Source organism: Streptomyces sp. NPDC051963 (assembly GCF_044593495.1).
Taxonomy (GTDB): Bacteria; Actinomycetota; Actinomycetes; order Streptomycetales; family Streptomycetaceae; genus Streptomyces.
Map to the genome: position 1 here is coordinate 1,280,280 of NZ_JBIUCC010000002.1, position 54,865 is coordinate 1,335,144.

The window sequence follows — 54,865 nt, forward strand, 5'->3', positions numbered from 1 at the left end:
TGCGCCCCGGCCGCGACGGAGCGGGCCCCGACGGCAAGGGCACCCTCTCCGACTCGACCGCCGAACTGGCCGCCGGCGACCTGAGCCTGACCGTGGCTCAGGTCCGCGCCGACTGGGACACCGCCCGCCTCGCCGGTCTGGTCGAGGTGCACGGCGACAGCGCCCGCCCCGGCTGGCGGCTGCGTGCCTGGGACCGTGACGACAGCGCCGTACTGCGCGGCTGGGTCGCCCTCTTCGACGCCTGGTCGCTCGCCCATCCGGAACCCGCGGACCACGAGCCCGCCGCCGTCGCCGAGGTCGTCTCGGCCATGCCCCAAGTGCTCTCCTTCCTCCAGCTCTCCGCCGGCCCCGTCCCGGTCGAGCAGCTCCTAGACCTCCTGGAACAGCGGGTCACCGAACTGCGCACCGAGCGCTGCGAAATCCCCTACGGTCCCCAGCCCGAGCCGCCGGCCGAGGTCACCGACGCCCCCCTCGACCCGCTCCTCGACTGGGCCCTGCACGCCCTGGCCTCCGTCGGCGCCCTCACCTGTGGTGACGGACAGGCCACGCTGACCCCGCTCGGCAGCTGGGCGGTCTGGGTCAAGCTGGAGCAGATCTGCGTCGCCGCGCAGAGCCCCGCCGGGAACATCGAGCAGGCGGCCGAGGGCATGCTCCGCGGCTGCGCCCAGCTCCGCCCGAAGGCGGCCCGCGACGAGTACCGCGCCTGGCTCGCCGCCCGCCCCGTCGGCAGCGCCGTCAGTGAACTGCTCGACGCCGCCCGCGGCGAGGACGCCCTGCTGCGCGGCCTGGCCTTCGAGGCGCTGCGCGTCGTCGGAGCCCCCGCCGAGCCCGACGTACGCTCCGTGGCCGAAGAACCGACGCTCAGGCCCTATGCCCTGCTGTGGCTCGCCGAGCACGACGGCCTCGACCCCGAGGACGCCCATGAGGTCCTCACCCGCGAAGAGGCCACCTGGCTGTGGGTCGACACGGCCGCCGCCGTCGCCGACCACGGCGAGGCCCCGCTGCTCGTACGGCACCTGGAGTCCGCGGTGCAGCCGACCGTCCCCATGCTGCTCGACGAGGTGCGTGCCGTCGGGCACCCCCGCACCGTCCAGGTCCTGGTCGCGCTCGCCGCGGCGCACCCCGACCCCGCCCTGGCCAAGGCCGTGCGCCGGGCGGCCTTCCAGGTGCACACCGGGGGAAGCTAGCGCCCGCTCAGCCCCCGTCCCCGGGGCTCAGCCGGCTATCTCCGGGGCGTACGTGCCGAAGCTCCAGATATTGCCCTCGAGGTCCCGGGCCATGTAGTCCCGAGAGCCGTAGTCCTGGTCCGTCGGGGGCATCAGGATCTCCGCGCCGTGCTCCACCGCGCGCTGGTGGTGGGCGTCGACGTCGTCCACGACGATGTACACCCCCGTCGTGCCCGCGTCCTTCATCGCCGCGTCGAAGACACCGCCGCGGCCCTTCGAGCCGAGCATGATCGCGCCGTTGCCCTGCGCCAGCTCCGCGTGCATCACCGAGCCGTCCTCGCCCTCGTACACCGAGAGCTCGCTGAAGCCGAAGGTCTCGGTGAGCTGCCGGATCGCGGCCTTCGCGTCCGCGTACAGCAGTGTCGGGTAGATGCTCGGACTCGCGCCGCCCGTGCCCGCCATGACGATCACTCCCTTGCCCACACTGGAAAACTGCCGGAACCGCCGGAAATCGCCGGGATCTGCTGCCTGTTGCCAGTCTTGCACCCACCACTGACAACGCCCTCTCGACCGTGGTGCGGCCCTCAGCGGAAGGTGTTGCACCGCCCCATGTCCCCGGTCGCGAACCCCTGGTCGAACCACTGCTGCCGCTGCTCGGCCGACCCGTGCGTCCATGTCTCCGGCGTCACCCGGCCCTGGAACCGCTCCTGGATCCGGTCGTCGCCCACGGCCGCCGCCGCGTCCAGACCGTCCCGGACGTCGGCGTCCGTGAGGCTGGTGATCAGCGGCCGCCCGGTCGACTCGTCCTTCGTCGTGGTCGCGTGGTGCGCCCACACCCCGGCGTAGCAGTCCGCCTGGAGCTCCACCCGCACCGCGTTGCTGTTCGCGCCGGTCCGCCCGTCCTGCGACCGGCCCAGCGTGCCCATCAGGTCCTGCACGTGATGCCCGTACTCGTGCGCCACCACGTACGCCTGCGCGAACGGCCCGCCCTCGGCGCCGAACTTCGTCCGCAGGTCGTCGAAGAACCCGAGGTCCAGATAGACCTTCCGGTCGCCGGGGCAGTAGAACGGCCCGACCGCGGACGTAGCCGCCCCGCACGCCGTACTCACCCGCTGGCTGAAGAAGACCGTGGGCGAGCGCGTGTACGTACCGCCGCGGCGCTCGAACTCCTGGTCCCAGAAGTCCTGCACGCTGTTGACCACCGCGACCATGCGGCAGTCGTCCCGTGCGTTGGCGTCCTGTCCGGTGCGGCACGACTGCTGCACCTGAGCCAGTCCGGAAGCGGTGGCGGCCGGCTGGTCACTGCCGGAGGACAGCCCCAGCTGGTCCGGACCGACACCCAGGAACAGCGCCAGGAGCAGTGCGATCAGACCGGCGAGGCCGCCGCCGACGGTCGCCTTGCCGCCGGGGATCCGGCTGCCGCGCACATCCTGCACCTCGGAGGTGTCCAGCCGCGCGTCGTCGTCGAACTGCACGGTGCCATCACCCTCTGCGCAAGTCGTCCCCCGGAGCCATCCTCACCCGGCATCCCGGCCAGGGCCCGGGCGGACGTCCGAACGGGGGACGCGCCGCCGGCCCCCCTCCTCACGTGCCGTACGTCACGGTGGGGCGCTGCCCATCAGGCATCCCTGGCCCCGGCGGCCGTCCGAACACCGGAACGCCGGAAAAGTGCTTGCATCGCCCCGTTAGAATTGCCTCCATGGCCATTCTCCTCGCGCATTAGACGGCGGGAACGTCCTCAGCCGCCCACCCGCCAACCCCCTCCGCCCTGGAGTCTGACCGTGATCTCCGCCTCCGGTATCGAGCTGCGCGCCGGTGCCCGCGTCCTCATCGAGTCCGCCACCTTCCGTGTCGCCAAGGGCGACCGCATCGGCCTGGTCGGCCGCAACGGCGCCGGCAAGACCACCCTCACCAAGTGCCTGGCCGGTGAGGGCAACCCCGCCGGCGGCACCATCACCCGCTCCGGCGAGGTCGGTTACCTCCCGCAGGACCCCCGCACCGGCGACCTCGACGTCCTCGCCCGCGACCGCATCCTCTCCGCGCGCGGCCTCGACCTGCTGATCCGCAAGATGCGCGACAACGAACAGCGCATCGCCAACGGCCAGGGCGCCACCCGGGAGAAGGCACTCAAGCAGTACGAGCGCCAGGAGACCGAGTTCCTCACCAAGGGCGGGTACTCCGCCGAGGCCGAGGCCGCCACCATCGCCGCCGCGCTCAATCTGCCCGACCGGGTGCTCGGCCAGCCCCTGCACACGCTCTCCGGCGGTCAGCGCCGCCGTATCGAGCTGGCCCGCATCCTGTTCTCCGACGCGGACACCCTGCTGCTCGACGAGCCGACCAACCACCTGGACGCGGACTCGATCGTCTGGCTGCGCGACTACCTGAAGACCTACCGCGGCGGCTTCATCGTGATCTCCCACGACGTCGACCTGGTCGAGACGGTCGTGAACAAGGTCTTCTATCTGGACGCCAACCGCGCCCAGATCGATGTCTACAACATGGGCTGGCGGCTCTACCAGCAGCAGCGCGAGGCCGATGAGAAGCGCCGCAAGCGCGAGCGGCAGAACGCCGAGAAGAAGGCCGCCGCCCTGCACTCGCAGGCCGACAAGATGCGCGCCAAGGCCACCAAGACGGTCGCCGCGCAGAACATGGCCAAGCGTGCCGACCGGCTGCTCGCCGGACTCGAAGCCGTTCGCGCCTCCGACAAGGTCGCCAAGCTCCGCTTCCCCGAGCCCGCGCCCTGCGGCAAGACCCCGCTGATGGCGGAGGGCCTGTCGAAGTCGTACGGCTCGCTGGAGATCTTCACCGACGTCGACCTGGCCATCGACAAGGGCTCCCGAGTCGTCATCCTCGGCCTCAACGGCGCCGGCAAGACGACCCTGCTGCGCCTCCTCGGCGGCGTCGAGACCCCCGACACCGGCGAGGTCGTCGAGGGCCACGGCCTCAAGCTCGGCTACTACGCGCAGGAGCACGAGACCCTCGACCCCGAGCGCACGGTCCTGGAGAACATGCGCTCCGCCAACCCCGACCTCGACCTGGTCGAGGTCCGCAAGACGCTCGGCTCGTTCCTGTTCTCCGGCGACGACGTCGACAAGCCCGCCGGCGTTCTCTCCGGCGGCGAGAAGACCCGCCTCGCCCTCGCCACCCTCGTGGTGTCGTCGGCCAACGTCCTGCTGCTCGACGAGCCGACCAACAACCTCGACCCGGCCAGCCGCGAGGAGATCCTCGGCGCACTGCGCACCTACAAGGGCGCGGTCGTCCTCGTCACCCACGACGAGGGCGCGGTCGAGGCGCTCCAGCCGGAGCGGATCATTCTGCTTCCGGACGGAGTCGAGGACCTGTGGGGCGCGGACTACGCGGATCTCGTCGCCCTGGCTTGATCGAATGCGTGATCCACAGCGTATGGATCATTCGGCTCATCCTTGATCCATCATCTGTGTGAGATCTCCTCGTACCGAGGTGTGTCCTACATCGATTTACCGGCCGAGCCCTTTATCGACAAGGGCTCGGCCGTCCTACATCCCTGACCAGGCACTTCGCGGAACAACCCGTTCGGCCGTACGGACAGCTCTCTGCGGAATCACAGATTCCGTATGTGGGGATGCGCTCCTGTCGTCAAAACCCTGTCTTACGGACCTTGCCGAATGGGTGGCCATCAGGGCCCGGAGGGGTGATCATGAGGGGACCAGAGCGCACTTCCCATGAGGAGGCACGGGTGGCCGAGACTCTGAAGAAGGGCAGCCGGGTAACCGGCGCCGCGCGCGACAAGCTCGCGGCAGACCTGAAGAAGAAGTACGACTCCGGTGCGAGCATCCGAGCGCTGGCCGAGGAAACCGGTCGCTCGTATGGCTTCGTACACCGGATGCTCAGCGAGTCGGGCGTCACGCTGCGTGGGCGTGGCGGGGCGACGCGGGGCAAAAAGGCCGCATCGTCCTGAGCCCGGGCGGCCCACCGCTTTCGATGGTGGCCACCCGGTCGGTCGACTGATCGGCCGGGTGGTTACTGTGCAGTCACTTAACGATGCCTACCGTGTGGTACGGCATCCACGATGACCGCACACATCGGAGGCGCCCCATGGCTTCGCCCGACCAGGACGTTGTTGCCCAAAGTCCCGAAGGTCCCGTACTCGACAAGGACGGCGTACGGCTCACCGTCGACGACGCGATCGCCACGGTGACGCTGGCCAATCCGGCCAAGCGCAACGCGCAGAGCCCCGCTATGTGGCGTGCGCTGGGCGAGGCCGGGCGGCTGCTGCCGGGCAGCGTGCGTGTGGTCGTGCTGCGCGGTGAGGGCAAGTCCTTCTCCGCCGGTCTCGATCGGCGGATGTTCACGCCCGAAGGCATCGAGGGCGAGCCGTCGTTCATCGACCTCGCGCGCGGCAGCGACGCCGAGGTGGACGCGTCCATCGCCGGGTTCCAGGAGGGCTTCACCTGGTGGCGGCAGAGCGACATCGTGTCCATCGCCGCCGTCCAGGGGCATGCCATCGGAGCCGGGTTCCAGCTTGCCTTGGCGTGTGACCTGCGCGTCGTCGCGGACGACGTGCAGTTTGCCATGCGCGAGACCAGCCTGGGCCTGGTGCCGGACCTGACCGGCACACATCCCCTGGTGGGGCTCGTCGGGTATGCGCGGGCGCTGGAGATCTGCGTGACCGGGCGCTCTGTACCGGCCGACGAAGCCGTGAGCACGGGCCTGGCGAACATCGCGGTGCCGGGCGACCAGTTGGACGCGGCCGTACAGGATCTGGCGGCGGCGATCGTCGCCGCGCCTCGGGATGCCGTGATCGAGACGAAGGCGCTGCTGCGCGGGGCAGGGGAGCGGACCTACGAGGAGCAGTGCGCGGCTGAGCGGGCCGCGCAGGCTCGGCGGCTCAGGGCGCTGGCCGGGCTGGGCGAATGAACAGCGGGGTCGCATGAGCGGCGGGGTCAGGTGACCGCTGTCACCAGCACCGCCACCGTCGGGGCGTTCCGCAGCGCCTTCGACACCGCCGCGCGGACCTCCCGGGCCACGTCCAGGGCTCGGTGGTCCGCGGCGGTCGCCAGTTCCACTCGTACGTGACGGTGTGGCAGGACGGTGTCGTCGGTCTGCCGTTCTTCGATGTGAACCGCCCGGCCCAGTGTGCCCGTCAGGCCGGTCACCCCCGGGACGCCGAGCGCTGCCTCGGCCACCCGGGCTTCATCACCCTCCCGGGCTTCCGAAGCCGCCCTCGGCTCGGGCGGTCGTACGGCCGTGGGCGCTGTGTCCTCGTCCAGCAGGGCCGTCACCCGCAGGTCCACGTCCGTCACCGTCAGCCCCAGCTGTTGAATCGCGGCCGTTGCCAGCGTGCTGCGCAGACGGGCAGCCGTCGTCGGCAGTGGCGCCGAAGCCGTCGCGGCGAAGTCCGCCGTCAGACGGAGCGGACCGGGCAGCAGTGCGCTCGGTGGAGGCTGTACGGCCGGTTCCTGGGCGTCATCCGGATCGGTGAGCGCGATCCGCACCGCGCCCAGGCGCACCCCGCGCACCCCCTCCGCTGAGCGCTGGAGCACCGCCTCGGCCGCCCGCTCCGTGATCCACGCGCCGTCGCGCGGGTTGCCCAGCGGGACGAGTCTGCCCAGCCCCAGCTGCTGTCGTACTGTCTGCGCCAACCGGTCGGACGTCATTGCCCCAGCCTGCCGCATCCCCGACGCGCGAGGGCGGAACCGCGCTTACGGTGGTGTTGAGGGACGACGACCGAAGGGACGTGCGGCGATGACCGACATGACGGAGCGGAACCGGACGCAGACCCCGGAGGGCGAGAACGAGCCGCCGGTGCAGACCCGTAAGGCGATCAAGCGCGGGGGCGGGGAAGCGGCGAGCCGGGGGCGGACCACGATCGCCGACGGAGTGGTGGAGAAGATCGCCGGGCTCGCTGCCCGGGATGTGGTGGGCGTACACGCCATGGGGAGCGGGCTGTCGCGGACCTTCGGAGCCGTACGGGACCGGGTGCCCGGCGGGTCGAAGTCCGTGACACGGGGTGTGAAGGCCGAGGTCGGGGAGGTGCAGACCGCGCTCGATCTGGAGATCGTCGTCGACTACGGCGTGTCGATCGGCGATGTGGCCCGGGATGTACGCGAGAACGTGATCACGGCCGTGGAGCGGATGACCGGGCTCGAAGTGGTCGAGGTCAATATCGCGGTGAGTGATGTGAAGCTGCCGGAGGAAGAAGAAGAGGAGCAGGAACCCCGGATTCAGTGACCCGTCGGCGACCGAACCGCCAAGGAGCGCACCATGAGCATGGCTGTGATCGGCATGATCGCCGGAATGGCCCTGGGCTTCGCCGGATACTTCGGCGGGTTCGGCGCCTTCCTGCTGGTGGCTGCGCTGGGCGCCATCGGATTCGTGGTCGGCCGGTTCCTGGAGGGAGACCTGGACATCGGCGACTTCTTCCGCTCCCGTGACGACCGACGGCGGTGACGTCCGTGAGCACAGGGGCCGCCGAGCTCCGCAGACCCAGCACTGCCGTACCGCCCGGGGAACGCGGTGCCACGCGGATCGCCGACCGGGTCGTGGCGAAGATCGCCTCGCAGGCGGCGCGTGAGGCGCTGGGCGTGCTGCCCGTGGACGCCGCTCCGCCGCATGCCTCGGTCGTCGTGCACCACGACACCGTCCGCGTCCGGGTGACCCTCGACCTCGGCTACCCCTCCGACGTCGGCCGGCAGTGCGCGTCCGTGCGTCGGCACGTCATCCAGCGGGTAGTCGCTCTGGTGGGGATGGAGGTGCATGAGGTGGCCGTCCAGGTGGAGCGGCTGCATCCGGTACCGGTACCCGGCGTGACGCAGGGGAGGACGCAATGAGCGAGTCCCAGGGGTCCGAGAGCACTCAGCGGCTGCCCGTCCTGGAGAAGGCGGAGAAGGCCGACGAGGGCGGGCTCGGCCAGTCCGCCTCCGCGGCGGACTACGAACCCGTCGGCGGAGAAAGCGGCGGCCGCTTCTGGTCGGCACGCCGGATCCCGGCCGCCCTCGTCGCGGTGCTGCTCCTGCTGGTCGCCGGTGCCTTCCTGTACGACATCGCCGCCGTCCGCGCCGACCGGCCGGCCATGGCCTGGCGCCGTGAACTCGCCGCTCAGCTGGCCGAACGCCCCCTCGACGACATCTGGGTGCTCGTCGGCGCGGGCGTCGCCGCGGCCCTCGGCCTCTGGCTGATCCTGCTCGCGGCCACCCCCGGCCTGCGGGCGGTGCTGACGATGCGGCGCACCCACCCCGACGTACGCGCCGGCCTCCACCGGGACGCGGCCGCCCTCGTACTGCGCGACCGGGCCATGGAGGTGTCCGGTGTGCAGTCGGCAAAGGTGCGGATGCGCCGCTCCAGGGCCGACATCCGCGCGGTCTCGCACTTCCGGGAACTGGACGACGTACGCGCCGACTTGGACGACACACTCGCCGAAGCGATCAAGGGTCTCGGGCTGTCCCGGCCCCCTGCGCTGTCGGTACACGTCCGGCGGCCCGGACGGAAGGGGTGAGCGCGGTGCTCAGGGTCGTCAATCGGGTACTGCTCGGGGTCGTGGGCCTGCTGCTGGTCGTGATCGGGGGTTCCGTGCTCGCCGTCGGGCTCGGGGTGAACCCGCCCTCCTGGTGGATTCACGACGGACGGCACGACGTGCTGCTGAACGAGGCCGAGCGCACCCGCTGGCGGGACGACGGCTGGTGGTGGCCGACCGTCATCGCCGTACTGGCCGTCCTCGTCCTGCTCGCCCTGTGGTGGCTGACCGCCGTGCTGCGCCGGCACCGTCTGGCCGAGGTCCTGGTCGACACCGGCGACGGCGAAGGCGCCCTGCTGCGCGGCCGGGCCCTGGAAGGCGTACTGGCCGGCGACGCGGGCCAACTGGACGGCATCGCCCGCGCCCACGCGGAACTCACCGGCCGCCGCAGCACCCCCGAGGCCCGCGTACGCCTCCTCCTGGAACCCCACGTGGACCCCGGCGAAGCCCTCAACCACGTCACAGCCCAGGCCCTGGCCCACGCGAGGGACTCGGCGGGCCTCAAGACGCTGCCGGCAGAGGTACGGCTGAGGGCGGCCAAGCACCGTGCGGAAAGGGTGACTTGACGTACCGCGGTGTGACTAGAACCCGTGCCGTGCCCCGCCGTCCACCGGCACCATGATCCCCGTCAGATAGGACGCGGCCGGAGACAGCAGGAAAGCCGACACCCGCCCGAACTCCTCCGCCGTCCCGTACCGCCGCAACGGAATCCGGGACTCGTGCGCCGCCCGCGTGGCCTCGGGGTCCGCCGACAGCCCGTCCAGCTCGCGCACGCGATCCGTGTCGATCCGGGACGGCAGCAGTCCGACGACCCTGATCCCCCGCGGGCCCAGCTCGTCCGACAGGGACTTCGCGAACCCGGCCAGACCGGGACGCAGCCCGTTGGAGATGGTCAGCCCCGGAATCGGCTCGTGCACGGAGGCAGACAGTACGAAACCGATGACGCCGCCCGTGTCCAACTCCCCGGCCGCCGCCCGCGCCAGCCGCACCGCCCCGAGGAACACCGACTCGAACGCCGTCTCCCACTGCTCGTCCGTGTTGTCGGCGGCAAACCCCGGCGCGGGACCGCCGACACTCACCAGAACCCCGTCGAACCCGCCGAAGTGCTCACGCGCGGCCGCGATGAGACGCGCCGGCGCCTCCCGGTCGGCGTTGTCCGCGCCCACTCCGACGGCGTTCGGCCCCAGCTCGGACGCGGCCGCGGCGGCAGCCTCGGCGTCCCGCCCTGTGATGATCACCTTCGCCCCGTCGGCGACGAGCTCGCGCGCGGCCGCGTTGCCCAGCCCGCGGGTGGCTCCGGTGACGACGTACACCCGGTCCTTCAGTCCAAGATCCATGGCCCCTATCCTGCCGTGTCGCCCCCGAACAGGGCGAGGGCGGTGTTCACCAGACCGATGTGGCTGAACGCCTGCGGGAAGTTGCCGAGCTGCCGGCCGGCGACCGGGTCGTACTCCTCGGCCAGCAGGCCCACGTCGTTGGCGAGCCCCACCAGCCGTTCGAACAGCTCGCGTGCCTCCTGCGTACGCCCCGCCATGTGCAGCGCCTCCGCGAGCCAGAACGAGCAGGCCAGGAACGTGCCCTCGCTGCCCTGCAGTCCGTCGACGGTCGCGGTGTCGGTGCTGTAGCGGTGCAGGAAGCCGTCATGGCTGAGCTCGGCGCGGATCGCCTCGATGGTGCCGGTGACGCGTGGGTCGTCGGGCGGCAGGAAGCCGACCCGGGGGATGAGCAGCAGCGCCGCGTCGAGCCCACGGGAGCCGTAGTACTGCGTGAACGTGTTCCGCTCGGCGTCGTAGCCCTTCTCGCACACCTCGCGGTGCACCTCGTCGCGCAGCTCGCGCCAGCCGTCGAGGTCGCCCTCCAGCTTCGGGTTCTTCTCCAGCGCGCTCACCGCCCGGTCCGCGGCCACCCAGACCATCACCTTCGAGTGCACGAAGTGACGGCGGCCGCCGCGCACCTCCCACAGCCCCTCGTCCGGCTGCCGCCAGTGCGAGCGCAGCCACTCGACCAGGGCGGCCTGAATCGCCCACATGTGCGGCCTGGTGGACAGTCCCGCCTCCCGGGCCAGCGCCAGCGAGTCCATGACCTCGCCGTAGACGTCCAACTGAAGCTGCTGCACGGCCTGGTTGCCGATGCGTACGGGCGCCGAGCCCGCGAAGCCGCACAGCCAGGGCACCTCGAACTCGGGCAGCCGCCGCTCGCCCGCCAGGCCGTACATGATCTGAAGGTCGGCCGGGTCACCGGCGACCGCGCGCAGCAGCCAGTTGCGCCATGCCTCGGCCTCCTCCCAGTACCCCGCGGACAGACCCACGTTCAGCGTGAGGGTGGAGTCGCGCAGCCAGCAGTAGCGGTAGTCCCAGTTGCGTACGCCGCCCAGCTCCTCGGGGAGCGAGGTGGTGGGGGCGGCGACGATGCCGCCGGTCGGCTTGTAGGTGAGGGCCTTGAGGGTGATCAGGGAGCGTACGACCTCTTCCTTGTAGGGGCCGTCGTAGCGGCACCGCTCCGCCCAGATCTGCCAGTCCTCGACACTCGCGTCCAGTGCCTCGTACGGGTCGACGAGCGGCGGACGCGGCTCGTGGGAGGGGTGCCAGGTCAGGACGAAGGCGACCCGCTCGCCCTCCTCGACCGTGAACTCCGAGTGCGTGCAGAGGTCCTCGCCCCAGGTGCGCACTGCGGGCTCGGTGCGCAGCCACGCCGAGTCCGGGCCCGCGATGGCCACGTGGTGACCGTCGGAGCGGCGCATCCAGGGCACGATCGAGCCGTAGTCGAAGCGGAGCCGGAGCGAGCTGCAGACGGTGACCCGGCCGCTGAGTCCTTCCACGATGCGTACGAGATCGGGGGCGAGATCGCGCTGCGGCATCAGGTCGGTGACGCGGACCGAGCCCTCCTCGGTGTCCCACTCGGTGTCCAGGACGAGGGTGTTCGGGCGGTAGCGGCGGCGCGTACAGAGACCTCTCGCGTCCTTGGGCGCGATGCGCCAGTGGCCGTTCTCCTCGTCGCCGAGCAGCCTGGCGAAGCAGGCGGCCGAGTCGAAGCGGGGGAGACACAGCCAGTCGACCGAGCCGTCCCGTCCGACCAGGGCCGCCGTCTGTTCGTCGCCGATGAGCGCGTAGTCCTCGATTCGGGGGTGCACGGATTCCGGGTTCCCGGCGGGGGTCAGGCACAATCCAGACCGGGCCGGGAGAGTGACGGGCAATCGGGTCCGGGGCCGGGAGAGTGGCGAACGATCCGGTCCGGGGCCGGGAGCGACGGGCCGCGGGCTCTGTCTAAACCGCCGCGGGTTCGGCCGGCGCGGTCTCGTCCGCTCCGTCCTCGTCCTTCGACCGCTCACGGGTCTCGCGGCGGACCAGGATGACCCAGCCGATGGGGACGCCCGCGGAGAACAGCCACCACTGGATGGCGTACGCGTAGTTCAGTGCCGCGTCCTCGTTGCCGGGATTGCCGAGCAGCTCCGGGGTGTCGCCCTTCGGCTCGGGTGCAGTCTGGGCGATGTAGCCGCCGAGCACCTGGGCGTCGAGGCGCTGCGCCTCGTGCTCGCTGTTGATCAGCATGATCTGCCGGTCCGGCAGGCCCTTGAGGTTCTTGATGCCGCTCGCCTCGGTCGTCTCGTCGGGCATCAGCCGTCCGGTGACGGTGACCTCGCCGCGGGGCGGAGCGGGGATCTTGGGGAACGTGGTCTGGCTCGGGCTGTCCGCGGGGATCCAGCCGCGGTTGACGAGCAGGACCTTGCCGTCGTCGAGGACGAACGGGGTCAGGACGTGATAGCCGACCTCGTCGTCGGAGTTGGTGCGGCGGCGGACGACGACCTCGTGGTCGGTGTCGAAGCGGCCCTTCGCGGTCACCCGGTGGTACCGCTCGTCGGTGGTGACGGTGTGTCCGGCGGAGGTCAGCTTCTCCACGGGTACCGGCTTCGCGGCCAGCGCGTCGGCGACGAGTTCGTTGCGGGCGGTGCGCATCTCGTAGCGGTGCATCTGCCAGATGCCCAGCCTGATCATCGTGGGGATGAGGAGGAGGGCGACCAGCGTGAGGATCACCCACTGCCGGGACAACAGGAAGCGGTACACCCCACGACCGTACAACTCGGTCGTGGGGTGCGGTCAGGCGGGTACCGGGTCAGACGTTGTCGACGATCCCCACCTTTCCCTCCGCGCGGGCGCAGTGGGCGCCGCAGTACCAGTGGCCCTCGACCTCGACGCCCTGCCCGATGATCTGGACGCGGCAGTGCTCGCAGATGGGTGCCATGCGGTGGATCGCGCAGGAGAAGCAGTCGAAGACGTGCACCGCGCCCTGTGCGTGGACCTCGAAGGTCATTCCGTAGTTATTGCCGCAAACTTCACATGTCGCCATGCGCCACAGGGTGGGCCGTCGCCCTGGCCCGGGCGAGAGGGCTCCGGGCGAGTCGCGCGGCAATCACCCGTCCGTACGGTCACTGCTCCGATGCCGGTTCCACGTCCCCGAGGAGCTGTCCGAACGCCGCCTCGTCGACCACCGGTGTGCCGAACTGGCGGGCCTTGACGACTTTGGACGTGCCTGAGTCCGGGTCGTTCGTGACCAGCAGGCTGGTCAGCCGGGACAGGCTCGTCGCGACATGGAGCCCGGCCTCGGTCGCCCGGTCCTCCAGCAGCTCACGCTCGACGGAGGTGTCTCCGGAGAAGGCGACGCGCATGCCCTGCTTGAGCCGCTTGCCCGTTACATAGCGGCCGGGGTTGGGGTACGGACACGCGGGCCTCCTGCGGGCCGGACGCCAACTGCTGGGCCGGTAGCTGCTGTAGCCGCTCGCCTGCTGTCCGACCCGGGGCGCGGGCCGGTCCGTCCACTCGGTCAGCGGGCGGCACTCGTGCAGCGGCAGCCGTACGCCGCTCTGCGCTGCGGCGTACAGGCTCGGCCGGAACGCCTCCGCCAGCACGCGCGCGTCGTCCAGCGCGTGGTGCGCCCGCTGCTGCACGACGCCGAAATGCGCGGCGAGCGACTCCAGCTTGTGGTTGGGCAGCGGCAGGCCCAGCTCCTTCGAGAGCGCGATGGTGCACAGCCGCTGCCGCACCGGCGCCTCGCTCCGCGCGCGTGCGTACTCCCGGGCGATCATCTGCCAGTCGAAGACGGCGTTGTGCGCGACGAGCACCCGGCCTTCAAGCCGGGTCGCGAACTCCTCGGCGATGTCCTGGAACAGGGGCGCGCCCTCGAGCACGTCGCTCGTCAGACCGTGAATCCACACCGGGCCCGGGTCCCGCTCCGGGTTGACCAGTGTGTACCAGTGGTCCTCGACCTCGCCGCGCGCGTCCAGCCGGTAGACGGCCGCGGAGATTATCCGGTCGTCCCGGGCCAGGCCCGTGGTCTCCACGTCAACGACCGCGTATCCCTGGGGATACGCGGTCGGCCACACCGTGGCGGAGGACACTGCGGTCGTACGGTCTTCGAGCATGGTCACTGAGGATACGGGCCGGGTCCGACAGTCCTGTCCGTCAGGTGCCGTCTCCCGCCCGGGCGTTCGGGCGGCGCGAATGTCCGTGCGGTGCGTCGGGGCGGGAGCGTCGGTACTACTCCGGCGGCGCCCCGAGTGCGATCCTCCCCGGGTGACGGAACCCACGCACGACGAGCCCCACGGCGGCGCCCTCGGGGCACGGCTCAACTGGCTGCGGGCGGCGGTCCTCGGCGCCAACGACGGCATCGTGTCCACCGCCGGTCTGGTCGTCGGCGTCGCCGGAGCCACCGACGACCGCTCGGCACTGCTGACGGCGGGGCTCGCGGGCCTGCTCGCCGGTTCCATGTCCATGGCCGCAGGGGAGTACGTGTCGGTGTCCACCCAGCGGGACTCGGAGCAGGCCGCGCTGGACGTCGAGGAACGGGAGCTGCGGGAGCAACCGGAGGCGGAACTGGAGGAGCTGACGGAGCTTCTCGAGGAGCGCGGGCTGTCGCGGGACGTGGCCAGGGAGGCCGCCGTCCAGCTGACGGAGCGTGATGCGCTCAAGGCGCACGCGCGCGTGGAGCTCGGTATCGATCCCGAGGCCCTGACGAACCCGTGGCACGCGGCCGGCGCGAGCTTCGTCGCCTTCACGGTGGGCGCCCTGCTGCCGTTGCTGGCGATCGTGCTGCCGGGGTCGGACTGGCGGCTCCCGGTCACGGTGGTGTCGGTGGTGGTCGCGCTGGTCGTCACGGGGTGGAGCAGTGCGCGGCTGGGCGGAGCCGAGCCCGGGCGGGCGGTGCTGCGGAACGTGGGGGGCGGGGTGCTGGCGATGGGGGTCACCTACGCGGCCGGGTCGTTGTTGGGGGCCGCGGGGGTGTGACGGGGCGTGATGGAGGTGGCCGACTTGGTGGAGATCACCAACAAGTAAGCGCGTACCCCCGGTAATACTTGTGGGTAACAACGTCTAGCCCCGGACGACCAGCGGTTCTACGGTGCCTCCATGCCGAACCTGCCCGATGTCGTGCTGTGGTCGATACCCGCCTTTGTGCTGCTCACCGTGGTCGAGATGATCAGCGTCCGAATTCACCCCGACGACGACGCCGCGGGGTACGAGGCGAAGGACGCCGCGACGAGCGTCACCATGGGCCTCGGCAGTCTCGTCTTCGACCTGCTCTGGAAGATCCCCATCGTCGCCATCTACACGGCGATCTACGAACTCACCCCGCTTCGCGTCCCCGTCCTGTGGTGGACGGTCCCGCTGATGCTGCTCGCGCAGGACTTCTTCTACTACTGGTCGCACCGCGGCCACCACGTCATCCGCATCCTGTGGGCCTGCCACGTCGTCCACCACTCCAGCCGGAACTTCAACCTCACCACGGCCCTGCGCCAGCCCTGGACGTCCCTGACCGTCTGGCCGTTCTACGTCCCCCTCATCGCGTGCGGTGTGCATCCGGCAGCCCTCGCGTTCTGCTCCTCGGCGAACCTCGTCTACCAGTTCTGGATCCACACCGAGCGCATCGACAAGATGCCCCGCTGGTTCGAGTTCGTCCTCAACACGCCGTCGCACCACCGGGTGCACCATGCCTCGCAGGGCGGCTATCTGGACCGCAACTTCGGCGGGATCCTCATCGTCTGGGACCGTCTCTTCGGCTCCTTCGTCGCCGAGACCGAACGGCCCGTGTACGGGCTGACCAAGAACATCCACACGTACAACCCGCTCAAGGTCGCCACGCACGAGTACCGCGCCATCGCCAAGGACCTGAAGGCGGCGGGCAGTTGGCGCGAACGCGCGGGGCGGGTGTTCCGGGGTCCGGGCTGGCAGCCCGCCCCCACCACTCCGGCGCCCGTCGAGGAGACGACGCCCGCGTGAGCCCCTCGCGCGCCTTCCTCGGCGCCTTCGCCCTCGCCGCCGTCGCCGACCTCGTCTTCCTGGCCGTCGGCTCCGACGCCGGGCACACCGTGGCCAAGCCGCTGCTGATGCCGCTTCTCGCCGCCCACGCCTACGTCCGCGGCGCTCCCCGCCTTCTCCTCGCCGCGCTCCTCTTCGGCTGGGGCGGCGACGTCCTGCTCCTGTCCGACGCCGAGCCCGCCTTCCTCGCCGGGATGGCCTCCTTCGCGGCCGGGCACGTCTGCTACCTCGTCCTCTTCAGGAGGTACGGCGGTTTCAAGAGGTACGGCGGTTTCAAGGGGGACGGCGCTGCACGTACGGCTCCACGCGCGCGTACCGCCCTTCTGGCCCTCGCCTACGCCACCGCCCTCGTCACCACCGTCGCCCTGCTGTGGCCCGACCTCCCCGCCGACCTCCGCGTCCCCGTCGCCGGCTACAGCGCCCTGCTCACGGCCATGGCATTCGGGGCCGTCACCCGGTTCGGACTGCTCGCCGGGCTCGGCGGCGCCCTCTTCATGCTCTCCGACACCCTCATCGCGACCGGCGTCGCCGAGTGGCCGCAACCGCCACGGCCCGACTTCTGGATCATGCTGACCTATGCCGCCGCCCAGCTCCTGCTGGTCAGAGGGACGCCGACGGTCGTCCAAACGCCACCGGCACCCAAGGCGCTCGTCACCAACTGAAGCTCACCAACTGAGGATCACCTACAGAGGCTCACCACCTGATCGGCACCGGCACCGCCGTCAGCAGCGCCGAGGCCGCGACCACCAGCCCCAGCACCACGACCTCCGCCCGCGCGGGGGAGCGGGCGGTCAGCGGGTCGGCCGCGTGGCGCAGCCGGATCCGGGCCCACAGGGCGAGTGCGGCGACGGCGGCCACGAGGAGCACCTTGGCGAGCAGGACGCGTCCGTAAGCCGTCGTCGTCAGCTGATCCAGGACGGTGTCCTGCGGCATCCGGCGCAGCGAACTCCACACCCCGGTCGCGGTGATGGCGGCGAGCAGAACGGCGGCCACGCGCGCGTAGAGCCCCAACAACGCCACTCCCGTCGGCGTGTCGTGCCGCAGTCCGCGCAGCACGTGCAGCAGCCCGCCCGCCCACAGCGCCGCGCAGGCCAGATGAACGAGCGTCAGTCCGGAGCCGATCAGCGGGTCGTGCTCCGTCGTGGGGTGCGCACGCAGCGCCTCCGCCACGACAACGGCGGCCAACGGCCAGCCGACGGTGGCCGGCCGCCCGGAGAAGACGCAGAGGCCCGCCACGAGGAACGCGTTGACCTCCACCAGCGCCAGCTTGCCGTCACGCGAGGCATAGAGGCCGCCGACGTCGATCTCGGACAGGCTGTCCGGCACCAGATTGCCCGTGGCCACGACCGAGGCGAGCCCCAGCGCGGCGACGAAACCGACGCCGGCCGCGTACGGCGCCCAACTGCGCGGAGCCTCACCCGGAGCGCCGGGCACGGCCCGGGCCAGCCGGTTCACGAACAGCTCGCCCACCGGGACGCAGAGCGCCGCGAACAGCACCGCCCGCAGCAGGGCGATACCCCCGGTGCCGGGCGCGGCGGCCTCCCCGGTGCCGTTCAGCGCGGCGGACGGACCGAGCAGCGGGATCAGTGCCGCCAGCACCGCCAGCACGAGCACGGCGACAGCCCGGCCGGCACCGGGGCGCCGTAGGGCCCCTTCGTCCTCCACCCCGGGAGTGGGTCTTGTCAAGGTCACCCCAAGATCTTCACCAACCGTCGCAGAACGGGCAAGCGCCAAGTGGCCGGCGATACGGCATTCCGTCCATGGATACGTTTTCGGGCGCCCCGACACTCAGGGACTCGGTCCCCCTGCCATACCGGCCATCCACCCCCCTCCGCGGCTCCACCGCTCAGGCCCACCGCGCCGGATCGGACCCCCAGCCCCCCGGCGGCCGCCCCCAGTCGACCGGACCGCCCGCGAAGGAGACCGGCGGCAAGGCGTACCGCAGCCGCCCGAGCGGACTGTCGGTCTCAGCCAGTCGGCCATCCGGGCCGTCGTGCGTCAAGTCCCCGGCGTCCCCGCGACCGACCCCGTCCATCAGCCACGCCGCCGTCCGCGCCAGCGCCAGCCGTACGAACCTGCTGCCGCCGTCGTACGACTGCTCGGTCAGCGCGCGCAGCACCCCGGCCGCCAGCAGATAGCCCGTGCCGTGGTCCAGCGCCTGCGCGGGCAGCGCGCCGGGCCGCTCCGGCGAGCCCTCGACGGCGGCGATACCGGTCGCGACCTGCACCAGGCTGTCGAACCCGCGCCGCTCCCGCCACGGCCCGTACGCACCCCACGCCGACAGCTGCGCCACGACCACCCCGGGCCGACGCTCGGCCAGTGCCTCGGGCGACAGACCGAACCGGTCCAGGGCGCCCGGCCGGTACCCCGTGACGACCACGTCCGCCGCCGCGAGCAGCTCCTCGAAGACACGTCGGTCGGCCACCAGGTCCAGCCTCGTCGACCGCTTCCCGAAGCCCGTGTCGGCGTGCTGGTCGGGCAGTTCGGGCAGCTGGGGCGCGTCCACGCGCAGCACGTCGGCGCCCAGCAGGGCGAGCGCGCGGGTGGCGACGGGCCCCGCGATCACCCGGGTCAGGTCCAGCACCCGCAGCCCGGCAGCGGGCAGCAGGGGACCGCTGTCGACCGGCGCGAGCACGCGCGCGTGCGTCGTGTCCAGCCGCCCGCGCTCGACCAGCGGTCGCCCGGCCACCGCGACGCCCTGCGGGTGCACGGCCCACTCCTCGGGCGTGCGCAGCGCGACCGCCAGGCCGCCGGCGGCGTAGACCGCCTCCTCGACCTCCAGGGCTGATCGCCCGGCGAGCACCGACTCGACGACGGACACCCGGTCGTCGGACAGCCCCAGCGCGGAGAGCAACCGCGCCCGGTGATGCGGATAGTTCGCGTGCGTCCGCACCCATCCGTCCGCCGTCCGCCAGAACCGCGACAACGGGGCGAAGGTGACCGGCGCCCGCCCGTCGACGAGCAGATGCCGCTCACTGACGAACGCCGTCGCCACGGCGCCGTCGTCCACCCGCACCCCGGGCACCTCACCGAGCCCGTTCCGCCGCGCCACCGACTCGGCGGCCGCCAGCGCGCACACGCCCACGCAGGCCCGCGCCGATTCCCGTACCGGAAGCCGCGCTTCGAGGGCGCCCTTGCGGGCGGTCACAGAGATCCGCCGGACCAGAGCGGGATCACCGCCGAGCGCGGACCAGACGTACTGGATGTCAGACATGACCAGCACTATGCAGCGTTGACCCGATCAACACGCACGGGAGGGGCCGGACGGGAGAACCGCCCGGCCCCCCCACAGGCCGTATTACTGCGTCACCGCACTACTTCGTCACCGCGTCCAGCGCGTCGGCCGTGCCCCAGCCGTAGAAGCCGTTGCGGTTCTTCGTTCCCTCGCACACCGCGTCGACCTTGCCGTCGCCGTCGATGTCGTACGGGTCCGTGCACGGCGTGGCGTCGGCCTCGGCGTACAGGAGGGCCTTCACCAGGGCGGGCGGGGCATACGGGTGCGTCGACTTGATGAGCGCGGCGACGCCCGCGACATGCGGCGACGCCATCGACGTACCGGCCATGTAGCCCCAGGTGCCGCCGGGCAGCGTGCCCAGGATCAGGCCGCTGGTGGCCGGCGGGGCCGGGGTCTGGAAGCGGGTCGAGTCGCCACCGGGGGCGGCGATGTCTATGACGCCGAGACCGTGGTTGGAGAAGGACGACTTGATGCCCTTCGCGCCGGTCGCCGCGACCGTCACGACACCCGGGAGCTGGGTCGGGATGTCGTAGCACTCGGACGGATCGATGACCCGCTCGGTGGGCGTGGCGTCGTTCGGGGAGACCGGGTCGGTGATCTCGTCGGCTGCGAGGTCGTAGTTCTCGTTGCCGGCCGCCGCGACGTTGACCGTGCCCTTGCGCTCCGCGTACTGCGAGGCCCGGGAGATGGCGTCCACGAGCGCCTTCTGGTCCGGGTCGTCCTTGCAGTTGAAGTACCAGGGGTCGGTGTAATAGCTGTTGTTGGTCACGTCGACGCCGTGCGTGGCCGCCCACATGAAGCCGCAGACGACGGCCTCCGTGTAGAAGTAGCCGGCGGTGGTGGACACCTTGATGCCGGACACCTTCACTCCGGGTGCCACGCCCGTCATGCCGACGCCGTTCTTGGCGGCCGCGATCTCACCGGCGACATGCGTGCCGTGCGGGCTCTCCGTCGCACCCGGCCGCCAGGCTCCGTCGGTCGTGTCGGGCTTGCCCGTCACACAGTTGACGGAGGCGTCGCGGTCGAAGTTCGGCGCGATGTCGGGATGGGTGTCGTCGACACCGGTGTCGATGACGGCGACGGTCACCTTGGAGCTGCCCAGCGTCTTCTCGTGCGCCTTGTCCGCCTTGATGGCGGGCAGGTCCCACTGCAACGGCTCCAACGGGTCCTGCCCGTCGACGGCCTCGACGGCGTCGGCCTCGGCCGCACTGATCACCTTCGGCGTGCCGACATCGGTCGTCGACTGCGCGGGCAGCGGCGCGTTGCGCGTGTTGCCGGCCGAGTCCACCCCGCGCACGGTGCGCAGGATCTTCGCGAAGTCGGGGTTCGCCGAGTGGACGACGATCACACCGATCTTGTCGTACGACGTCACGATCGTGCCGTCGGCCTTGGCTATGGCCTTCTTCACCTGGCCGGGAACGCCGTGCCCGGGGCGGACGTTGACGACATAGCTGAGCGACGTCGCGTCGGCCGGGACGGGGGCCTCGGCTGCGGACGCGGTGACGTTCGGGAGGAAGGCGAGTGCCGTCGCCATGGCCATCCCGACCGGGATCGCCATCGCTCTGCGGTAGCGCGCGTGAGGCGCTGTCATGGTCTCTCCAGTTCGTTCGTGGTACGGGCGGACCGTGCGGGAAGTCCGGGCGGCGCGGCCCGTCGGGGCCGCGCCGAGGCGTTCGGCTATTCCACCGCGTCCAGCGCGTCGACGATGCCGAACCCGTAGAAGCCGTTGACCCGCTTCGGGCCCTCGCACACCGCGTCCTGCGTGCCGTCACCGTCCTGGTCGTACGAATCGGGGCAGCCAGGGTTGTCGGCCTGTGCCTTGAGCAGCGCCCGCAGCTGCGCCGGAGTCGCCTTCGGATGCGTCGACTTCAGCAGCGCGGCGACACCCGCGGCGTGCGGCGATGCCATCGAGGTGCCCTGAAGGAAGCCGTAGGAGTTGTTCGGCATCGTGGACAGGATGCGGCCGTTCTTCGAGGGCGTGTCCGGTATCTGGTACAGCCGGTCGCCGCCCGGCGCCGCGACGTCGACGACGCCCTTGCCGTAGGTGGAGTAGTACGACTTGACGTTGTTCACGCCCACGGCGCTGACCGTGACGACACCCGGCAGCATGGTCGGCACGTCGAAGCACTCGTGCGGGTCGACGGTGCGCTCGACCGGCGTGGAGTCGTCGGGGCTGGAGTCGTCGACGAGGGAGTCCGCGTCCAGGTCGTGGTTGGAGTTGCCGGCCGCGGCGACGTTCAGGGTGCCCTTGTGCTGGGCGTACAGCTGGGCCCGGTTGACCGCGTCGACGATCGCCTTCTGGTCGGGGTCGTCCAGGCAGTTGTACAGCCAGGGGTCCACGTAGTAGCTGTTGTTCGTGATCTCCACGCCGTGGTCGGCGGCGAACACGAACGCGCACACGACGCTCTCCGGGTAGAAGAGGCCGTTGACGGGGTCGGTCACCTGGATGCCGGCGACCTTGACGCCCGGCGCGACCCCGGCGACACCTATGCCGTTGCGGGCCGCGGCTATCTCACCGGCGACATGCGTGCCGTGGTAGTCCTCCGCGGTGTACGGCCGCCAGGAGCCCTCACTGGTGTCCGCCTTGCCGCCGACGCAGCTCGCGGACTGCGAGCGGGAGAAGTTCGGGGCGATGTCGGGGTGGGTGTCGTCCACGCCGGTGTCGATCACGGCGACGGTGACCTTCTTGCTGCCCGGGTTGATCTGCGCGGCCTTGTCGGCGCCGATCGCCCGCAGGTCCCACTGGTCGGCCTCGAGGGGCTCGCTCTCGCCCGCGGCGGCGGAGGCCTTGGTGACCTTCGCGGCCTGCTCCTTCGTCAGGAGCTGTGCGGCGCCTTCGTCCGTCGTCCCGGCGGCGGTCAGCGGTGCGGTGCGGGTGGCACCCGCCGACTGCACCCCGCGGACCGCGCGCATCCGGACGCCGAAGTCCGGGTTCGCCGAGTGCACGACGATCACACCGATCTTCGCGTACGTCTCGACGACGGTGCCGCCGGCCGCCGCGATCGCCTTCTTCACCGAGGCGATGGTGCGATGGTCCGTCTTCGTGTTGACGACGTACGCCAATCGGGGTGCGTCCGCGGCCTGCGCGGCCGGCTCCGCGGTCGGGGCGGCCGAGGCGGCCGCGGGCAGGAAGCCGAGGGAGGCGGTCAACGACAGAACGACCGGCACGGCGAGAGCGAGCCGGCGTCTGGAACGCAGATGAGGCATGGGATCTCCACATCATCCGGAAACGAAACAGGCCCGAGGCACAGGTGGTGCTCGGGCAGGTACATGTCGGGTGGCGCAGGGCGAAACTATCCCCCGACAGCGCTGGCCAGCAATGACTTACCCGAGGTGACTTCGGAAAGAAGTGCCGGGAGTTGAACCGGTCCTCGCGTGGCGCCGTGACCTTGGGCAGGAGGCCCGAGCAGGATCGAGCCCCTGTTGGATCACGCTCGGCGGCCACTAACATCGCCACCCGGCTCAGGTGATCCACATCACCATCCGTACGACCATAACCCGCAACGCGAGGAGACTCCGTGGCTACCGACGCACCGCCCCCCTCGAAAGAACAACACCAACTCCCCTCCACAGAGGAGTTCGTCGAGGTGCAGGAGAGCGCGGAGTTCGGTGAACTGCGCCGCTCCTACCGCTCCTTTGCCTTCCCGCTGACCGTCGGCTTCATCGCCTGGTACCTGCTGTACGTCCTGCTGTCCAACTACGCGGGCGACTTCATGGGCACCAAGGTGGTCGGCAACATCAACGTGGCCTTCGTCCTCGGCATCGCCCAGTTCGTCACCACGTTCCTCATCGCCTGGTGGTACTCGCGGCACGCCGCCGCGAACCTCGACCCCAAGGCAGAAGCGATCAAGTCCCAGATGGAGGGCGGCGCATGAGCCCCGCGATCACGCTTGCGGCCGGCGAGGCCAGCGAGCACCGGCCACTGATCATCAGTCTGTTCGCGGTGTTCGTCGTCGCGACCCTGGTCATCACCGTCTGGGCGGGCCGCCAGACCAAGGACGCCGCCGACTTCTACGCGGGCGGCCGCCAGTTCAGCGCCTTCCAGAACGGCCTCGCGGTCTCCGGCGACTACATGTCCGCCGCGTCCTTCCTCGGCATCGCGGGCGCCATCGCCCTCTTCGGCTACGACGGCTTCCTGTACTCCATCGGCTTCCTGGTCGCCTGGCTGGTCGCCCTGCTCCTGGTGGCCGAACCGCTCAGGAACTCCGGCCGCTACACCATGGGTGACGTCCTCGCCTACCGCATGCGCCAGCGCCCGGTCCGCACCGCGGCCGGCACCTCCACGATCGTCGTGTCGATCTTCTACCTGCTGGCCCAGATGGCAGGTGCCGGCGTTCTCGTCTCGCTGCTCCTCGGCATCACCTCGGACGCGGGCAAGGTCGCCATCGTGGCCCTCGTCGGCATCCTGATGATCGTGTACGTCTCCATCGGCGGCATGAAGGGCACCACCTGGGTCCAGATGGTCAAGGCCGTGCTGCTCATCAGCGGCACCATCCTGATCACCTTCCTGGTGCTGCTGAAGTTCAACTTCAACATCTCCGACCTGCTCGGCACCGCGGCCGAGAACAGCGGCAAGGGCGCCGCCTTCCTGGAGCCGGGCCTCCAGTACGGCGCGACCGGCACCTCCAAGATCGACTTCATCTCCCTGGGCATCGCCCTCGTGCTCGGTACCGCCGGTCTGCCGCACATCCTGATCCGCTTCTACACGGTGCCCAACGCCAAGGCCGCCCGGAAGTCCGTGAACTGGGCGATCGGCATCATCGGCGGCTTCTACCTGATGACCATCGCGCTCGGCTTCGGCGCCGCGGCCCTGATCTCGCAGGACGAGATCATCGCCTCCAACCCGTCCGGCAACACGGCGGCACCCCTGCTCGCCCTGCACCTCGGCGGCGTCGACTCGGCGTGGGGCGCGATCCTCCTCGCCACGATCTCGGCGGTGGCCTTCGCGACGATCCTCGCCGTGGTCGCCGGCCTCACCCTCGCCTCGTCGTCGTCCTTCGCGCACGACATCTACGCGAACGTCATCCGCAAGGGACAGGCCACCGAGAAGGAGGAGATGAGGGCGGCCAAGTGGGCGACCGTCTTCATCGGCATCGTCTCCATCGCGCTCGGCGCCCTCGCCCGCGACCTGAACGTGGCCGGCCTGGTCGCGCTGGCCTTCGCGGTCGCCGCGTCGGCCAACCTGCCGACCATCCTCTACAGCCTGTTCTGGAAGCGGTTCACCACACAGGGCGCCCTGTGGTCGATCTACGGCGGCCTGATCGTCGCCGTCGGCCTGGTGCTGTTCTCGCCGGTCGTCTCCGGGGACCCCAAGGCGATGTTCCCCGACGTCGACTTCGCCTGGTTCCCGCTGAAGAACCCGGGCATCATCTCCATCCCGTTCGGATTCCTGATGGGCTTCCTCGGCACCTACCTGTCCAAGGAGGAGCCGGACACCGGCAAGTACGCCGAGCTGGAGGTCCGCTCCCTCACGGGCACCGGGGCGCACTGATCCCACCCCGCTTCGCGGCCGCGTCGTAGGTCCCTACGACGCGGCCGCGTCCTGCCTGGTGGGATCGGGACCCTGTTGTTGTCAGTGACGTCGCGTAGGCTCGCAGGTGTCGGGAAATGATTGATCCGCTGCGAGGGAGGGGGCTCACGTGCTCATCGACACCTATGGCCGAGTGGCCACCGACCTGAGGGTCTCGCTGACCGACCGGTGCAATCTGCGCTGCACCTACTGCATGCCCGAGGAGGGCTTGCAGTGGCTGGCCAAGCCCGACCTGCTCACGGACGACGAGATCGTCCGCCTGATCGACATAGCCGTCACCTCCCTGGGCATCGAGGAGGTCCGCTTCACCGGCGGTGAGCCCCTGCTGCGCCCCGGCCTGGTGGGCATCGTCGAGCGGGTCGCCGCCCTGGACCCCCGCCCCCAGATGTCCTTGACCACGAACGGCATCGGCCTCAAGCGCACCGCGAGCGCCCTGAAGGCGGCGGGCCTGGACCGGGTCAATGTCTCGCTGGACACCCTCCGGCCCGATGTCTTCAAGGCCCTCACCCGCCGGGACCGCCACAAGGACGTCATCGAGGGCCTGCACTCCGCCCGCGAGGCAGGACTGACCCCGGTCAAGGTCAACACGGTCCTGATGCCGGGTCTGAACGACGACGAGGCCCCGGACCTCCTGGCCTGGGCCGTCGAGCACGACTATGAACTGCGTTTCATCGAGCAGATGCCCCTGGACGCCCAGCACGGCTGGAAGCGCGACGGCATGATCACGGCAGGCGACATCCTGGCCTCGCTGCGCACCCGCTTCGAGCTGACCGAGGAGGGCTCGCAGGAGCGCGGCTCGGCCCCCGCCGAACGCTGGATCGTCGACGGCGGCCCGCACCGCGTCGGTGTGATCGCCTCCGTCACCCGGCCGTTCTGCGCCGCCTGCGACCGCACCCGCCTCACGGCCGACGGTCAGATACGCAACTGCCTCTTCGCCACCGAGGAGACAGACCTCCGGGCCGCCCTCCGCTCGGGCGCCCCCGACGAGGAGATCGCGCGTATCTGGCGCCTGGCGATGTGGGGCAAGAAGGCAGGCGCCGGGCTGGACGACCCGACGTTCATCCAGCCGCAGAGGCCGATGTCGGCGATCGGGGGCTAGGGCTGATCGGTCGGGGACTGGGACTGCTCGGAGTGCTCCCACTCCGTCAGCAGGACCACGTCCTTCAGGAAGCCCCGTACACCGAGGAACTGCGAGAGATGCTCGCGATGCTCCTCGCACGCGAGCCAGGTCTTGCGCCGCTCCGGCGTGTGGATCTTCGGGTTGTTCCACGCGAGGACCCATACGGCCGCGGCACGGCAGCCCTTCGCGGAGCAGATCGGCGTCTCGTCACTCACAGGTTCGTCTCGCAAGGTCCGCAAAAGGCGACGCCGAGCAGCCACGGGGGGAGCTGCCCGGCGTCGGTCTGTCGCTCCGACGGGGGATGCGGAGCGCCTACAAAGTATGTCACGGGATACCGGTCGCCCGGCACCGGAACAACATGATTGATCTGAGCTTTTCCTGAGCTTGGTGCGGAGCCGACCTCCGTTCGGAAGGCGTCCGTAAAGCTCATCTCCGGTCGTGCCGTTCGGCTCTTCCACCCGGTCCTGGATCGGCCGTGACATCCTCCGGCACCGGTTCCGTGAAGCCGTCGTCGTCGCGCGGCGGCGCGATCATCGGCGGCGTCGGCGCGGTCACGAACGTCGACGGGAGCGACGGCGCGTTCTCCCGCCCGGCGTTGGCGATCACCACCGAAATGTAGGGGAGCACCGCCCCGAGCACCAACGCCACGATCGCGACGTGCCGTTCGACGTTCCAGAGCGAGGCTGCGAGGATCACGGACACCGTTCGGACCGACATCGAGATGACGTACCGGCGCTGCCGCCCACGCACATCATCCTGAAGGCCCGCCCTGGCCCCGGTGATCCGGAATACCTGGGCGTTGCCGCCGGTGTGCTGCTTCCGCATCACATTCCACCATCCGCCCGCATCGGACTCTCCCCGGCCCGTACCCGCTCCGCCCGGGCGGAGGAGCCGAGCCCGGACAGCCTCCACGTTACGCCGCACCTGCGTCGTCTACGAGACCGGGGCACCTCCTGCCAGGGCAAGTGGCATGCGCCGGAGCGTGTACCGCCGTACCCGACATGCGCCGTAGCGCGAACGGGCCGACACTGGGCGTAATGCTCACGTCGAGCCGTACGAGGAGGCAGCCATGGGCTGGTTGTGGGCGATCATCGTGGGATTCGTGCTGGGGCTGATCGCGAAGGCGATCCTGCCGGGCAAGCAGCACAGTCCCCTCTGGCTGACCACCATCTTCGGCATGCTCGGCGCCGTGGCGGGCAACGCCATCGCCCGGGGCTTCGGCGTCGACGAAACCGCCGGCATCGACTGGAGCCGCCACGTATTCCAACTCGTGGCCGCGCTGATCATCGTCTTCCTCGGCGACATGGCGTACATGGCGACGCTGGGCAAGAACAAGCAACGCACGTGACGGAAAGCGCCCCGAACTGAAGCGCCCGAAGGGGCGCGGGGAACTGCGCGACAAGCCACGACGAAGTCGTGGGCCCGCAGACCACCGCACCCCTACGGCGCATCCCGCACAGCGCTACCCGCCGACGACCTCGACCGCCGCCAGATTCTTCTTCCCACGCCGCAGCACCAGCCAACGCCCGTGCAGCAGATCCCCCTCCACCGGGACGGAGTCCTCCGCGGCGACCTTCACGTTGTTCACGTACGCGCCGCCCTCCTTCACGGTGCGCCGCGCAGCGGACTTGCTCGCCACCAGCCCGACCTCGGCGAACAGGTCGACGACCGGACCGAGCTCGGCGACCTGGACATGCGGCACCTCGGAGAGCGCCGCGGCCAGTGTCCTGTCGTCGAGCTCCGCCAGCTCACCCTGGCCGAAGAGGGCCTTCGACGCGGCGATCACGGCGGCCGTCTGGTCGGCGCCGTGCACCAGCGTCGTCAGCTCCTCGGCGAGCGCGCGCTGCGCGGCCCGGGCCTGCGGCCGCTCCTTGGTCTGCTGCTCCAACTCCTCCAGTTCCGCACGGGACTTGAAGGACAGGATCCGCATGTAGGTGGAGACATCTCGGTCGTCCACGTTCAGCCAGAACTGGTAGAACGCGTACGGCGTCGTCATCTCCGGGTCGAGCCAGATGGCGCCGCCCTCGGTCTTGCCGAACTTGGTGCCGTCCGCCTTGGTCATCAGCGGAGTCGCGACGGCGTGCACGTTGGCGTGCGGCTCCAGCTTGTGGATCAGGTCGAGGCCGGCCGTGAGGTTGCCCCACTGGTCGCTGCCGCCCTGCTGGAGCGTGCAGCCGTACCTCCGGTACAGCTCCAGGAAGTCCATGCCCTGGAGCAGTTGGTAGCTGAACTCCGTGTAGCTGATGCCCTCCTCGGACTGGAGGCGCCGGGCGACCGAGTCCTTGGTGAGCATCTTGTTGACGCGGAAGTGCTTGCCGATGTCCCGGAGGAACTCGATGGCGGACATCCCGGCCGTCCAGTCCAGGTTGTTCACCATCACCGCGGCGTTCTCGCCCTCGAAGGAGAGGAACGGCTCGATCTGCGAGCGCAGCCGGGTGACCCAGTTGGCGACCGTCTCCGGGTCGTTCAGCGTGCGCTCCGCGGTCGGGCGGGGGTCGCCGATCTGACCCGTCGCGCCGCCCACCAGGGCGAGCGGACGCAGGCCCGCCTGCTGGAGCCGGCGCATGGTGAGGACCTGCACCAGGTGGCCGACGTGGAGACTGGCCGCCGTCGGGTCGAAGCCGCAATAGAACGTGACGGGCCCGTCCGCGAGCGCCTTACGCAAAGCGTCCTCGTCAGTGGACAGGGCGAACAGCCCGCGCCACTTCAGCTCGTCGACGATGTCCGTCACGGTTCTCGTATCTCCCTGAAGTGATCTTGTCGGCCGTCGAGCGACAGCCGACTACGAGGTTATACGCCCTGACTGACAGAGCTCATATTGAAGTCGGGCACCCGCAGCGCGGGCATCGCGGCCCGGGTGAACCAGTCGCTCCACTCCCTCGGCAGCGTCTTCTCCGTGCGCCCTGCCTCCGCCGCCCGCCCCAGCAGATCCACCGGGGACTCGTTGAACCGGAAGTTGTTGACCTCGCCGGTCACCTCGCCGTTCTCGACGAGGTACACCCCGTCCCGGGTCAGGCCGGTCAGCAGCAGTGTCGCGGGGTCGACCTCGCGGATGTACCACAGGCAGGTCAGCAACAGCCCGCGCTCGGTGCTCGCGACCATCTCCTCCAGGGACCGGTCCGAGCCCCCGTCCAGGATGATGTTGTCGATCGCGGGGGCCACCGGCAGCCCGGTCAGCCCGGCGCTGTGCCGGCTGGTCGTCAGGTGCCCCAGCTCACCGGCGCGCACCCACTCGGTGGGCGTCAGCGGCAGCCCGTTGTCGAACACCGACTGGTCGCCACCGGAGGAGTGCGCGATCACGAAGGGGGCGGACTCGAGGCCGGGCTCGTTAGGGTCGCTGCGCAGGGTCAGCGGCAGCTCGGTGAGTGTGTCGCCGACACGGGTGCCGCCGCCGGGCCTGGAGAACACCGTGCGGCCCTCGGTCGCGTCCCGGCCCGACGCCGACCAGATCTGGTAGATCAGCAGGTCCGCGACGGCGGTCGGCGGCAGCAGCGTCTCGTACCGGCCCGCGGGCAGCTCGATCCGCCGTTCCGCCCAGCCGAGCCGTACGGCCAGCTCGGCGTCGAGCGCCGCCGGGTCGACGTCCTTGAAGTCCCGGGTCGAGCGCCCCGCCCACGCCGAGCGCGCACGGTCGGGCGACTTGGCGTTCAGCTCCAGCGTCCCGTTGGGCTGGTCATGACGGAGCCGCAGACCGGTCGACGTACCCATGTACGTCGAGACGAGCTCATGGTTGGCGAAGCCGTACAGCTCGCGGCCGCCCGCACGCGCGCGTGCGAACGCCTCACCGAGCGCCGGGGCGAAGTCGGCGAACACGGTGGACGACGTCTCGGCCGGGGCGTCCGTGAAGTCCGGCGACGCCGGTACGTCCGTCACCAGGGGCTGCGCGTCCTCGGCGGGCCCGGCTCCGCGTGCGGCGGCCTCGGCGGCCCGTACCAGCGGCTCCAGGTCGTCGACGGTCACCGCGGAGCGCGAGACGACCCCGGAGGCGGTGCCCTCCTTGCCGTCGACGGTTGCGATGACCGTGAGCGTGCGCCCGCGCGTGACGCCGTTCGTCGTGAGCGCGTTGCCCGCCCAGCGCAGGTTGGCGGTCGACTGCTCGTCGGCGATCACGACACAGCCGTCGGCACGGGACAGCTCCAGCGCCCGCTCCACGACCTCGTGCGGCTTGCTCGTACGCGCGCTCATCGACCGGCCTCCTGCGTGGTGTTCAGAATGTTGACGCCCTTGAAGAGGGCCGACGGGCAGCCGTGCGAGACCGCGGCCACCTGGCCCGGCTGGGCCTTGCCGCAGTTGAAGGCGCCGCCCAGGACATACGTCTGCGGACCGCCGACCGCCGCCATGGAGCCCCAGAAGTCGGTGGTCGTCGCCTGGTAGGCCACGTCCCGCAGCTGACCGGTGAGCCGTCCGTTCTCGATCTTGAAGAACCGCTGGCCGGTGAACTGGAAGTTGTAGCGCTGCATGTCGATCGACCAGGACCGGTCGCCGACGACATAGATGCCGCGGTCCACGCCCCCGATCAGGTCCTCGGTGGGCAGCCCGGCGGGATCCGGCTGCAGGGACACATTGGCCATGCGCTGCACGGGCACATGGCCGGGGGAGTCGGCGAACGCGCACCCGTTGGACCGCTCGAACCCGGTGAGCCTCGCGATCCGCCGGTCCAGCTGGTAGCCGACGAGCGTGCCGTCCTTCACCAGGTCCCAGGACTGGCCCTCGACGCCCTCGTCGTCGTACCCGATGGTCGCGAGGCCGTGCTCGGCGGTGCGGTCACCGGTGACGTTCATCAGCTCGGAGCCGTAGCGCAACTTGCCGAGCTGGTCGAAGGTGGCGAAGGAGGTGCCGGCGTACGCGGCCTCGTAGCCGAGGGCTCGGTCCAGCTCGGTGGCGTGGCCGATGGACTCGTGGATCGTCAGCCACAGATTGGACGGGTCGACGACCAGGTCGTACAGCCCCGGCTCGACACTGGGCGCACGCATCTTCTCGGCGAGCAGCTCGGGGATCCTGGCGAGCTCGTCGTCCCAGTCCCAGCCGGTGCCCGTCACATACTCCCAGCCACGGCCTACGGGCGGCGCGATGGTGCGCATGGAGTCGAACTCGCCGCTCGACTCGTCGACCGACACCGCCGTGAGCTGCGGATGCAGCCGCACACGCTGCTGGGTGGTCACGGTTCCGGCGGTGTCGGCGTAGAACTTGTTCTCATGGACGGTGAGCAGTGAGGCGTCGACGTGATCGACCCCGTCCGCCGCAAGCAGCCGGCTGCTCCAGTCCGCCAGCAGTCCGGCCTTCTCCTCGTCGGGCACGGTGAACGGATCGATGTCGTACGACGAGATCCACGTCCTCTCGGCGTGCACGGGCTCGTCGGCGAGTTCCACCCGCTCCTCCGACCCGGCCGCCCGGATCACCTGCGCGGACAACTTGGCCATCGCCACCGCCTGTGAGGCGACCTTCGCGGCGGCATCGAGGGTCAGATCCACACCGGACGCGAACCCCCACGTCCCGCCGTGCACGACCCGCACCGCGTACCCGAGGTCCGTGGTGTCCGACGATCCGGCGGGCTTGGCGTCCCGCAGGCGCCAGGACGCGCTGCGCACCCGCTCGAACCGGAAGTCCGCGTGCTCGGCCCCCAGCGCACGCGCGCGTGCCAGCGCGGCGTCGGCCAGGGCGCGTAGGGGAAGTGCCGTGAAGGTTTCGTCGATCGTATGAGGCACGGAGGTCTCCCTGCTGTCGTCGCCTGTCGGCTCCGATCATGTCGCCCATCCCGCCCGGGGACCACATGTTTCCGGCTGACGTGCGCGTCATTCTGTAGGGACCCCACAGTGAGTGCCGTGAGCCGCTGTCGGTGCCGGATTGTCGGTCGAAGGGCGGGGACCGATAGGTTTTTGGATAAAGCCGCCTGTCATCCAGGTGTTCGGGCGGGGGTACCAAACCGCTATCGAAAGGGTGATCCGTTGAGCCGCTCGGTTCTCGTCACCGGAGGCAACCGGGGCATCGGCCTCGCCATCGCCCGCGCTTTCGCCGACGCCGGCGACAAGGTCGCCATCACATACCGCTCGGGTGAGCCGCCGTCCGGCTTCCTCGCCGTCAAGTGCGACATCACCGACACCGAGCAAGTGGAGCAGGCCTACAAGGAGATCGAGGCCGAGCACGGCCCGGTCGAGGTGCTGATCGCCAACGCCGGCGTCACCAAGGACCAGCTCCTGATGCGCATGACCGAGGAGGACTTCACCTCGGTCGTCGACACCAACCTCACCGGCACCTTCCGCGTCGTCAAGCGCGCCAACCGCGCCATGCTGCGCGCCAAGAAGGGCCGCGTCGTCCTCATCTCGTCGGTCGTCGGTCTGATGGGTGGTCCCGGCCAGGCGAACTACGCCGCGTCCAAGGCCGGACTGGTCGGTTTCGCGCGCTCCCTCGCCCGTGAGCTGGGCTCGCGCAACATCACCTTCAACGTCGTCGCACCCGGCTTCGTCGACACCGACATGACCAAGGTGCTCACCGACGAGCAGCGCGAGGGCATCGTGAAGCAGGTGCCGCTCGGCCGGTACGCGCAGCCGGAGGAGATCGCCGCGACGGTGCGGTTCCTCGCCTCGGACGACGCCTCGTACATCACTGGAGCCGTCATTCCCGTTGACGGCGGACTGGGAATGGGTCACTGATCACCATGAGCGGAATTCTCGAGGGCAAGCGCGTCCTGATCACCGGTGTGCTGATGGAGTCCTCCATCGCCTTCCACACCGCGAAGGTCGCCCAGGAGCAGGGTGCCGAGATCATCCTGACCGCGTTCCCGCGGCCCACGCTGACCGAGCGCATCGCTAAGAAGCTGCCCAAGCCCACGAAGGTCATCGAGCTCGACGTCACCAACGACGAGCACCTCGGCCGTCTGGCCGACGTCGTCGGCGAGGAGCTGGGCGGCCTGGACGGCGTCGTGCACTCCATCGGCTTCGCGCCGCAGGACGCCCTCGGCGGCAACTTCCTCAACACCCCGTTCGAGTCGGTCGCCACGGCCATGCACGTCTCGGCGTACTCCCTGAAGTCGCTCACCATGGCCTGTCTGCCGCTGATGCAGAACGGCGGCTCGGTCGTCGGCCTCACCTTCGACGCGCAGTACGCCTGGCCGCAGTACGACTGGATGGGCCCGGCCAAGGCCGCCCTGGAGGCCACCAGCCGCTACATGGCACGCGACCTGGGCAAGCAGAACATCCGCTGCAACCTGATCTCCGCGGGGCCGATCGGCTCGATGGCCGCCAAGTCCATCCCGGGCTTCAGCGATCTGGCCGCCGTCTGGGACAGCCGTTCCCCGCTGGAGTGGGATCTGAAGGACCCGGAGCCGGCCGGCAAGGGTGTCGTCGCCCTGCTGAGCGACTGGTTCCCGAAGACCACGGGCGAGATCATCCACGTCGACGGGGGTCTGCACGCCATCGGTGCGTGACGCTCGGCCGGCAGTAGCAGAGGGCTCGCGTTCCTGTCGGAGCGCGGGCCCTCTGTGCGTCACCCGTTCGGCCCACCCGCCGGGCGGGGAGGGGGCACAGCCGCACACCCTGGATTACGCGTTCACCACACGCTTCCCTCCCCAGCACGGCCGAGGAGGTCCCCGTTGTGCGCCTTTCCAGCAGCCTGACCTCAGTGACCGTCGCCGTCGTTCTCGTACTCGCCCTGTCGTACGAGGCGATGCCGCACACGCGCGTGGAGGTACGGAAACCCGCCGCGCCGGAGCCGTTCGGCGCGGCGTGCCGCAGCAGGCTCATCGGCTCGTACGTGACCGCGTTCTGCCACAACCCGTATCCGCGAACGGACAGCGTCCGACTGCACATCGAGTGCGACCGCTGGTGGGACGTCGACAGTGACGGCGCCGCGGTCGAGGCCGGGCCCGCGCAGACCGTGCGCCTGACCGGCCGCTGCTGGAAAGAGGTCCGCTCGGTGTGGGTCAGTCACCGGAAGCGGGCGCTGTGAACCGCCCGGGACGGCACAGGAACGGATAGCTCGCGGCCTCGTCGGCCGCGGCAGAGGTGTCGCCCGTGCGGATCGCGTCGACCAGACGTGTGTGGTCCATGTAGGTCTCCGCGGTCAGTTCCTCGCCGACGTCCTCGCGCAGCCAGTCCCGCAGCACCTCGCTCAGGTCCGCGTGCATGGCCGTCATCGCGTCGTTGTGGGAGGCGGCCACCACCGCCAGGTGGAAGGTCGCGTCCGCCGCCACGAAGGCCTCCGCGTCGCCGGACGCCCAGGCCTCCTCGCGGCGCACCAGCAGCGCGTCCAGCTGCTTGAGGTCCTTCTCGGTCCGCCGCTCGGCGGCCAGCTTCGCGGCACCGGACTCCAGCGTGGAGCGCAGTTCGGCGATGTGCCGCGGATCGGCGTCGGCGAAGCGGCGGTGCATCACTCCCGCCAGCTCGCTGGTCGCGACGACGTAGGTGCCGGAGCCCTGGCGGATGTCCAGCAGGCCGTTGTGCGCGAGTGCGCGGACGGCCTCACGCACCGTGTTGCGGGCGACGCCGAGCTGCTCGACCAGCTCGGGCTCCGTCGGGATGCGCGAGCCGACCGGCCACTCACCCGTAGTGATCTGGTTCCGCAGCGCGGCGATGACCTGTTCGGACAGCGCCGACCGGCGGGTGTGGCTCAGGGGCATGGCTCACCTTCGCACGGGACGGGCGGCCGGGGGCGGCCAGAGGGTGGACAACCAATCATCCCATGATTCTATGATAGGCCTCATGGCAAGTGAGGAAACCCTGACGGCGAAGTCCACGGCGATACGCAGCTCGGCACACGGGGGCGGCGAATCCCCGACGCCCACACGCGCGTGGACGACACGGCTGGTCGCCCTCGGCATCATGCTCGCCGCCGTCAACCTCCGCCCCGCCATCACCAGTCTCGGCGCCCTCCTGGAAGAGGTCCGCGACGGGCTCGGCATGAGCGGCAGCGTGGCCGGCCTGCTGACCTCCGTGCCCCCACTCTGCTTCGCGCTCTTCGGGGTCATGGCCCCGAGGCTCGCCCGCCGCTTCGGGCCGGGCGCGGTGGTGTGCGCCGGCATGGCCGCGATCACCGCGGGCCTGCTGATCCGGCCGTACGCCGGGAGCACGGCCGGATTCCTGGCCGCCAGCGCCCTCGCACTCATGGGCATCGCGGTCAGCAACGTCCTCATGCCGGTCATCGTCAAGCGCTGGTTCCCGGACCGGGTCGGATCCATGACCGGCCTGTACTCGATGGCCCTCGCCATCGGCACCTCCGCCGCTGCCGCGGTGACGGTGCCCATGACCGACGCACTGGGCGGCAGTTGGCGGTCCGGGCTCGCGGTGTGGGCAGGGCTGGCGGCCGCCGCCGTACTGCCGTGGATCCGGCTCGCACGGCAGCGGGGTGCGGAGCCGGTCACCGAGGCGCACGCGCGCGTGGAGCCCGCACTGCGGATCACCCGCAGCCGTACCGCCTGGGCGCTCGCCGTCTTCTTCGGGCTCCAGGCCACCGCCGCCTACATCACGATGGGCTGGATGGCGCAGATCTTCCGCGACGCCGGTGTCCCCGCGGGCACGGCCGGGCTGCTCCTGGCCGTCACGATGGTGATGGGCGTGCCGCTCGCCTTCGTCATCCCGCGCATGGCCACCCGGCTGCCCCATCAGGGCCCGATCGTGGTCGTGCTCGGCATCTGCGGCCTGGCCGGATACGCCGGCCTGTACACCGCGCCGGCCGGCGGAGCCTGGGCCTGGGCGGTGCTCCTCGGCGTCTCGAACTGCGCGTTCCCCCTCGCCCTCACCATGGTCGGGATGCGGGCCAGGACCGGCGTGGGTGTCGCCCAGCTGTCGGCGTTCGCGCAGAGCACCGGGTATCTGATCTCCATCCCGGGTCCGCTCCTGGTGGGCGTCCTCTACCAGCACAGCGGCGGCTGGGGCCTGCCGATCGCGCTCATGACCTGTCTGATGATCCCGCAGATGGTGGTGGGCGTCCTGGCGGGCCGCGACCGCACGGTGGAGGACGAGGCGGCCCGCTGAGCCCGCCCTCGGGCACCACTGCGGTCCGCTCGGCCCCACCCCGGCGATCGGGGCCGTTCGGCGGGTGCGAGACTTGGTGCATGTCGCCAGTGCTCGACCCGAACCCGCAGAACGGCCAGAAGAAGATGCTCCTCGTCTTCGGCTCTTTCCTCGCCATCTTCGTGATCATCGCCATCATCGCGACGATCGCCTCGCCGTGACCGCCGTGCCCTTCCACGGGCCCGATGGTGGGGCTAGCACCACCATCCCCTAGGGGGCGAGTGTCAGGGTCAACTGGGTGGATCACCGGATGGGTTGAGGGCTCAGAACTCCGTAACTTCGAAGTGTGACCGCGAGCGGCGGACACGGACCACTCGAAGACTCACGGAGGCGTCATGTCGGCCCCTACGCAGACCCGGCTCCACCCGGCGCGCTCGGGCCGCCCGGACATCAGGCTGCCCTGGTGGGCCCTGGCCCTTCCCGCGCTCGCCTTCGTCACGCTGCTCCTGCTGATACTCAATCCGTCCGACGCGCAAGCGGCGACCACCGAACCGGCGATCACCCAGCTCATCGAGCATATTCGGCAGTTGATAATGCGCTGAACACCTGCTGAGCCGCCGGTCAACTCCCTGCGCCCGTTGGCCTGTTTCATGCGAAGCTGGGACGCATGAGCGTCGCAGAACCCCGCAAGATCGTCCTCTTCCGGCATGCGAAAGCCGACTGGCCACAGGTGACCGACCACGAGCGGCCGCTCGCTGAGCGGGGCCGCATGGACGCCGCAGTCGCCGGACGCAAGCTGGCCGACACCCACATCCCCTTCGATCTGGCCCTGTGCTCCACCTCGGCCCGGACCCGGGAGACCTGGAAACTCGCGGTCCAGGAGTTCCCCCACCGGCCGAAAACGGTCTACGAGGAGCGGGTCTACGAAGCCTCGCCCGGCGAACTGATCGCCGTGTTCAACGAAACCCCCGACGACGCGCAGAACGTCCTGCTGATCGGCCACAATCCGGGCGTCCAGGGCCTGACCGAGATCCTTGCGGGCTCGGCCGAGGGCGACGCCCTGGAGCGGCTGAGCCGCCGTGGCTTCCCCGCCGCCGCCTTCGCGGTCCTGACCTTCGAGGGCTCCTGGAAGTCCCTGGAACCGGGCACGGCCACGCTGAGCGACTACTGGGCACCCTCCGAGTAACCCCGCACGACCAGCGAGGGGCCCGGCACCACACCGGTGCCGGGCCCCTCGTACACCGGCTCAGCTCTCGTCGTGGGTGTCCGCCGCCTCGACCTCTTCGCGGGTGACGCCCAGCAGATACAGCACCGTGTCCAGGAAGGGAAAGTTCACCGCGGTGTGCGCGGCCTCGCGGACGACCGGCTTGGCGTTGAAGGCCACACCCAGACCGGCCGCGTTCAGCATGTCCAGGTCGTTGGCACCGTCACCGATCGCCACCGTCTGCGCCAGCGGCACACCCGCCTCGGCCGCGAACCGGCGCAGCAGCCGCGCCTTGCCCGCCCGGTCCACGATCTCGCCGGTGACCTTGCCGGTCAGCTTCCCGTCGATGATCTCCAGGGTGTTGGCCTGGGCGAAGTCCAGCCCGAGACGCTCCTTCAGATCATCCGTGACCTGGGTGAACCCGCCCGACACCACGCCCACTTGGTAGCCGAGCCGCTTCAGCGTACGGATCAGCGTGCGCGCGCCCGGCGTCAGCCGCACCTCGCTGCGCACCTTGTCCACCACCGAGGCGTCGAGCCCCTTCAGCAGCGCCACGCGCGCGTGCAGGGACTGCTCGAAGTCCAGCTCCCCGCGCATCGCGGCCGCCGTCACCTCGGCGACCTCCTGTTCGCAGCCGGCGTGCGCGGCGAAGAGCTCGATCACCTCGTCCTGGATGAGCGTGGAGTCCACGTCCATGACGATCAGACGCTGCGCGCGCCGGTGCAGCCCTGCGGCGACGACGGCCACATCGACACCCAGTGCCGCCGCGTCGGTCACCAGCGCGGTGCGCAGCGGCTCGGTCTCCACACCGGACACCGCGAACTCGACCGCCGTCACCGGGTACTTGGCGAGCCGGAAGATACGGTCGATGTTGCCGCCGGTGCGGGTGATGCGGGCGGCGACCGCGGCGGTCGCCTCCGCGGTGAGCGGATGCCCGAGCACGGTCACGAGCGAACGGCCCAGGCCGCGTGGCCGGTTGTCACCGGTGCCGGAGATGATCTCCGCCTGCATCTTCATCGACTCGGCCCAGCTGTGCACGGTGGCCCTCAGGTCCCCTTCGAGTCCGCGCGGCGGCTCGGTCACCAGGACGCACAGCACCATTCGGCCACGCGTGACGACCTGCTCGATGTCGACCACGTCGACCGAGTAGGCGGCGAGGGTGTCGAAGAGGCCGGCCGTGATGCCCGGCCTGTCCTTCCCGAAGATCTTGACCAGAAGAGTGGGGAACTCGGAGGTTTGCGAAGCGCTCATGGTGGTTCCACCGTATCCGGCACCCTGTGCCGACCGCTCCGGAGGTCCGCCTAGCGGACGCGGAACACTGAGTGTCGCTCGGGTGACAGCAAGCTGACAGGTTACTCACAGGGAGGCGGCGGCCGCCGACGGACACGGCCCGGTCACCGGCCCGTCGGCTCACCGCCCCCTCGGGGTCCCCGGAGGGGGAGGCGGTGGCGGTGGTGGAGGCGGCGGAGGCGGTGGCGGGGGCCGTCGCTCGCCCGGCGAGGCCGGGTCGCCGTCTCCCCGACGTGACTTGGCGGACCGTCGCGGCCATCGCGGCGGCGGATCCATCGGCCGGGCCATGGTGGGCGCGCCGTACACGTCGCCGCCGGCCGGCGGGCCACTCGCCGGCCGGGGCTCGTCGGGTGGCGACGTCGGCCCCCGGACCGGCCCGGGCCGCGCATCCTCGGGGTCCCGCAACTCGTCCGGTACCTGGAGATACGGGTTGGTCGCCGGGTTCGGCGGCCGATACGGCACAACGGGCACGTACGGCCCGGACCGCCCCGTCTGCTGCGAGAACGCGACTCCCTCGGGCGTCACGCCGACGGCTCCCGCGCCCACGTCACCGCGTGCCAGCGGCGAGGCAGCCCGCCCCGCGGCCCCGGTCGCCCGGGCCAGCAGCGCTCCGGCGGCCCCCGCCCCCGCACCCCAGGCGGCGCCCAGGAGCAACGCCATGCCGAGATGCCCGTGCAACTCGATCCCGGCCCCGAAGGCATCGACGCCCAGCACCGACAGCGAGGCGTCCACCGACAGGTCCGTGAGCCACGCGAGCAGCGGCAGCGTCAGCGCGGCAGCGACCCCGAGCCGCAGCGCACACCGCCCGGCGAAACCGAGGACGCCTGGATCCCGTACGCCCCCAGAAGCCCCCGCCACAGGCGTCCGCACCGCATGCAGCACCCCCGCGAGCAGCATCATCAGCGCGGCAGCGACACCCAACAGCCAGACGCGTCCGTCCAGTTCGGCCAGTCGGCTCAGGGAGACGGACTGGTCGACCTCCGAGCTCAGGAGGTCGTCCAGGGGGTCCGGCAGAAGGGCGGTCAGGGGGCCGGAGGCGCGGCCGTCCCACGGTACGAACAGGCCGATCGGGATGCCCAGCCAGACGCCGTTCGGGGCGCCGAGGAGGGCCGCGCCGGCGATGCGCTTGGGGTGGTCGTCGCCGATCGCCGCGTACGCCGCCGCCGCGAGCCCCGCCGCGACGGCGACCAGCAGCACCGTGACGAGAGCGGACACGGCCGGCCGTACCACCCGGTGGACGACGTCCCAGCCGGGCGGCAGGGGAGTGCGGCGGGAGGCCAGCAGGGCGATCAGCAGGATCCCGGCCGACCAGGCCAGGCCGCCGAACAGCGTGGGCACCGTGTCGACGGTGAAGCCGACCGCCGCCTTTGCGTCGATGAGGTCGCCGACCTGGTCGGGCAGCAGCCCGCCGATGTCCCCGATGTCGCCCACGCCGGGGATCTCCAGGCCGCCGCCGCCCCCGCCGGCGCCGGGCAGGTCGTCGAGGCCCAGGGCGCCTCCGTCGATCGTGATGACGTCATGACCCGCCCAGGCCAGCCCGCCCAGCGTCGCCACGAACAGCGCGACCACCGCGCCCGCGCGAGCGAGGAGTTCGGCCGGGGAGATCACCACGCCGGCCGTGCGCAAGGACCGTAGAAAGAACCATGACAACAGGAGCGCGCCGACCAGGCTCACTCCCAATGGCGTGATCTGGATGGCGGTGTTCGCCTCCGCTCCGGTCAGTCCGAACGCGGACACATCGCCCGACGGCGTGACCGAACCGCCCGCCCCGAGTGCCACGACCGCCGCGGTCATCGGACCGAGCGACGCCGTCGAGTCGGCCTCCAGCAGGTGCAGGCCGAGCGCGGCGGTGCCCGCCATGCCTATCAACGCCCAGCTCACGGCGGCGATCGCGGACAGCAGGACGTCTCCCCAGGGCACCTTCCTGACTCGGTGAACGGTCTCGACGCTGGTGCCGGTGCTCATGGCAGACCCCCCGATCCGCGGCGCGGCGCTGCCGCCGTGCCTGTCCCCCTCGCGTGGGATTACCACTCTCCGGTCCGGTTTCAACCCCGTCAACGGAACCAGTCGAAGCGTGTGTGCGTGGAGAGAAAAAGGCCCGGCTTTCGGTCAGGGGGCGGAGCCTGAAATAGTTCCCGACGATGTTCGACATCCCTAGACTCCCCTGTGATGGGGGTAATTCGGGGGACTACTCAGTGGGGCATGGAGTGCCGGAACTCGTACTGGAATCGAATGGACGGACCTGGACGCTCGATCCGTCCAGGCCATACACCTTGGGACGTGATCCGCAGGGGGACATCGTGCTCGACGACGCCAGGGTGTCCTGGCGTCACGCCACGATCAGCTGGGGCGGGCGCAGTTGGGTCATCGAGGACCACGGCAGCACCAACGGCACGTTCGTGCAGGGGCAGCGGGTCCACCAGATGGAGATCGGCCCCGGCTCGGCCGTGCACCTGGGCAACGCGACCGACGGCCCGTGCCTGAAGGCGTCCGGCACCGCGGCCGCTGTCGCACAGCCCCAGCAGCAGCCGTACGCGGCGCAGGGCGCGAGCCCCGGCTGGGCGCAGCAGGCCCCTCAGCAGCAGGTACCGCCGCAGCAGGCTCCTGGGCAGCAGGTGCCTGGTCAGCAGGGCTGGCAGCAGCCGCAGCAGCCCGTGCCGATCCCGCAGCAGCAGGGCCCCAGCGGTGGTGCGGGGGCGCCGCCGGTCTACGGCGACCGCAGCCCGACCACGTTCCACCAGTTCTCCATCGGCCGTGTCATGCGCATCGGCCGCGCCCTGGAGAACGACCTGGTCGTCTCCGACCTCCAGGTCTCCCGCAACCACGCCGAGTTCCACTCGATGCCCGACGGTCGTATGGAGATCCGCGACCTGGGCTCGCACAACGGCACGTACGTCAACGGCCAGCCGATCGACAAGGGCGGCGCCCAGCTGCTGGGCCCCGCGGACATCGTCGGCGTGGGTCACTCGACGTTCCGGATCGTCGGCGACCGGCTCGAGGAGTTCGTCGACACCGGTGAAGTCTCCTTCTCCGCACGCCACTTGACGGTCACGGTCGACGGCGGCAAGCAGATCCTCAAGGACGTCTCCTTCGGCGTCCCGGAGAAGTCGCTGGTCGCGGTCATCGGTCCGTCCGGTTCCGGCAAGTCGACCCTGCTGAAGGCGCTCACCGGCTACCGGCCGGCCAACGAGGGCGACGTCCTCTACGACAACAGGAACCTGTACAAGCAGTTCGCCGAGCTGCGCCAGCGCATCGGTCTGGTCCCGCAGGACGACATCCTGCACAAGGAGCTGACCGTCAAGAAGGCTCTCAAGTACGCGGCCAAACTCCGCTTCCCGGCCGACACCACGGCCGCCGAGCGCGAGAACCGCATAAACGAGGTGCTGCGCGAGCTGAAGCTGGACATCCACAAGGAGAAGAAGGTCACCTCCCTCTCCGGCGGCCAGCGCAAGCGCGTCTCGGTGGCCCTGGAGCTGCTCACCAAGCCGTCGCTGATCTTCCTGGACGAGCCGACCTCCGGTCTCGACCCGGGCATGGACCGCGATGTCATGCAGCTGCTGCGCGGCCTCGCCGACGACGGCCGTACGGTCCTCGTCGTCACCCACTCCGTGGCCGAGCTGGCGCTGTGCGACAAGCTGCTGGTGATGGCGCCGGGCGGTGCGGTCGCCTACTTCGGTCCGCCGGAGGAGGCGCTGAACTTCTTCGGCTACGACACCTGGGCCGATGTCTTCTCCGCCTTCGAGAACTACCGCGACTACGACTGGGCGGGCCGCTGGAAGGGCTCGCAGCACTACCAGATCTACGCCGCGGACATCGACGCCGTTGCCGCGCAGTCCGTACACATGCCTCCGCCGCAGGCGATGCGGCCGCCGAAGCCGCAGGGCTGGCTGTCCCAGTTCGGCACGCTGGTGCGCCGATACGTCTCGGTGATCGCCTCGGACAAGGGCTTCCTGACCCTGATGGTGATCCTGCCGGCCGTCCTGGGCGCGGTGAGCCTGCTCATTGACTCGGGGGAGAGCCTGCTGCCCAACCCGCCCAACGCACAGGGCCGGATCATCCCGAACGGCACGGCGACCACCGTGCTGCTGATCCTCGCGGTCGGCGCCTGTTTCGCCGGCGCCGCGAACTCCGTCCGTGAGCTGATCAAGGAACGGGTCATCTACGAGCGCGAACGCGCCACCGGCCTGTCCCGCTCGGCGTATCTGATGTCCAAGGTCTTCGTGCTCGGTGTGATCACCGTGTTGCAGGGACTGCTGGTCGGCATGATCGGCTTCGCCAGCCGGGAGATCCCGAAGGAGGGCGTGATCTTCGGCAGCGCCGTGCTTCTTGAGCTCTGCGTGCCGATCATGGCGCTGGGCTTCACCTCGATGATGTTCGGCCTGATCATCTCGGCGCTGGTGAAGACGTCCGAGAAGACCATGCCGCTGCTGGTCATGTTCGCGATCATCCAGGTCGTGTTCACCGGCTGTCTGTTCACGCTGAACGGCTCGATCGGCGTCAACGAGTTCTCGTACCTGATGCCGTCGCGGTGGGCGGTCGGCGCCGCGGGCGCCACGTTGGACTTCAACAAGATCAGTCCGCCGGAGGCGGGCGGCGACGCCGACCCCCTGTGGGAGAACACGGTCGCGGCCTGGGGCATGGACATGGCCGCGCTGATCGCCATCGGTGTGATCTGCGGCTTCTTCGTGGCCCGCTTCCTGCGGCGGCACGAGCCGGAGGTCATGCGGAAGTAGGCCCGGCAGCGAACGCGAAGCGCGGCGCCCCGTCCGGGGCGCCGCGCTTTGGCATTACGCGAGGCTGAGGTCCGCGCCGACCTCAGTACGCGCTGTCGACGTTGTCGATCGAGCCGTACTTGTCGGCCGCGTAGTTGGCGGCGGCGACGATGTTGGCGACCGGGTCGTACTGGCTGTGGGCCGTGCCCGCGACGTGGTAGGCGTCGAAGGTCGGCTTGATGACCTGGAGCAGACCGATCGAGGGGACACCGTTGATGGCGTTGACGTCCCAGTTGTTGATGGCGTTCGGGTTGCCGGAGGACTCGCGGATGATGTTCCGGTGCAGACCGCTGTAGGTACCCGGTATGCCCTTGTCATCCATGATGTCGAGGGCGTGCTTGATCCAGCCGTCGAGGTTGTTGGCGTACGTCTTCGCCGCGACGGGCTTGACCGCGGCGCGCTGCGCGGAGCGGCTCGCGGCCGCCTTCGCCTTGCGCGCGGCCTCGGCCTTCTTCTTGGCCGCGGCCGCGGCGGCGGCCTTGTGCTTGGCGTGGGCCTCGGCGGCCCTGTGCTTGGCGGCAGCCTCGGCGGCCTTGTGGGCGGCGGCAGCCTGGGTGGCCTTCTTCTTGGCCGCGATCTCCTCGGCCTTCAGGCTGGCGCCGGCGAGCCGGTCGGTGACGCCGGCCTTGACGTCCTTGATCTGTTCGGAGCTGTACGCCACCTTGCCGGCGGGAGCCTCGGCCGTGGTCGACTGCGCGTTGCTCGGCACCGCGGAGATCGCGACCGCTGCGGCGCCGAGCGTGGCGACACCGGCGATGGCGATCTTGTGGGTGCGGGTCAGGGCACGACTATGACCAGGGTTCTTGGTGATCTTGGGCATGGCAGTTGGACCTCTTCGAATAGCGCGGAGGTCGCTCGCTGTCCGGCAGGGGGACACGGGTGCTTCCGGCACAAACGCCGCGGGGCGATACCCGCGGCGCTGAGCGACGGGAGCCATTGTTAGCGCCCGCAAAATCGCCATGCAAAGGTGTGACGTACGATCCTCGATAGTGGACCCGGGAAGGGCAAATCGGGACACACTGGAACGTCTTTCCCGCTCACGCCGGGCCGCTTTATCTCCTATTGACCCTCGTACGTGATCTGCGCCCTATGTGCGGCCTCACATCGGCCGGGTAACAGTCTCACCGGTAGTTGCTGGAGCAATGCTCTGTGTGAGGGTTCTCCGACCCCAGGACGAGATGCACGTCCCCGAACTCGTGCCACAGGTAGCGCCCGCGCAGCGCCTCCTCATACCCACGGTGGACGGCCGCCCGTCCCGCGATCGCCTCCAGCATCAGCAGATGCGAGGCCTCCGGCTCGTGCAGTCCGGTCAGCAGCCCGTCCACCACCCGGACCCCGCGCTCCGGGGTGACGACCAGATCCGTCCATCCCGCACGCGCGCGTACGACCCCGTCGGACCCGCCCGCCGATTCCACCGCGCGCACGGCCGTCGTACCGACCGCGATCACTCGCCCTTCGCCGGCCCTCGCCGCATTGATCAGCCGCGCCGATGCCCCCGGTACCGCGAAGCGCTCCGGATACGGCGGCTCGTACACCTCGGCCGAGGCCACCCCGGTGTGCAGCGTGACCGGGGCGAACTGCACACCCCGGCTCACCAGCTCCGCCACGAGCCGCGCCGTGAAGGGCCGGGCGGCACTGGGCATCTCCGCGCTGCCCGAGCCGTCGGCGCCGGGCAGGGCGAAGACCGTCTGGTACACGGACAGGGGCTGGTCCTTCTCCGTGTACGCGTAGCGAATCGGCCGACCGTGCTCCCGGAGCAGGCCGAGGACCTCCGCCCCGGCCGCCCGCGCCCACCACAGTCGCTCGCTCACCGCCTCCTCCAGGACCAGCCGTACGCCCCCGGGCAACCGCACCTCGGCCCCCGCCGGCCCTCCCGCACGCGCGCGTGTCGTGCCCCTCCCATCGGGATCCCGCAGCTCGACCGCCCACCGCCCGTCGTCCCCGCGCGTGGAGAAGTGCACGACCACACGCGCGTGCCCGATCCGCCCGTCCACGGCGGCGGCGAGCGTCGGTGACGTGTTGACGACGAGCAGATCCCCGGCCCGCAGCAGCCTGGGCAGCTCCGTGAACGCGTGATGCGACACCTCGCAGCCACGCGACACCAGCAGCCGTACGGCGTCCCGCTCGAGCCCCGGCCCGCGCTGCTCGACCGGCACACGGGCGGACAGCTCCTCGGGCACGTGCACGGCCAGCGTCATCGCCCCTCCACCAGGGAGGGCGCGCTGTACCGGCCGTTCGCCGGCCGCTCGGCGGATCCTCTTGACGCCGTCCTCGCGCTGCTCGGCCCTGGAGGGCCTCCCAGGCTTCGGGACGGCTGCGTCGGACTCCGTCCGTCGGCTGTACTGCCGGTCATCGAGTCACCTCCAGCAGCTCCGGTGCCGCGTACCGGCCGCTCGCCGGCCGCTCGTCCAGCAGCCGCAGGAAGGCGGGCACCACACTCGCCGGCGCCGGCCGCGGATCGTCGTCTTCCGGTACGGCCGCCGTGTACAGGTCCGTGGCCATGTCCCCGGGGTCCACCGCCCACACCCGCAGCGTGGGCTCCTCCTCGCTGAGCACCGCCGTGAGGTGGTCCAGGGCGGCCTTCGAGGCCCCGTAGCCGCCCCAGGTCTCGTACGCCTCGGCGGCCGCGTCGGAGCTGACCGAGAGCACCGCGCCCGCCTCCGACGCCCGCAGCAGCGGCAGCGCCTCCTGGACGAGGCCCAGCGCGGCCACCACGTTCACCTCCAAGGCCCGCCGCAGCCCCTCCAGAGGCAGCGTGTCCAGCCGTACGAGCGGCTCGGCGCCCAGCGCACTGGCGTTGTTCACCAGCAGATCGACCCCGCCGAGCTGCCAGGCGGCCGCGACCAGCTCGGCCCGGTGCCCGGCGTCCGTGACGTCACCCGGCAGCGCCCTCACGCGCGTGCCGTACGCCGACACAGCAGCCGACGCCTCGTCCAGCACCTGAGCAGTTCTGGCGTCCAGCACCAGATCCCAGCCGCGTGCGGCCAGAGCCTCGGCGAGCGCCCGCCCCAGCCCCTTCGACGCCCCCGTGATGATCGCTACCGGCATGACACACGTCCCCTCGTCCTCGACGCCGTTCGGCGTGCCCTCAACGTAGGAAGGGGGCGGCATGCGGCGCCTCGGACGCGGGCCGCAATACGGCGGGGCCTTTCGCCCTAAGCCGCGACTCCGGGGACCTGCGTCCTAGGCCCACAGCCCTAGGCAGCGGCCGCCGACGGTCCGATCCGCGTTGTCCGACCCCGCCGGTACCGTGAGGACATGAGTCAAGGCCCCCGGTCCGGCCTCGCCGCGGTGAGCTCCGCGCTGCTGGCCATGAGCAGGCACCTGGAGGTGCGCGACGTCCTCAAGACGATCGTCGCCTCGGCCCGCAGTACGCCGCGCTGGGCGTGCCGGACGACCACGGAGGCTTCGCGCAGTTCGTGGTCGACGGGGTGAGCGACGAGCAGTGGAAGGCCATCGGCCCGCTCCCGCGGCAGCACGGCATCCTCGCCTCGATGCTCCAGGAGGCGAAGGTGGAACGCCTCGCCGATGTGCGCAAGGACCGCCGGTTCGAGGGCTGGCCGTCCGCCCACCCCGACCTGGTCGACTTCCTGGGCCTGCCGATCCGTGACGGCGACGAGGTGATCGGGGCGCTGTTCCTCGCCAACAAGCTGCGCTCTGTGGAGGGACACCCCCCACACCCCCCGTGCCCGAAACCGGACGGCGGCTGCGGCTTCACCGAGGACGACGAGGAACTGCTCGCGATCCTCGCCCAGCACGCGGCCATCGCGCTCACCAACGCCCGCCTGTATGAACGCAGCCGCGAGCTGACCATCGCCGAGGAGCGCTCCCGCCTCGCCCACGAGCTGCACGACGCGGTCAGCCAGAAGCTCTTCTCCCTGCGCCTGACCGCCCAGGCCGCCGCCGCCCTCGTCGACCGTGACCCGTCCCGCGCCAAGGGCGAGCTGCACCAGGTCGCCCTGCTCGCCGCCGAGGCGGCCGACGAACTGCGCGCGGCCGTCGTCGAGTTGCGCCCCGCGGCCCTCGACGAGGACGGCCTCGTCAACACCCTGCGCACCCAGGTCCAGGTCCTCGACCGCGCCCACACCGCGCGCGTGACCTTCGCCGGGCGCGGAGTACGCGCGCTGCCCGCCGCCCAGGAGGAGGCCGTGCTCCGCGTCGCCCAGGAGGCCCTGCACAACGCACTGCGGCACTCGGGCGCCCAGCACGTCGACGTGACGCTGGACCGGCACGGCAGCGGAGCCGTCCTGCGGGTCATGGACGACGGCAGCGGCTTCGACCCCCAGTCGATACGCCGCGCGGGCCGCCACCTCGGCCTGGTCTCCATGCGGGACCGGGCGAGCGGCGCCGGCGGCAGCCTGACGGTGGAATCGGCGCCCGGCAAGGGCACCAAGATCGAGATGGAGGTCCCCGGTGGCTGACGCAATCAGGGTGCTGCTCGTCGACGACCACCAGGTGGTCCGCCGCGGCCTGCGCACCTTCCTCGAAGTGCAGGACGACATCGAGGTCGTGGGCGAGGCCGCGGACGGCGCCGAGGGAGTCGCCCGAGCCGAGGAACTGAAGCCCGACGTGGTCCTCATGGACGTCAAGATGCCGGGTATGGACGGCGTCGAAGCGCTGCGCAAACTCCGTGAGCTGAACAACCCCGTGCGTGTGCTCATCGTCACCAGCTTCACCGAACAGCGCACGGTGGTCCCGGCCCTGCGCGCCGGCGCCGCCGGTTATGTCTACAAGGACGTGGACCCCGACGCCCTCGCCGGCGCCATCCGCTCCGTGCACGCCGGCCACATCCTGCTCCAGCCCGAGATCGCGGGCGCCCTGCTGTCCCAGGAGGGAGCCAACTCCGGCCAGGGGAGAGCGGGTTCGCTCACGGAACGGGAGCGCGAAGTGCTGGGTCTCATAGCCGACGGCCGCTCCAACCGGGAAATCGCCCGCGCACTGGTCCTCTCCGAGAAGACGGTGAAGACGCATGTGTCGAACATCCTGATGAAGCTCGACCTGGCGGACCGAACACAGGCCGCGCTGTGGGCAGTACGCCATGGTGTGACCGGTTAGGACCCGTTCTGATCGGCAACATGGAGGGTTCCGCTCCGGACTGAGATTCATACCGTCGTGGGAATGTCCCCCGGATGGCGCATCCTTCGTGGATCTCCGCCGTTCTCCAGTGCGTGCTGCGGCGACTGCCGCGGCGATCGCAAGGAGGGCTTAGAAGTGAAGAAGCTGAAGAAGGTAGCGGCCGTGACGATGGTGGCCGGCGGGCTGGTCGCCGCCGGTGCCGGTATGGCTTCCGCCACCGACGGCGCCGTGGCCAACGGCAAGGCCGTGGGTTCCCCCGGCATCGGCTCGGGCAACGTCGTCCAGGCCCCGATCCACATCCCGGCGAACGTGGTCGGCAACAGCGTGAACGTCGTCGGTGTGCTGAACCCCGCCTTCGGCAACCTGGGTATCAACCGCTGACCTCCCTCGCGGAGCAGCAGTGACCTCCGGCCTCCCGGGAACCCACCCCCCGGGAGGCCGGTCAGCGTCCGGCCCGCCGCACAGGCGGTCCCCTACTACCGAACCCCTCGCTCCCGCTCCTCCACAACCGCGTTGTAGGCCGCGACCTGCGCCCGCCGAGCGGTCCGCTCCACCGGCCGCAGCGCAGCACCCCGCGCAGCCATCTCGCCCGCGCTCACCGCACCCCCGTGCCCGTTCTCGTGAGCCACCGAGACCAGCACCCCCACACGCTGTGCCAACTCCAGCACCCGCACCGCCCGCGGCGGATACCCCGGCGCCAGCACCTCCCGCCCCCGCTCGGCCCGCGCCCGATACGCATCGATCGCTGCCTCGGCCACCGGCCCGGACGCGGCGACATCCAGCCGCGACAGCACCTCGGTCGCGTCCCGCAGCGCCTCCGCCAGCTCCCGCTCGGCCTCGCCCAACGACGGCACATCCGCCGGCGGCGCCTCCCGCACTGCCAGGCAGTGCCATACGACCTCGACATGCACATCACCCACATCACCGTCGGGCCCGGCCTCGTACACCTCGGGCACCAACCCGAGTGCGGCGCCGTGACAGATCACGGCCTCCTCTGCCTCCAGCGCCCGCGCGTTGAACTCCGGCGGCCCGCTCAGCCCCAGCGGATGCCCGGGCTGGGGCAGCGCGACCCGCAGCCCGGTCACCCCGAGCGCTCGCAGCCGACCCAGTGCGAGCGTGAGTCCGACGGGCGCGGACTCACCAGGGAGCCCCTCCACTCGATGCACGGCGTCCTCGCCCACGATGGCGAGAACAGCGTCATCCGGAGAGACAAGTCCGGCCAAAAGGGCATTTCCCCAAGCGGCAAGGCGTCCTGAACGCGGTTCCGAGAGCATGCCTCCACCCTAAGGACCGGACCGATGGAATGGAGCGGCCGACCGGTGGCGTAGATTTCGTTGAGGGCTGCGCCCACAGGCGCACGTGAGAAGCCGACGCCGAGACCGGTCACACTGCAAGGGGAGACAACGCGCTCATGAGCGATGTTCTGGAGCTTCAGGACGTATCCGTGGTCCGGGAGGGCCGGGCACTCGTGGACCAGGTCTCCTGGTCGGTGAAGGAGGGCGAGCGCTGGGTCATCCTCGGCCCCAACGGCGCCGGCAAGACCACCCTCCTCAATGTCGCGTCCAGCTACCTCTTCCCCAGCAACGGCACCGCCACCATCCTCGGCGACACCCTCGGGAAGGTCGACGTCTTCGAGCTGCGTCCCCGTATCGGCATGGCCGGCATCGCCATGGCGGACAAGCTCCCCAAGCGCCAGACCGTCCTCCAGACCGTGCTGACCGCCGCATACGGCATGACCGCCGGCTGGCACGAGGACTACGAGGACGTGGACGAGCAGCGCGCCCGCGCCTTCCTCGACCGCCTCGGCATGAGCGACTTCCTGGAGCGCAAGTTCGGCACCCTCTCCGAGGGCGAGCGCAAGCGCACCCTCATCGCCCGCGCCCTGATGACCGACCCCGAACTGCTCCTCCTCGACGAGCCCGCCGCCGGCCTCGACCTCGGCGGCCGCGAAGACCTCGTACGCCGCCTCGGCCGCCTTGCACGCGACCCGATCGCCCCCTCGATGATCATGGTCACCCACCATGTCGAGGAGATCGCCCCCGGCTTCACCCACGTACTGATGATCCGTCAGGGCAAGGTCCTCGCCGCCGGCCCCCTGGAGCTCGAACTCACCTCACGCAACCTCTCCCTCTGCTTCGGACTGCCCCTCGTCGTCGAGCAGGTCGGCGAGCGCTGGACCGCACAGGGCCTCCCGCTGTCCTGAACTCCCGGGACTACAACGTAAGAAGCGTGTGCCGACCTGATCTGCGCCCTGTCCGTGCGGGGTCCCCGGTCCTACCATGACCTTGTGGAATTCGACGCGTGGCTGTGGTGGTTGATCGGCGCGGCAGGCCTCGGCATCGGGCTCGTCATCACCGCGATGCCCGAACTCGGCATGCTGGCGGTGGGCGCGCTCGCGGCCGCGGTGACCGCCGGAGTCTTCGGCGGTGACGCCGTCTTCCAAGTCGTGGTCTTCGCCGTCGTATCGACCGCACTCATCGCCGTCATCCGGCCCATCGCGGCCCGGCATCGCGCGCAGCGACCCCAACTCGCCACCGGCGTGGAAGCGTTGAAGGGCAAACAGGCCATCGTGCTGGAGCGGGTCGACGGCTCCGGTGGCCGGATCAAGCTCGCCGGGGAGGTCTGGTCGGCACGCTCCCTCGACACCGGCCACGCCTACGACGTAGGCCAGGAAGTGGACGTCGTGGACATCGAGGGTGCCACGGCAATCGTCATGTGACCTTGTCAATCGGCGTTTGACGCAACTGAACCGAAGAACCCACGAGTTACGCGACGGTCTGTCACACTCGACCAGCAAGATCTTCAACAACAAGATCTTCAACAGGCATAAGATCTTCCGAAGGCGTCTAGGCGGAGAAGGGTACGGGGAAGCGACGATGGAACCGGTCATCATCGTCCTGATCATTCTGGTGGTGTTGGTCTTCATCGCCCTGATCAAGACGATCCAAGTCATCCCGCAGGCCAGCGCCGCCATCGTGGAGCGCTTCGGCCGCTACACGCGGACGCTGAACGCGGGCCTCAACATCGTCGTTCCATTCATCGACACCATCCGCAACCGCATCGACCTGCGCGAACAGGTCGTGCCCTTCCCGCCGCAGCCGGTGATCACCCAGGACAACCTGGTCGTCAACATCGACACCGTCATCTACTACCAGGTGACCGACGCCCGGGCCGCGACCTACGAAGTCGCCAGCTACATCCAGGCGATCGAGCAGCTCACCGTCACCACGCTCCGCAACATCATCGGTGGCATGGACCTGGAGCGGACCCTGACCTCCCGCGAGGAGATCAACGCGGCCCTGCGTGGTGTCCTCGACGAAGCCACCGGCAAGTGGGGCATCCGCGTCAACCGCGTGGAACTCAAGGCCATCGAGCCCCCGACCTCCATCCAGGACTCGATGGAGAAGCAGATGCGCGCCGACCGTGACAAGCGCGCCGCGATCCTCCAGGCCGAAGGTGTCCGGCAGTCCGAGATCCTCCGCGCCGAAGGTGAGAAGCAGTCCCAGATCCTGCGCGCCGAAGGTGAGGCCAAGGCCGCCGCCCTGCGCGCCGAGGGCGAGGCCCAGGCCGTCCGCACGGTCTTCGAGGCGATCCACGCCGGCGACCCGGACCAGAAGCTCCTCAGCTACCAGTACCTCCAGATGCTCCCGAAGATCGCCGAAGGCGACGCCAACAAGCTCTGGATCGTCCCCAGCGAAATCGGCGACGCCCTCAAGGGCCTGTCCGGTGCCATGGGCAACTTCGGTGGTATGGGAGGCGGTTCCGGCAACGGAGGCTCCGCACCGGCCACGGAACGCCGAGAGAAGCCGACGCTGGACTAGCAACGAGCGGTCACCCCCGCGCCCCTCAAGGGGCGCGGGGAACTGCGCGACCTGCCACGAACAACCCGCAGCCGCCCACGCACCTCAATCAGGCAGCCGGCTGCGCGAGCCAATCAGGCAGGGAATCAAAGTCGTCCTGCCCCAAGGCCAACAACATCGCATCGGCCGGCGTCGGCTCGAACGGCTCCCGAAGCAGCGGCATCCCCGCCTCCACGGGCGTCCGATTCGCCTTACGGTGATTGTCCTCAGCACAGGAGGCCACCGTATTCAGCCAGGTGTCCTGCCCACCCTGCGACCGAGGCAACACGTGGTCCACCGTCGTCGCCCGACGACCGCAGTACGCGCACCTGTGCCGGTCCCGCACCAGAACACCTCGCCGCGACCACGGAGCTTGTCTTCGGAAGGGCACCCGCACATACCTGCACAACCTGATCACCCGGGGCGCCGGTATATCGACCGCGGCTCCGCGCATACGCAGTTCGGGGTGGGCCTGCTCGACAACGGCCTTGTCCTGCAGCACCAGAACGACGGCTCGGTTCAACGTCACCGTCGACAGCGGCTCAAAGCTCGCGTTCAGTACCAGCGTGTCCCGCATACCAGCCCACCTCCCGTGTTGCACCGGCCCACCCCGTGGCGGGCTGGGATCAACTCTGGCCGGGCACGCCGAGATGGACAACGCAATATCTGCTGCTCTCACGGGGGGTGGCCCCCGCGTCCCCCGGCAACAAAAATGCCCGCCCCTGATCACTTCCAAGACCAGGGACGGGCAAACGTTCAATGAACGTCAGGCTTCGGCGGGCACCTCGTACTCACCGATGAGCTGGGCGCGCGCCAGCGCGTGGAACCGCAGATTGAAGCCGACGAACGCCGGGCTGGCATCCGAGTCCGGGCCGAGCTTCTCCTGGTCCACGGCGTACACCGTGAACACATAGCGGTGCGACCCGTCCCCGGGCGGCGGCGCGGCACCGCCGAAGTCCTTGGTGCCGTAGTCGTTGCGGGCCTGGATCGCACCCTCGGGCAGCCCCTCGAACTTGCCGCTGCCCGCACCCTCCGGCAGCTCGGTCACGGAGACCGGGATGTCGAAGAGGACCCAGTGCCAGAACCCGCTGCCCGTGGGGGCGTCGGGGTCGTAGCACGTGACGGCGAAACTCTTGGTCTCGGGCGGGAAGTCGTCCCACCGCAGCTGCGGCGACGTATTGCCGGCCGCATAGACCTGAGCGTCCTTGAGGGTCGCGCCTTCCTGGACGTCCTCACTCGTGACCGTGAACGACGGCACGGGCGGGTGGAAGTCATGGGGGAGCGGCCGCCGCTTGAGCTCGGTCACCTCGGTACCTCCTGATCGGTTCCTACTCAGTGGTCCCGAGCCTAGAACCAGTTGCGCTTGCTGCCGACCTCGGACAGCCACTGGTTGAGATACGCCACCCAGTCGGTGCCCTGGTAGTCGTGCAGCCCCACCTGGAAGGACCGGAAGGTGTCACTGCCCTCGCTGAACAGCCCCGGCTTCTTGTCCATCTCCAGGACGACGTCCATGGCGTTCGAGTCCGCGACGAAGGTCAGCTCGACCTGGTTCAGCCCGCGGTACTGCTGCGGCGGCAGGAACTCGATCTCCTGGTAGAACGGCAGCCGCTGGCGTGTGTTCCGGATGTGACCGCGCTCCATGTCCGCGCTCTTGAAGCGGAAGCCCAGCTGGACGAACGCGTCCAGCAGCGCCTTCTGCGCCGGCAGCGGGTGCACATTGATCGGGTCCAGGTCACCGGAGTCGACCGCGCGCGCGATCGCCAGCTCCGTGGTCACCCCGATGTTCATCCCGCGCAGCGCCTGCCCGTCGATCATGGTGATCGGGGTCTCCCACGGGATCTCCAGCCCGAACGGCACCGCGTGCACGGCGCCGGCCTGAAGCTGGAACGCTCCGCCGAGCCGCTCCTTGGTGAACTCGATGTTCTGCTTGTACTCCTGGTCGTCGTGCCCCTCGACCTCGACCTTGGCCTGCAGCCCGACCGACAGCTCCTGGATCTCCTGGTCGACGGACCCACCCTGGATCCGCACCTCGCCCTGGACGACACCGCCCGGAACGACGTTGACCTCGGTCAGTACCGTCTCGACCGAAGCCCCGCCGGCCCCCAGACTCGCGAGCAGCTTCTTGAACGCCATGTCTCTTCCCTCTCGCATGGATCCCTTGATCCCTACAAACGCACTACGGCCGTGGCCGGTTCCGCGCCTTCACCCTGGCAAGGAGTAGGCGTCCTGACCACCCCGCCGCACCCACCGGCCTGCACTACGCTCGGACGGCATGATCGCGACCCCCGACCGTACGCCCCTCCCCAGAGAGTTCTTCGACCGACCCGTACTGGAGGTCGCCCCCGACCTCCTGGGTCGCATCCTGGTGCGCACGACCCCGGACGGTCCGATCTCCCTGCGCCTTACGGAGGTCGAGGCGTACGACGGCCCGAACGACCCCGGCTCGCACGCCTATCGCGGCCGGACGCCCCGCACCGACGTGATGTTCGGTCCGCCCGGCCATGTGTACGTCTACTTCACCTACGGCATGTGGCACTGCATGAACCTGGTGTGCGGTCCGGACGGCACGGCCAGCGCCGTCCTGCTCCGGGCCGGCGAGATCGTTGAGGGCGCCGAACTGGCCCGCAAACGTCGATTCTCGGCCCGAAACGACAAGGAACTGGCCAAAGGCCCCGCCCGCCTCGCCACGGCCCTCGACGTGGACCGTGCCCTGGACGGCACCGACGCATGCGCCCTCAGCGAGACCCCGTTGCGCATCCTGACGGGCGCGTCCGTCCCCACTGACCAGGTACGGAACGGCCCACGCACCGGTGTCTCCGGAGACGGCGGCGTCCACCCCTGGCGCTTCTGGATCGCCAACGACCCGACAGTGAGCCCTTATCGCGCC

57 protein-coding genes and 1 pseudogene (2 of these 58 only partly in view) are annotated in these 54,865 nt (G+C 70.3%); 31 read left to right on the forward strand and 27 right to left on the reverse strand.

Annotated elements, in window-relative coordinates:
* Positions 1-1,187: the 3' portion of a hypothetical protein gene (locus ACIHFB_RS12270; RefSeq protein ID WP_365287196.1), read on the forward strand. 208 nt of this gene lie to the left of the window's left edge; only the last 1,187 of its 1,395 coding nucleotides appear in the window; the start codon falls outside the window, past its left edge; its stop codon occupies positions 1,185-1,187.
* 27 nt (positions 1,188-1,214) lie between these two features.
* Here ACIHFB_RS12270 and ACIHFB_RS12275 read toward each other — a convergent pair whose 3' ends face one another.
* Together ACIHFB_RS12275 and ACIHFB_RS12280 are read right to left on the reverse strand one after the other, a co-directional pair.
* Positions 1,215-1,628: a VOC family protein gene (locus tag ACIHFB_RS12275; RefSeq protein WP_365287194.1), complete on the reverse strand. Its 414-nt coding sequence runs from the start codon at positions 1,626-1,628 to the stop codon at positions 1,215-1,217.
* 122 nt (positions 1,629-1,750) lie between these two features.
* The gene (locus ACIHFB_RS12280) at positions 1,751-2,641 is read right to left on the reverse strand and encodes a neutral zinc metallopeptidase (RefSeq protein ID WP_400126676.1); all 891 of its coding nucleotides are present in this window, start codon (positions 2,639-2,641) and stop codon (positions 1,751-1,753) included.
* A gap of 306 nt (positions 2,642-2,947) precedes the next feature.
* On the opposite strand from ACIHFB_RS12280, the gene ACIHFB_RS12285 reads away from it, so the two are divergent.
* The 3 genes from ACIHFB_RS12285 (at position 2,948) to ACIHFB_RS12295 (ending at position 6,062) form a co-directional block, all read left to right on the forward strand.
* Positions 2,948-4,546: an ABC-F family ATP-binding cassette domain-containing protein gene (locus ACIHFB_RS12285; RefSeq protein WP_365287190.1), complete on the forward strand. Its 1,599-nt coding sequence runs from the start codon at positions 2,948-2,950 to the stop codon at positions 4,544-4,546.
* A gap of 335 nt (positions 4,547-4,881) precedes the next feature.
* Positions 4,882-5,103 (forward strand): helix-turn-helix domain-containing protein, encoded by a 222-nt coding sequence (locus ACIHFB_RS12290; protein WP_004002281.1) that lies wholly within the window; start codon positions 4,882-4,884, stop codon positions 5,101-5,103.
* A 137-nt stretch (positions 5,104-5,240) separates the two neighbouring features.
* Positions 5,241-6,062, forward strand: coding sequence for an enoyl-CoA hydratase/isomerase family protein (locus tag ACIHFB_RS12295; protein WP_365287188.1), 822 nt, complete (start codon positions 5,241-5,243; stop codon positions 6,060-6,062).
* Positions 6,063-6,088: 26 nt separating this feature from the next.
* Here the strand turns inward: ACIHFB_RS12295 and ACIHFB_RS12300 are convergent, their stop codons facing one another.
* The gene (locus ACIHFB_RS12300; RefSeq protein WP_400126679.1) at positions 6,089-6,802 is read right to left on the reverse strand and encodes a nucleopolyhedrovirus P10 family protein; all 714 of its coding nucleotides are present in this window, start codon (positions 6,800-6,802) and stop codon (positions 6,089-6,091) included.
* A gap of 88 nt (positions 6,803-6,890) precedes the next feature.
* On the opposite strand from ACIHFB_RS12300, the gene ACIHFB_RS12305 reads away from it, so the two are divergent.
* The 5 genes from ACIHFB_RS12305 to amaP are packed head-to-tail and all read left to right on the forward strand — an operon-like array spanning position 6,891 to position 9,224.
* Entirely contained in the window at positions 6,891-7,376 is a 486-nt protein-coding gene (locus tag ACIHFB_RS12305; RefSeq protein ID WP_365287184.1) for an Asp23/Gls24 family envelope stress response protein, read from the forward strand.
* A gap of 33 nt (positions 7,377-7,409) precedes the next feature.
* Positions 7,410-7,595, forward strand: coding sequence for a hypothetical protein (locus tag ACIHFB_RS12310; protein ID WP_155054887.1), 186 nt, complete (start codon positions 7,410-7,412; stop codon positions 7,593-7,595).
* On the forward strand, positions 7,592-7,975 hold the full coding sequence (locus ACIHFB_RS12315; RefSeq protein ID WP_365287182.1) for a hypothetical protein: 384 nt from the start codon (positions 7,592-7,594) through the stop codon (positions 7,973-7,975). The genes ACIHFB_RS12310 and ACIHFB_RS12315 overlap by 4 nt, the downstream gene beginning before the upstream one ends.
* Positions 7,972-8,640 (forward strand): DUF6286 domain-containing protein, encoded by a 669-nt coding sequence (locus ACIHFB_RS12320; protein WP_400126682.1) that lies wholly within the window; start codon positions 7,972-7,974, stop codon positions 8,638-8,640. The genes ACIHFB_RS12315 and ACIHFB_RS12320 overlap by 4 nt, the downstream gene beginning before the upstream one ends.
* A gap of 5 nt (positions 8,641-8,645) precedes the next feature.
* Positions 8,646-9,224, forward strand: coding sequence for an alkaline shock response membrane anchor protein AmaP (gene amaP, locus ACIHFB_RS12325; protein WP_400126684.1), 579 nt, complete (start codon positions 8,646-8,648; stop codon positions 9,222-9,224).
* A 15-nt stretch (positions 9,225-9,239) separates the two neighbouring features.
* On the opposite strand, the gene ACIHFB_RS12330 is transcribed toward amaP, so the two are convergent.
* The 5 genes from ACIHFB_RS12330 to ACIHFB_RS12350 all read right to left on the reverse strand — a co-directional run bounded on the left by ACIHFB_RS12330 (position 9,240) and on the right by ACIHFB_RS12350 (position 14,074).
* Positions 9,240-9,995, reverse strand: a complete 756-nt coding sequence (locus ACIHFB_RS12330) for an SDR family oxidoreductase (RefSeq protein WP_365287176.1) — start codon at positions 9,993-9,995, stop codon at positions 9,240-9,242.
* A 5-nt stretch (positions 9,996-10,000) separates the two neighbouring features.
* Positions 10,001-11,788 (reverse strand): glycoside hydrolase family 15 protein, encoded by a 1,788-nt coding sequence (locus ACIHFB_RS12335; protein WP_400126686.1) that lies wholly within the window; start codon positions 11,786-11,788, stop codon positions 10,001-10,003.
* Positions 11,789-11,921: 133 nt separating this feature from the next.
* A complete protein-coding gene (locus ACIHFB_RS12340; protein ID WP_400126688.1) occupies positions 11,922-12,719 on the reverse strand; it encodes an SURF1 family protein in 798 nt (265 codons plus the stop codon).
* A gap of 49 nt (positions 12,720-12,768) precedes the next feature.
* Positions 12,769-13,002, reverse strand: a complete 234-nt coding sequence (locus tag ACIHFB_RS12345; RefSeq protein WP_365287170.1) for a hypothetical protein — start codon at positions 13,000-13,002, stop codon at positions 12,769-12,771.
* Positions 13,003-13,081: 79 nt separating this feature from the next.
* The gene (locus ACIHFB_RS12350; RefSeq protein WP_365287168.1) at positions 13,082-14,074 is read right to left on the reverse strand and encodes a DEDDh family exonuclease; all 993 of its coding nucleotides are present in this window, start codon (positions 14,072-14,074) and stop codon (positions 13,082-13,084) included.
* 151 nt (positions 14,075-14,225) lie between these two features.
* Between ACIHFB_RS12350 and ACIHFB_RS12355 the strand changes: the two genes are divergently transcribed.
* From ACIHFB_RS12355 to ACIHFB_RS12365, 3 genes are all read left to right on the forward strand, one after another.
* On the forward strand, positions 14,226-14,936 hold the full coding sequence (locus tag ACIHFB_RS12355; RefSeq protein ID WP_400126690.1) for a VIT family protein: 711 nt from the start codon (positions 14,226-14,228) through the stop codon (positions 14,934-14,936).
* Positions 14,937-15,056: 120 nt separating this feature from the next.
* Positions 15,057-15,926 (forward strand): sterol desaturase family protein, encoded by an 870-nt coding sequence (locus ACIHFB_RS12360; RefSeq protein WP_400126692.1) that lies wholly within the window; start codon positions 15,057-15,059, stop codon positions 15,924-15,926.
* Positions 15,923-16,627, forward strand: coding sequence for a lysoplasmalogenase (locus ACIHFB_RS12365; RefSeq protein ID WP_400126694.1), 705 nt, complete (start codon positions 15,923-15,925; stop codon positions 16,625-16,627). Before ACIHFB_RS12360 ends, ACIHFB_RS12365 begins: the two co-directional genes overlap by 4 nt.
* 31 nt (positions 16,628-16,658) lie before the next feature.
* Here ACIHFB_RS12365 and ACIHFB_RS12370 read toward each other — a convergent pair whose 3' ends face one another.
* The 4 genes from ACIHFB_RS12370 to ACIHFB_RS12385 form a co-directional block, all read right to left on the reverse strand.
* A complete protein-coding gene (locus tag ACIHFB_RS12370) occupies positions 16,659-17,657 on the reverse strand; it encodes a CopD family protein (RefSeq protein WP_400126695.1) in 999 nt (332 codons plus the stop codon).
* Between the two features lie 154 nt (positions 17,658-17,811).
* Positions 17,812-19,179 (reverse strand): CoA transferase, encoded by a 1,368-nt coding sequence (locus ACIHFB_RS12375; protein ID WP_400126697.1) that lies wholly within the window; start codon positions 19,177-19,179, stop codon positions 17,812-17,814.
* A gap of 100 nt (positions 19,180-19,279) precedes the next feature.
* On the reverse strand, positions 19,280-20,791 hold the full coding sequence (locus ACIHFB_RS12380) for a S8 family serine peptidase (protein ID WP_365287156.1): 1,512 nt from the start codon (positions 20,789-20,791) through the stop codon (positions 19,280-19,282).
* Positions 20,792-20,877: 86 nt separating this feature from the next.
* Positions 20,878-22,407: a S8 family peptidase gene (locus ACIHFB_RS12385; RefSeq protein ID WP_400126700.1), complete on the reverse strand. Its 1,530-nt coding sequence runs from the start codon at positions 22,405-22,407 to the stop codon at positions 20,878-20,880.
* 311 nt (positions 22,408-22,718) lie between these two features.
* On the opposite strand from ACIHFB_RS12385, the gene ACIHFB_RS12390 reads away from it, so the two are divergent.
* The 3 genes from ACIHFB_RS12390 (at position 22,719) to moaA (ending at position 25,829) form a co-directional block, all read left to right on the forward strand.
* The gene (locus ACIHFB_RS12390) at positions 22,719-23,075 is read left to right on the forward strand and encodes a DUF485 domain-containing protein (protein WP_365287152.1); all 357 of its coding nucleotides are present in this window, start codon (positions 22,719-22,721) and stop codon (positions 23,073-23,075) included.
* Positions 23,072-24,691, forward strand: coding sequence for a cation acetate symporter (locus ACIHFB_RS12395; RefSeq protein WP_365287150.1), 1,620 nt, complete (start codon positions 23,072-23,074; stop codon positions 24,689-24,691). The genes ACIHFB_RS12390 and ACIHFB_RS12395 overlap by 4 nt, the downstream gene beginning before the upstream one ends.
* 148 nt (positions 24,692-24,839) lie before the next feature.
* Positions 24,840-25,829 (forward strand): GTP 3',8-cyclase MoaA, encoded by a 990-nt coding sequence (gene moaA, locus ACIHFB_RS12400; RefSeq protein WP_365287148.1) that lies wholly within the window; start codon positions 24,840-24,842, stop codon positions 25,827-25,829.
* Here moaA and ACIHFB_RS12405 read toward each other — a convergent pair.
* The gene (locus ACIHFB_RS12405) at positions 25,826-26,065 is read right to left on the reverse strand and encodes a hypothetical protein (RefSeq protein WP_365287146.1); all 240 of its coding nucleotides are present in this window, start codon (positions 26,063-26,065) and stop codon (positions 25,826-25,828) included. The genes moaA and ACIHFB_RS12405 overlap by 4 nt on opposite strands.
* A gap of 211 nt (positions 26,066-26,276) precedes the next feature.
* Positions 26,277-26,675: a DUF3099 domain-containing protein gene (locus ACIHFB_RS12410; protein WP_400126703.1), complete on the reverse strand. Its 399-nt coding sequence runs from the start codon at positions 26,673-26,675 to the stop codon at positions 26,277-26,279.
* A 244-nt stretch (positions 26,676-26,919) separates the two neighbouring features.
* On the opposite strand from ACIHFB_RS12410, the gene ACIHFB_RS12415 reads away from it, so the two are divergent.
* On the forward strand, positions 26,920-27,198 hold the full coding sequence (locus tag ACIHFB_RS12415) for a GlsB/YeaQ/YmgE family stress response membrane protein (protein ID WP_365287142.1): 279 nt from the start codon (positions 26,920-26,922) through the stop codon (positions 27,196-27,198).
* 114 nt (positions 27,199-27,312) lie between these two features.
* On the opposite strand, the gene tyrS is transcribed toward ACIHFB_RS12415, so the two are convergent.
* The 3 genes from tyrS to ACIHFB_RS12430 are packed head-to-tail and all read right to left on the reverse strand — an operon-like array spanning position 27,313 to position 31,555.
* Entirely contained in the window at positions 27,313-28,581 is a 1,269-nt protein-coding gene (gene tyrS, locus ACIHFB_RS12420) for a tyrosine--tRNA ligase (protein WP_400126705.1), read from the reverse strand.
* 59 nt (positions 28,582-28,640) lie between these two features.
* Entirely contained in the window at positions 28,641-30,035 is a 1,395-nt protein-coding gene (locus ACIHFB_RS12425; protein WP_365287138.1) for a metallopeptidase TldD-related protein, read from the reverse strand.
* Positions 30,032-31,555 (reverse strand): TldD/PmbA family protein, encoded by a 1,524-nt coding sequence (locus ACIHFB_RS12430; RefSeq protein WP_365287136.1) that lies wholly within the window; start codon positions 31,553-31,555, stop codon positions 30,032-30,034. Before ACIHFB_RS12430 ends, ACIHFB_RS12425 begins: the two co-directional genes overlap by 4 nt.
* A gap of 240 nt (positions 31,556-31,795) precedes the next feature.
* Between ACIHFB_RS12430 and fabG the strand changes: the two genes are divergently transcribed.
* From fabG to ACIHFB_RS12445, 3 genes are all read left to right on the forward strand, one after another.
* Complete coding sequence (gene fabG, locus ACIHFB_RS12435; RefSeq protein ID WP_365287134.1) at positions 31,796-32,500, forward strand: 3-oxoacyl-[acyl-carrier-protein] reductase; 705 nt, start codon at positions 31,796-31,798, stop codon at positions 32,498-32,500.
* 5 nt (positions 32,501-32,505) lie between these two features.
* Positions 32,506-33,273, forward strand: coding sequence for an enoyl-ACP reductase FabI (gene fabI / locus ACIHFB_RS12440; protein ID WP_365287132.1), 768 nt, complete (start codon positions 32,506-32,508; stop codon positions 33,271-33,273).
* A 167-nt stretch (positions 33,274-33,440) separates the two neighbouring features.
* Positions 33,441-33,794 carry a hypothetical protein gene (locus tag ACIHFB_RS12445; protein ID WP_365287130.1) on the forward strand — a complete coding sequence of 118 codons (354 nt, stop codon included), beginning with the start codon at positions 33,441-33,443 and terminating at the stop codon, positions 33,792-33,794.
* Here ACIHFB_RS12445 and ACIHFB_RS12450 read toward each other — a convergent pair.
* The gene (locus tag ACIHFB_RS12450) at positions 33,769-34,464 is read right to left on the reverse strand and encodes a FadR/GntR family transcriptional regulator (protein WP_400126709.1); all 696 of its coding nucleotides are present in this window, start codon (positions 34,462-34,464) and stop codon (positions 33,769-33,771) included. The two genes, ACIHFB_RS12445 and ACIHFB_RS12450, sit on opposite strands and share 26 nt — an antisense overlap.
* An 82-nt stretch (positions 34,465-34,546) precedes the next feature.
* Between ACIHFB_RS12450 and ACIHFB_RS12455 the strand changes: the two genes are divergently transcribed.
* The 4 genes from ACIHFB_RS12455 to ACIHFB_RS12470 all read left to right on the forward strand — a co-directional run bounded on the left by ACIHFB_RS12455 (position 34,547) and on the right by ACIHFB_RS12470 (position 36,983).
* Positions 34,547-35,818, forward strand: a complete 1,272-nt coding sequence (locus ACIHFB_RS12455; protein ID WP_400126711.1) for a CynX/NimT family MFS transporter — start codon at positions 34,547-34,549, stop codon at positions 35,816-35,818.
* Between the two features lie 80 nt (positions 35,819-35,898).
* Positions 35,899-36,018: an SGM_5486 family transporter-associated protein gene (locus ACIHFB_RS12460; protein ID WP_400126712.1), complete on the forward strand. Its 120-nt coding sequence runs from the start codon at positions 35,899-35,901 to the stop codon at positions 36,016-36,018.
* A 174-nt stretch (positions 36,019-36,192) separates the two neighbouring features.
* Entirely contained in the window at positions 36,193-36,399 is a 207-nt protein-coding gene (locus ACIHFB_RS12465; RefSeq protein ID WP_365287124.1) for a hypothetical protein, read from the forward strand.
* 65 nt (positions 36,400-36,464) lie between these two features.
* The gene (locus tag ACIHFB_RS12470) at positions 36,465-36,983 is read left to right on the forward strand and encodes a histidine phosphatase family protein (RefSeq protein WP_365287122.1); all 519 of its coding nucleotides are present in this window, start codon (positions 36,465-36,467) and stop codon (positions 36,981-36,983) included.
* 60 nt (positions 36,984-37,043) lie between these two features.
* Here ACIHFB_RS12470 and serB read toward each other — a convergent pair whose 3' ends face one another.
* Both serB and ACIHFB_RS12480 read right to left on the reverse strand, forming a co-directional pair.
* On the reverse strand, positions 37,044-38,252 hold the full coding sequence (gene serB, locus ACIHFB_RS12475) for a phosphoserine phosphatase SerB (RefSeq protein WP_365287120.1): 1,209 nt from the start codon (positions 38,250-38,252) through the stop codon (positions 37,044-37,046).
* Between the two features lie 159 nt (positions 38,253-38,411).
* Positions 38,412-40,256 carry a streptophobe family protein gene (locus tag ACIHFB_RS12480; RefSeq protein WP_400126716.1) on the reverse strand — a complete coding sequence of 615 codons (1,845 nt, stop codon included), beginning with the start codon at positions 40,254-40,256 and terminating at the stop codon, positions 38,412-38,414.
* A gap of 242 nt (positions 40,257-40,498) precedes the next feature.
* Between ACIHFB_RS12480 and ACIHFB_RS12485 the strand changes: the two genes are divergently transcribed.
* On the forward strand, positions 40,499-43,024 hold the full coding sequence (locus tag ACIHFB_RS12485) for an FHA domain-containing protein (protein WP_365287116.1): 2,526 nt from the start codon (positions 40,499-40,501) through the stop codon (positions 43,022-43,024).
* Between the two features lie 82 nt (positions 43,025-43,106).
* Here the strand turns inward: ACIHFB_RS12485 and ACIHFB_RS12490 are convergent, their stop codons facing one another.
* From ACIHFB_RS12490 to ACIHFB_RS12500, 3 genes are all read right to left on the reverse strand, one after another.
* Entirely contained in the window at positions 43,107-43,883 is a 777-nt protein-coding gene (locus ACIHFB_RS12490; RefSeq protein WP_400126718.1) for a transglycosylase SLT domain-containing protein, read from the reverse strand.
* A gap of 301 nt (positions 43,884-44,184) precedes the next feature.
* Complete coding sequence (locus ACIHFB_RS12495) at positions 44,185-45,261, reverse strand: S-adenosylmethionine:tRNA ribosyltransferase-isomerase (RefSeq protein ID WP_400126721.1); 1,077 nt, start codon at positions 45,259-45,261, stop codon at positions 44,185-44,187.
* A gap of 151 nt (positions 45,262-45,412) precedes the next feature.
* Positions 45,413-46,111, reverse strand: coding sequence for an SDR family NAD(P)-dependent oxidoreductase (locus ACIHFB_RS12500; RefSeq protein WP_400126722.1), 699 nt, complete (start codon positions 46,109-46,111; stop codon positions 45,413-45,415).
* Positions 46,112-46,321: 210 nt separating this feature from the next.
* On the opposite strand from ACIHFB_RS12500, the pseudogene ACIHFB_RS12505 reads away from it, so the two are divergent.
* The 3 genes and pseudogenes from ACIHFB_RS12505 (at position 46,322) to ACIHFB_RS12515 (ending at position 48,520) form a co-directional block, all read left to right on the forward strand.
* A pseudogene (locus tag ACIHFB_RS12505) lies at positions 46,322-47,484 on the forward strand (GAF domain-containing sensor histidine kinase).
* A complete protein-coding gene (locus ACIHFB_RS12510; protein WP_365287106.1) occupies positions 47,477-48,118 on the forward strand; it encodes a response regulator transcription factor in 642 nt (213 codons plus the stop codon). The pseudogene ACIHFB_RS12505 and the gene ACIHFB_RS12510 overlap by 8 nt, the downstream one beginning before the upstream one ends.
* A 156-nt stretch (positions 48,119-48,274) precedes the next feature.
* The gene (locus ACIHFB_RS12515; protein ID WP_210593162.1) at positions 48,275-48,520 is read left to right on the forward strand and encodes a chaplin; all 246 of its coding nucleotides are present in this window, start codon (positions 48,275-48,277) and stop codon (positions 48,518-48,520) included.
* Between the two features lie 95 nt (positions 48,521-48,615).
* On the opposite strand, the gene ACIHFB_RS12520 is transcribed toward ACIHFB_RS12515, so the two are convergent.
* A complete protein-coding gene (locus tag ACIHFB_RS12520; RefSeq protein ID WP_400126725.1) occupies positions 48,616-49,413 on the reverse strand; it encodes a hypothetical protein in 798 nt (265 codons plus the stop codon).
* Positions 49,414-49,550: 137 nt separating this feature from the next.
* Between ACIHFB_RS12520 and ACIHFB_RS12525 the strand changes: the two genes are divergently transcribed.
* From ACIHFB_RS12525 to ACIHFB_RS12535, 3 genes are all read left to right on the forward strand, one after another.
* Positions 49,551-50,342 carry an ABC transporter ATP-binding protein gene (locus tag ACIHFB_RS12525; RefSeq protein ID WP_365287102.1) on the forward strand — a complete coding sequence of 264 codons (792 nt, stop codon included), beginning with the start codon at positions 49,551-49,553 and terminating at the stop codon, positions 50,340-50,342.
* 84 nt (positions 50,343-50,426) lie between these two features.
* Positions 50,427-50,858, forward strand: a complete 432-nt coding sequence (locus tag ACIHFB_RS12530; protein ID WP_365287100.1) for an NfeD family protein — start codon at positions 50,427-50,429, stop codon at positions 50,856-50,858.
* Positions 50,859-51,015: 157 nt separating this feature from the next.
* Positions 51,016-51,960 carry an SPFH domain-containing protein gene (locus ACIHFB_RS12535; RefSeq protein ID WP_365287098.1) on the forward strand — a complete coding sequence of 315 codons (945 nt, stop codon included), beginning with the start codon at positions 51,016-51,018 and terminating at the stop codon, positions 51,958-51,960.
* A gap of 88 nt (positions 51,961-52,048) precedes the next feature.
* Here ACIHFB_RS12535 and ACIHFB_RS12540 read toward each other — a convergent pair whose 3' ends face one another.
* The 3 genes from ACIHFB_RS12540 to ACIHFB_RS12550 all read right to left on the reverse strand — a co-directional run bounded on the left by ACIHFB_RS12540 (position 52,049) and on the right by ACIHFB_RS12550 (position 54,111).
* On the reverse strand, positions 52,049-52,555 hold the full coding sequence (locus ACIHFB_RS12540; RefSeq protein WP_365287096.1) for an HNH endonuclease: 507 nt from the start codon (positions 52,553-52,555) through the stop codon (positions 52,049-52,051).
* Between the two features lie 189 nt (positions 52,556-52,744).
* Complete coding sequence (locus ACIHFB_RS12545; RefSeq protein WP_365287094.1) at positions 52,745-53,284, reverse strand: YbhB/YbcL family Raf kinase inhibitor-like protein; 540 nt, start codon at positions 53,282-53,284, stop codon at positions 52,745-52,747.
* A 41-nt stretch (positions 53,285-53,325) separates the two neighbouring features.
* Positions 53,326-54,111, reverse strand: coding sequence for a sporulation protein (locus ACIHFB_RS12550; protein ID WP_365287092.1), 786 nt, complete (start codon positions 54,109-54,111; stop codon positions 53,326-53,328).
* Positions 54,112-54,250: 139 nt separating this feature from the next.
* Between ACIHFB_RS12550 and ACIHFB_RS12555 the strand changes: the two genes are divergently transcribed.
* A protein-coding gene (locus ACIHFB_RS12555) for a DNA-3-methyladenine glycosylase (RefSeq protein WP_400126729.1) crosses the window boundary here: on the forward strand, positions 54,251-54,865 show its 5' portion. 27 nt of this gene lie beyond the right edge of the window; only the first 615 of its 642 coding nucleotides appear in the window; its start codon is at positions 54,251-54,253; its stop codon lies beyond the right edge, outside the window.

Excerpts from the sequence above, each read along its gene's own strand:
- ACIHFB_RS12320 (WP_400126682.1), top strand. The coding sequence starts at position 7,972 with ATGAGCGAGTCCCAGGGGTCCGAGAGCACTCAGCGGCTGCCCGTCCTG.
- ACIHFB_RS12520 (WP_400126725.1), bottom strand. The coding sequence starts at position 49,413 with ATGCTCTCGGAACCGCGTTCAGGACGCCTTGCCGCTTGGGGAAATGCC.
- ACIHFB_RS12525 (WP_365287102.1), top strand. The coding sequence starts at position 49,551 with ATGAGCGATGTTCTGGAGCTTCAGGACGTATCCGTGGTCCGGGAGGGC.
- ACIHFB_RS12385 (WP_400126700.1), bottom strand. The coding sequence starts at position 22,407 with ATGCCTCATCTGCGTTCCAGACGCCGGCTCGCTCTCGCCGTGCCGGTC.
- ACIHFB_RS12310 (WP_155054887.1), top strand. The coding sequence starts at position 7,410 with ATGAGCATGGCTGTGATCGGCATGATCGCCGGAATGGCCCTGGGCTTC.
- ACIHFB_RS12345 (WP_365287170.1), bottom strand. The coding sequence starts at position 13,002 with ATGGCGACATGTGAAGTTTGCGGCAATAACTACGGAATGACCTTCGAG.
- ACIHFB_RS12465 (WP_365287124.1), top strand. The coding sequence starts at position 36,193 with ATGTCGGCCCCTACGCAGACCCGGCTCCACCCGGCGCGCTCGGGCCGC.
- ACIHFB_RS12300 (WP_400126679.1), bottom strand. The coding sequence starts at position 6,802 with ATGACGTCCGACCGGTTGGCGCAGACAGTACGACAGCAGCTGGGGCTG.
- ACIHFB_RS12535 (WP_365287098.1), top strand. The coding sequence starts at position 51,016 with ATGGAACCGGTCATCATCGTCCTGATCATTCTGGTGGTGTTGGTCTTC.
- ACIHFB_RS12425 (WP_365287138.1), bottom strand. The coding sequence starts at position 30,035 with ATGAGCGCGCGTACGAGCAAGCCGCACGAGGTCGTGGAGCGGGCGCTG.
- ACIHFB_RS12495 (WP_400126721.1), bottom strand. The coding sequence starts at position 45,261 with ATGACGCTGGCCGTGCACGTGCCCGAGGAGCTGTCCGCCCGTGTGCCG.
- fabI (WP_365287132.1), top strand. The coding sequence starts at position 32,506 with ATGAGCGGAATTCTCGAGGGCAAGCGCGTCCTGATCACCGGTGTGCTG.
- ACIHFB_RS12490 (WP_400126718.1), bottom strand. The coding sequence starts at position 43,883 with ATGCCCAAGATCACCAAGAACCCTGGTCATAGTCGTGCCCTGACCCGC.
- ACIHFB_RS12330 (WP_365287176.1), bottom strand. The coding sequence starts at position 9,995 with ATGGATCTTGGACTGAAGGACCGGGTGTACGTCGTCACCGGAGCCACC.
- ACIHFB_RS12275 (WP_365287194.1), bottom strand. The coding sequence starts at position 1,628 with ATGGCGGGCACGGGCGGCGCGAGTCCGAGCATCTACCCGACACTGCTG.
- ACIHFB_RS12295 (WP_365287188.1), top strand. The coding sequence starts at position 5,241 with ATGGCTTCGCCCGACCAGGACGTTGTTGCCCAAAGTCCCGAAGGTCCC.
- ACIHFB_RS12470 (WP_365287122.1), top strand. The coding sequence starts at position 36,465 with ATGAGCGTCGCAGAACCCCGCAAGATCGTCCTCTTCCGGCATGCGAAA.
- ACIHFB_RS12395 (WP_365287150.1), top strand. The coding sequence starts at position 23,072 with ATGAGCCCCGCGATCACGCTTGCGGCCGGCGAGGCCAGCGAGCACCGG.
- ACIHFB_RS12375 (WP_400126697.1), bottom strand. The coding sequence starts at position 19,179 with ATGTCTGACATCCAGTACGTCTGGTCCGCGCTCGGCGGTGATCCCGCT.
- ACIHFB_RS12460 (WP_400126712.1), top strand. The coding sequence starts at position 35,899 with ATGTCGCCAGTGCTCGACCCGAACCCGCAGAACGGCCAGAAGAAGATG.
- ACIHFB_RS12305 (WP_365287184.1), top strand. The coding sequence starts at position 6,891 with ATGACCGACATGACGGAGCGGAACCGGACGCAGACCCCGGAGGGCGAG.
- serB (WP_365287120.1), bottom strand. The coding sequence starts at position 38,252 with ATGAGCGCTTCGCAAACCTCCGAGTTCCCCACTCTTCTGGTCAAGATC.
- ACIHFB_RS12455 (WP_400126711.1), top strand. The coding sequence starts at position 34,547 with ATGGCAAGTGAGGAAACCCTGACGGCGAAGTCCACGGCGATACGCAGC.
- ACIHFB_RS12380 (WP_365287156.1), bottom strand. The coding sequence starts at position 20,791 with ATGACAGCGCCTCACGCGCGCTACCGCAGAGCGATGGCGATCCCGGTC.
- ACIHFB_RS12480 (WP_400126716.1), bottom strand. The coding sequence starts at position 40,256 with ATGAGCACCGGCACCAGCGTCGAGACCGTTCACCGAGTCAGGAAGGTG.
- ACIHFB_RS12500 (WP_400126722.1), bottom strand. The coding sequence starts at position 46,111 with ATGCCGGTAGCGATCATCACGGGGGCGTCGAAGGGGCTGGGGCGGGCG.
- ACIHFB_RS12360 (WP_400126692.1), top strand. The coding sequence starts at position 15,057 with ATGCCGAACCTGCCCGATGTCGTGCTGTGGTCGATACCCGCCTTTGTG.
- ACIHFB_RS12410 (WP_400126703.1), bottom strand. The coding sequence starts at position 26,675 with ATGCGGAAGCAGCACACCGGCGGCAACGCCCAGGTATTCCGGATCACC.
- ACIHFB_RS12350 (WP_365287168.1), bottom strand. The coding sequence starts at position 14,074 with ATGCTCGAAGACCGTACGACCGCAGTGTCCTCCGCCACGGTGTGGCCG.
- ACIHFB_RS12550 (WP_365287092.1), bottom strand. The coding sequence starts at position 54,111 with ATGGCGTTCAAGAAGCTGCTCGCGAGTCTGGGGGCCGGCGGGGCTTCG.
- ACIHFB_RS12450 (WP_400126709.1), bottom strand. The coding sequence starts at position 34,464 with ATGCCCCTGAGCCACACCCGCCGGTCGGCGCTGTCCGAACAGGTCATC.
- ACIHFB_RS12415 (WP_365287142.1), top strand. The coding sequence starts at position 26,920 with ATGGGCTGGTTGTGGGCGATCATCGTGGGATTCGTGCTGGGGCTGATC.
- ACIHFB_RS12540 (WP_365287096.1), bottom strand. The coding sequence starts at position 52,555 with ATGCGGGACACGCTGGTACTGAACGCGAGCTTTGAGCCGCTGTCGACG.